Raw genomic sequence first — 57,671 nt, 5'->3', positions numbered from 1 at the left:
TGCCCGGCCATCTGCACGCTGGCCTGCTGAACCTCCATCATGCGGCCCTGCACCGAATTCCGGGAGAGTTCGGCCGACCCGAGTGCGTTGGCGTAACGACGCTCGATCTTGTCGCGCACCTGCTCGAGGTTGGGGGTGTTGCCGGGCGCGGCCAGTTCACTCATCTGGTTCAGAGACGCCGAGACCTGCTCCTGCATCTTGGCCTGCTCCAACTGACTCAGCAATTTGGTCCGCTCAGCAAGCTTCTGCTGCAACATCATCGAGTTCTGCTCAACTGCATGCTTGGCCTGTTCGGCGGCCTGCAGCGACTGATCGTGGAGCGCCTTGAGGTCTTCGACGCTCTGCTCCCCGGTCACCAACTGCGCGGCGAAAGCCTCGGCAGCATTGGTGTATTCGGTCGCCTTGGCGGTGTCACCTGCCGCCGTCGCCTTGTCTGCCAGAGTCAACGCCTGCCGGGTGTTGGCCTGCAGCCGTTCGATGTCCTCGAGCTGCCGATTGAGCTTCATCTCGAGCTGGCGCTGATTGCCGATGACGGCAGCGGCCTGCTGCGAAAGAGCCTGATGCTGACGCTGTGCATCTTCGATAGCCTGCTGGATCTGAATCTTCGGGTCGGCATTCTCATCGATCTTGGCGTTTCCGAACGCCATCAAGTAACGCCATGCCTTCACAAACGGGTTAGCCATTGCCCCTGCCTTGTCTTCAGTACGATTCCGAGCAGTCCTCGATCCAATCTATCGTCTGAGCCCGCGCAGTGACACCAGCGAGTGTCAGGCGGCAGCCAGCGCCGACGCCGGCTGCGGTATGACAACCTTCGTGTCGGTCGCGATCGATGCGCGCCCGGAAGGCTGCGAAACGTGGTCCAGATCGGTGCGAAGTGTGTCGCGGACATCCAGCAGGACGTCGGCGATCTCCACCTCGAGTGCATCGCAGATCGCAGCGAGCAGTTCGCTCGACGCCTCTTTTTGGCCGCGTTCGACCTCAGACAGGTAGCCCAGGCTGACCCGGGCGCTCGTCGATACCTCACGCAAAGTGCGGCCTTGATCCATCCGAACCCGCCGCAGGCTGCCACCGAGTGCTTCCCGCAGGAGCAATGCCATATGAGTCCTCCTCAACACGTCAGTCTGTCCAACGCAGGACGGTCCGATTCCGTTCCCGGTCCGCAAACCCACGTTCATTCCTCTGCCCACAGGTCTGCACTTTTTCGTCACTGCCGCGGATGCAGCACTCACACGAACTCAGTCGAGCCAATCGAGCAATTCACCGATTGACCGTGTGCACGACATTAGACGAATATCCCAGCGGTCGCCCTGCAGCGACATGCCAACGACCTTGGTGTCGAATCCGATGGTCCCGGCCGCCTGATCGGAGCGCGCCCGAGCCAAGCCGCAGAACACCGTGCCCGGAGCCTTTCCGTCCTGTGGATCGGGACCCGCCACTCCGGTCAGGGATATCCCGTACGTCGCACCACACCGGGTGGCCGCACCGATCGCCAACTCCTCGGCAGTTCGCGCCGCCACCGGTCCGAACTCCTCGAGCGTATCGGCGCGGACCCCCGCAAGGGCCGCCTTGAGGTCGGTTGCATAGACGATCAGACCGCCCCGCAACACCTCGCTGGCACCGGGGACTCCCGCGATCATCGCGGACAGCAGGCCGGCCGTGAGCGACTCGCTGGTGGCCACGGTTTCTTCGCGGCGGCGCAACTCGGCCACCAACCGCCGCGCCGGCTCCCCGGCCAGCGGATCGACGCTCACCGTGCGGAGCTGTCGCCGGGGTGCCCGGACCGTTCGTCCCGACGTATCGTCGCCGCGTCCCGGCGTCGCTGGGCCCGTTTGGCGAAGGCCTGCCATACATAGTCGATGCCGGTGACCACGGTCGCCACCAGCGCCGCACCCATCAGCACGATCGCGATCCAGTGCAACAGTCCGGACAGCGGCAATATGTAGAGGCCGATCGCAAAGACCTGCAAGAGCGTCTTGATCTTGCCGCCGCGACTGGCCGGGATCACTCCGTGCCGCAGCACCCAGAACCGCAGGACCGTGATCCCGAGTTCCCGGGCCAGGATCACGCCGGTCACCCACCAGGGCAGCTCACCGAGGATCGACAGACCGATCAATGCAGAGCCGATCAACGCCTTGTCGGCGATGGGGTCGGCGAGCTTTCCGAAATCGGTGATCAAGCCGCGTTCGCGCGCGATCCGGCCGTCGTAGTGGTCGGTGATCGCGGCCAGCGCGAAAACGCCCCACGCCAGTGTTCGCCACCACGGGTTGTCACCACCGTCGATGAACAGGATCGCAACAAACACCGGCACCAGCGCGATCCGAAAGATCGTCAAGATATTGGCCAGATTGAGGATCGGTACTTCTTCGCTGACCAGATCCACAATCGGGTCCGGCTCGGCGCCGCTCATCTCGCGACGCAAACGATCAGCCACGCGATGCACCCTGCAGCGCCGAATCAAGATGCCCAATACCCACGTGCACAAGGATAGGTTGCCCCGACTGCGGCGAAGGGCCGGGGTACACAGGTATTAATGTTTCACGCATGGCATCTGACAACAGCTCGGCGAACGAGCCTGCTGCTGCAACCGATTCGAAGGCTGACGCGATTGTGCGCCGGGCACGAACCTCGGATGTGCCGCGCATCAAAGAGCTGATCGACCAGTACGCGGGCAAGATCCTCCTCGAGAAGAATTTGGTGACGCTCTACGAGGCCGTCCAGGAGTTCTGGGTCGCCGAGGACGACGGCCGCGTGGTCGGTTGCGGCGCGCTCCACGTCCTCTGGGCCGACCTCGGTGAGATCCGTACCGTCGCCGTCGACCAGTCGATGGCCGGGCACGGCATCGGCCACCGATTGGTGAGCCGACTGCTCGACATGGCGCGGCAACTCCAACTGAGCCGAGTGTTCGTGCTCACCTTCGAAACCCGCTTCTTCGGCAAACACGGCTTCGTCGAAATCGCCGGTACCCCGGTGACCGCCGAGGTCTATGAGGAGATGTGCCGGTCGTACGACGCCGGTGTCGCCGAGTTCCTCGACCTGAGTTTCGTCAAACCCAACACCCTTGGCAATACCCGGATGTTGGCCACCCTCTAGGACCCGACCGCTCTTCCAACTGAAAGAAGCACCGTGGCAACGTTTCTCGTCGAGTACACCTTCTCCCCCAGCACCGCGGCCATCCGCGACGAGACCCGGCAGGCGCATCGCGCCTGGTTGTCGGGTCTGTGCGACGACGGCATCTTGAAGGCATCCGGACCGTTCCCGGACGGCCTCGGCGCTCTGCTGATATTCCGGGCAGAGGACGAGGCCGCCGTGAAGGCCCTGATCCAGGATGATCCGTACGTTCCGGTCTCGGCCATCGACGCCACGTCGATTCGCGGGTGGAACCCGGTGATCGGACCGATCACCGACTGATCCAGGTCACCGCCCGTTCAGATCCCGACCGTGGGGTGTCTCGTCTGACTTGGCGGCGGCCTTCTTATCGTCCGACTTCGTCTTCAGCAGGCTCGCCACCGTGGTGATCACCAGGGTTCCGACGATCACGGACAGCGACACCGGTGTCGAGATCACCGGCACCGAGATGGGGTCACCACCGTTGAGGAATCCCAGGGTGTTCTCGTGCAGTGCGTGCAGCACGAGCTTCACACCGATGAAGCCGAGGATGAACGAGAGTCCGAACGACAGGTAGACCAACTTGTCGAGGAGCCCGCCGAGCAGGAAGTACAGCTGGCGCAGACCCATCAGGGCGAAAGCGTTCGCGGTGAACACGATGTAGGGCTCTTCGGTGAGTCCGTAGATCGCCGGGATCGAGTCGAGCGCGAACAGCACATCGGTGAATCCGATGACGATCAGCACCATCAGCATCGGCGTGGCCAGCCGCTTGCCGTTTTCCCTGGTGAACAGCTTGTCGCCGTCGTAGTTGTCCGACGTGCGCAGCACCTTCTTCACGAAGCGCTGAATGGCACTCTCGCGCTCTTCCTCGGCTTCGACCACGTGGTCGGATTCGCGCAGAAGTTTGATGGCGGTGAAGATCAGGAAGGCGCCGAACAGGTAGAACACCCACGAGTAGGCATCGATGGCGGCGGCACCGACTGCGATGAACGCACCGCGCATCACCAGAGCCATCACGATTCCGAGGAGCAGCACCTTTTGCTGATACTCACGCGGTACCGCGAACTTCGCCATGATGATGACAAAGACGAACAGGTTATCTACCGAGAGTGCTTTCTCGGTGACGAAGCCGGCGTAGTACTCGGTACCCGACGTCGAGCCCCACTTCCACCACACGAACCCGCCAAAGATCAGGGCGAGGGTGATGTAGAAAGCGGACCAGAATCCGGATTCTTTGATCGACGGGGCGTGTGGGACCCGTACGTGAGCAAAGAAGTCGAAGACGAACAACCCCAAGATCACCAGACAGGTGATGATCCACACAATGGGTGACACATGCACAGTTGAAGCCTCCAAGCGGCAGTCGAACGAATAGTAAAGACTACTTTACGCATCGATTCACGTAGACCCGCGCACACTGTGCGACCGGCCACCTGCTACCACGATAAAACCTTCAGATCAATCTGACGGTCGCGGAAGGTTGCTCGCCGCCAGAAGTCCCTGGTCTGCCCCTAGAAGTCCGGGTCGTCGTCCGTGTCGTCGGCACCGCCACCACCGGTGATCGAGGCGATGACACCGGCGAGATCCTCGGGTTTTACGAGCACCTCACGCGCCTTCGAACCCTCCGACGGTCCGACAACCCCGCGGGTCTCCATCAGATCGATCAGGCGTCCGGCCTTGGCGAAACCGACGCGGAGCTTGCGCTGCAGCATCGATGTCGATCCGAACTGACTCGACACCACAAGCTCGATCGCCTGCAGCAGGTCGTCGAGATCGCCACCGATGTCGTCGTCGATGTCTTTCTTGTCCGCGACCTTCTTTATGGTGACACCCTCGGTGTAGTCGGGCTCGCTCTGCTCCTTCGCGAAATCCACCACCGCCTGGATCTCTTCGTCGGTGATGAACGCACCCTGCATCCGGATGGGCTTGCTGGCTCCCATCGGCAGGAACAACCCGTCACCCATACCGATCAGCTTCTCGGCACCGGGCTGGTCGAGGATGACCCGGGAGTCGGTGAGCGACGACGTCGCGAACGCCAGCCGGGAGGGCACGTTGGTCTTGATCAGACCGGTGACCACATCGACCGAGGGTCGCTGCGTGGCCAGGACCAGATGGATACCCGCGGCGCGCGCCTTCTGGGTGATCCGGACAATCGATTCCTCGACTTCGCGCGGGGCCGTCATCATCAGGTCGGCGAGCTCGTCGACAATCGCCAGGATGTACGGATACGGCTTGTAGATGCGCTCCGAGCCGAGCGGTGTGGTGATCTCCCCGGACTTCACCTTCGCGTTGAAGTCATCGATGTGACGCACCCGCGACGACTTCATGTCCTGATAGCGCTGCTCCATCTCCTCCACGAGCCAGGCCAGTGCGGAGGCGGCCTTCTTCGGCTGGGTGATGATCGGCGTGATGAGGTGCGGAATGCCTTCATATGGTGTGAGTTCCACCATCTTCGGGTCGATCAGGATCATCCTGACCTCTTCCGGTGTCGCACGGGTCAGCAGCGAGACCAGCATCGAGTTCACGAAGCTCGACTTACCTGAACCGGTGGAGCCGGCGACCAGAAGGTGGGGCATCTTCGCCAGGTTCGCGGCAACGAAATTGCCTTCGATGTCCTTGCCAAGGCCGACAACCAGTGGGTGCTTGTCTTTGCGGGTCGACGCTGCGGTGAGCACGTCGGCCAGTCGGACCATCTCACGGTCGGTGTTGGGGACCTCGATACCCACGGCCGACTTGCCGGGAATCGGGGCAAGCAGCCGGACATTGTCGGTGGCCGCGGCGTAGGAGATGTTGCGCTGCAGTGCGGTGATCTTCTCGACCTTCACACCCGGTCCGAGTTCGACCTCATACCGGGTGACCGTGGGCCCCCGGGTGAAGCCGGTGACGGCGGCGTCGATCTTGAACTGCTCGAGAACCGCGGAGATCCGGTCGATCATCTCGTCGTTGGCGGCGCTGCCCAGCTTGGGCGGATCGCCTTCGATCAGCAGGCTGGCCGGCGGCAACTTGTAGTCGCCCTCCACGGCACGATCGACCAACATCCCGTTCTGCGGCATGTCGTCGTCTTCGTCGTCGTCGGCCGGGACCGGCGGCGGGGTCGGCTTGGCGACGGGTCGTTTGCGGACCGGCTTGGCTCCGGCAGGAGGCGTCTGCAGGGCTTCGGTGACCGCTGTCGGTGCACCGTTGTCGTCGATGATCTCTTCGGTCAATGCCTCCGCGGCGGTCACCGGCGGCGGGGTCCGCCGACGGGGCCTGCTCAGCGACTCGGTGCGGGCAGGCAGCGGCGGAAGATCCGGTGGGTAGTTGTTGTACGGGTCACCGTAGGCCGCCTCGCCAAACGAGTTGTCCGCGCCGAAGTCGTCGTCTTCGTAGTCGCCCTCTTCATCCCATTCCTGGGCGACGCCAAGACCGAGGTACGACCCGACCACGACGAACAATTCGCGCACCGTCAGCCCGGACAGCAAGAGCAGACCAAATGCCATGCACAGCAACAGAATCGGCACGGAGATCCACGCGGTCAACCCGTCGGTGAGAGGTCCGCCGACGGCGAACCCGAAGAATCCACCAGCGTCCTGACGCTCCGACAATTCAGCCGGGCGGCCGGCGAAGATGTGCCACAGCCCGGGCAGTGGAAGCCCGATCAACAATGCAGCGCCGATATACCGACCACGACTGCGCGGATTCGGGGCATGCCGCATGAGCACAAATGCGGCAACGATGAAGATCAGCGGCAGCAGTATGGCCACGGTGCCGATGACAGCCCTGGCTGCGGAATCGACAAACGCGCCGACCGGCCCTCCGGCGTCGAACCAGATTGCAGCGACGACCACGATCGACAATGCGATCAATACGAGCGCGAGTCCGTCGCGGCCCTGCGTATGGACGTTCTGGTCCGCTCCCCCGCCGGACGAATCGTCGAAAGCATCGTTCGGTTGGTCGTCCCAGCCGTCGTCGCCGCTGTACTGGCGCTCGTCGTAGTGGGGGTCACCGCCACGCGAACCGGACCGGGCGACCGCACCGACACCCTTGGCCAGCAGTCCCCATCCCGCACCGACACCACCGCCCACAGCCTTGAGGGCCGAGCGCCGCGGTGGCGCCGATGCCTTGGTCCGGGCCGAGGTCGCTGCCGACCTGCTCGATGCCCGGGCGCCTGCGGTTGATTTCTTGGCTGTTGGCGCCTTCTTCGCAGCGGGCCTCTTGGCCGACGCCGCGGCCTTCTTCGCCGGAGCCTTACGCGGGGCAGCCTTCTTGGCGGCAGGTTTCTTCCCGGCCGCAGAACTGCGAGCGGGCGCGCCAGAACGAGCGGTGGACTTGGTTGCCATGGGTGCCACCTTAGTCGGCAACAGTCACACAAACCTCATCTACAACACGTGTATCGGGCTTGCGTGTCGAATTCGTGATTGTTGCTAGAAACCGCGCTTGGCTGCCTTCACCGCCGCGACCGCCTCGGCGTCACCCTCGAAAACCAAACGCGTCTGGGCTCGTCCGAACGTGAACAACAACAGTTCCAGCGGTTCACCGGTGATCCGAACCGCAGGCCCGCTGCCTCCGGTTGCGATCTGTTCACCATCAGGGGTGACCAATTCAACAGTCGCGGGTGACTTTGCGATCGCCCTTTTCGCCATCGCCTTCAGCGGCGTGAGAATCGCCTTGGTCTCATCGGCCCCAAGGGTCCGAGGCTCCCATCCCGGCGCCCCACGGCGGACATCCTCGTGGTGCACAAACATCTCGGTGACGTTCGCGAAGCGATCGAGCGGTTTCATCGGCGAATACAGCGGGGGCCCGGCAGCGAATTTTGCCACCATCGAATCCCAGTCGGCCTTCGCAGCCTTGTCCTGGACCGACTTCGTATGCCCGGCAAAGGCCGGGATGAGGATCCCCGGCGCCGCGTCGAGGCGATACTCACGAACGATCATGTGAGCGGTCAGATCCCGGGCCGTCCATCCCTCACAGAGGGTTGGCGCGTCGGGTCCGACCGCACGAAGAGTGGTCACAAGCGCTGAACGTTCATCTCGGGCAATCGTCATGGCACCACCCTATGTGGCGCCGACCACCCTTGCGGCGCATAACAACTAGCTGTTGCCGGAGTCGCTCACTGTCAGAACCGTTGGCACGATCATCGGCCGGCGGCGGTACTTGTCGGCAACCCAACGGCCGACCACCCGACGGATGGTCTGCGCGATCCGATGCGCGTCGGTGATACCTTCGTTGGCCAGCTGCTCCAGAGAGTGGTCGACCAGGTTTGCCGCTTCTTTGAGCGCTGCCGGATCATCGGAGAATCCACGACCGGAGACCTCGGGTGGGCTGACCGCTCGACCGGTGTCGGCGTCGATCACCACCGCGATCGCGATGAAGCCGCCTTCACCGAGGACAAGTCGTTCGGACAACGTCGACTCGCCGACATCTCCGACAGACAGTCCATCGACGTACACGAAGCCCACCGGAACCCGGCCGGTGATCGATGCGCGACCGTCGACGAGATCGACGATCACGCCGTCCTCGGCCAGGACCACGGCATCGGACGGGACACCGGTGGCCTCGGCCAGCTTGGCGTTGGCACGCAGGTGACGCCATTCACCGTGGACCGGCATCACGTTCGACGGCCGGACGGCGTTGTACAGGTACAGCAGCTCTCCTGCCGATGCGTGTCCGGAGACGTGCACCTTGGCGCTCTGCTGCGTGACCACGGTGGCACCGCGTCGCGCGAGGCCGTTGACCACGGCAAACACCGAGTTCTCGTTGCCAGGGATGAGCGATGACGCCAAGACCACTAGATCGTCGGCGTGAATGTTGATCTGCCGGTGTTCGCCCTTGGCCATCCGCGAGAGCGCGGAGAGCGGCTCGCCTTGCGATCCGGTCGAGACGAGCACGAGCTTGTTGTCGGGCAGTGCGGCGGCGGTGTCCATGTCGACCACCACGCCGTCGGGCACCCGCAGGTAGCCGAGTTCCTGGGCGATCTGCATGTTGCGCACCATCGAGCGTCCGACAAACGTCACCCGGCGCCCGTGGGCGTGGGCCACGTCGACAACCTGCTGGATCCGGTGGACATGGCTGGCAAAGGACGCCACGATCACACGGTGTTTGGCCTTGCCGATCACCTGGTCGAGAACGCCACCGATCTCACGTTCGGGGGTGACGAATCCGGGAACCTCGGCGTTGGTCGAGTCGACAAGGAAGAGGTCGACGCCTTCATCGCCGAGCCGGCTGAAACCGGCCAGGTCGGTGAGACGGCCGTCGAGTGGCAACTGGTCGAGCTTGATGTCGCCGGTGTGCAAGACCACGCCGGCACCCGTGCGGATGGCCACTGCCAGCGCGTCCGGGATCGAATGGTTGACCGCGAAGTACTCGACCTCGAACGGACCGTGTTTGGTGAACTCGCCTTCGAACACCTCGATCAGCTTGGGCCGCAGGCGATGCTCTTTGCACTTGGCCGCCAGCAGGGCAAGCGTGAACTTCGCGCCGATCACCGGGATGTCCGACCGCAACCGGAGCAGGAACGGCACGGCGCCGATGTGATCTTCGTGTCCGTGCGTCAGGATGATCGCCTCGACGTCATCCATCCGGTCTTCGATGTACCGGAAGTCCGGCAGGATCAGGTCGACACCGGGCTGGGCATCCTCGGGGAACAACACACCACAGTCGACGATCAGCAACTTGCCGTCGTATTCGAAAACGGTCATGTTGCGGCCGATCTCACCGATTCCGCCGAGCGCAACGATGCGCATGCCGTTGGCCGGGAGTTTCGGCGGGGTGCCGAGCCTGTTGCTGTTCTCGACAACCCGGGCATCGGTCCGTTTCGCTGCCGACTGTCCCTGACCGCCACGACGATTCCGCGGAGACCGCTTCTGTGCGACCGACTTTGATGACTTGGGTGCGTTCGATTCGGGGATGTTGTCCGCCTTCGGTTCCGCCGCAGCGGGGATCGTCTGTGGTTTCGGCTCTGCCGGTGGTCCGGCCTTGCGGCGGATCACTCTGCCGCGCTTACGGCCGGACGAATCTGGAGATGTCATGAAAGCACCTTCGCTGCACGCAGATCCGCGATCAGCGCTTCGATTTGTGGACCGTTCGCCGGCACCTGCGGTAACCGGGGGTCGCCGACATCCATACCCAGGATGCGCAACGCTGCCTTGACCATCGTGACGCCTCCAAGACGGCCCATCGCGTTGACGAGCGGGATCATCGACAAATTGAGTTCACGGGCCCGGACGAGATCGCCCTTGTTGACCGCGTCGAGCATGTCACGCAAGCGGTCGGGAACCAGGTGGCCGATAACGCTGACAAAACCCGCTGCTCCGATCGACAGCCACGGCAGGTTCAATGCGTCTTCGCCGGAAAGATACTGAAGGCCGGTGTCGGCCATCAGCGATGCCGCCGAGTTCAGATCACCCTTGGCGTCTTTGACGCCGCGGATGTTCGGGTGGCGCGAGAGCTCCAACAGGGTTCGGTGCTCGATCGGGATGACCGACCGGGGAGGAATGTCGTATAGCAACACCGGCACGTCGGTGGCGTCGGCGATGGCGGTGAAGTGCGCCAGCAGACCTGCCTGCGGCGGACGCGAGTAGTACGGGGTCACCACCAACAGGCCGTGCGCACCGATCGCTGCCGACTCCTTCGCGAACCAGACACTCTCGCGAGTGTCATAGCTGCCCGCGCCCTGCACGATCCGGGCGCGGTCGCCGACCGCGTCCAGGACCACCCGAAGCAGGTCGAGCTTCTCGGCCGGAGACGTGGTGGGCGATTCGCCTGTGGTGCCGGAGACAACCAGTCCGTCGCAGCCACCGGAAACGAGCCGGTCGGCAAGTTCAGCAGCTCGTTCGAGGTCCAGCGATCCGTCAGCGGTGAACGGGGTAACCATCGCAACACTGACAGTCCCGAAGGGGAAGCTCTGTGGTTGCGTCGCACCGGTGATCATGGTCGTTAAGGTTACCGGAGCACAGGCCAGTCGCTTAATCCGTGGCACCTGTGGGGCGCCGCGGCGTTTCAGCCTTCGAGAACAAACGGCGACGTGGCCACTTCGGTGCCGTCCGAGAGTGTCCCGATCTCGAAGTCTCCGAAAACAGTTGGCGCGACATCGATGAGCTGACGCAGGCATTCGATCGCCAGTTGCCTGATCTCGACATCGGCATGTTCGGTGGCCCGCATGCCGATGAAATGACGCCACGCGCGGTAGTTACCGGTCACGACGATCTTGGTTTCGGTGGCGTTGGGAAGGACCGCTCGGGCTGCCTGCCGGGCCTGCTTACGCCGCAGGATGTTGTTGGGTACGTCCGAGAACTTCTCTTCCAACGCGGTCAATAGTTCCGAGTACGCCTTACGGCTGGCGTCGGTGGCCTCGATGAACAGTGCCTCGAGTTCCGCGTCGCCGCGGATGGCCGGTGGCGGTACGACGTTCGAATCGTGCTCCGGCACAAAGCGTTGCGAGAGCTGCGAATACGAGAAATGACGATGCCGGATCAATTCGTGGGTGCACGAACGCGAGATCCCGGCGATGTAGAACGTCACGGTCGCGTGTTCGAGCAGCGACAGATGTCCGACTTCCAGGATGTGACGCAGGTATCCGGCGTTGGTTGCTGTCCGGGGATTCGGTTTGTCCCAGCTCTGATAGCAGGCCCGGCCCGCGAACTCGACCAACGCTTCCCCGCCGTCGACGTCAGTGCTCCACGGCACATCGGCGGGAGCGTCGAACGACGTTTTCGCCACCAGTTGCACCTTCAACGGCACCAATTCCGACACTGCACTTCCTCTTTCCTGTGGGTTCGAACCCCATCGATTGTCCACCACCGTGGAGACGCACATGTTATCGACCTCACCTGCCGGGTCAGGGCCCGCCGGCGCGGATGAACGCTGCCGTTCCCGACGATGAACATCGACGGATCGGCGAGCCGAAACCGGGTCCGGGCCGCCACAGAACCCTCTACTGTGACAACGCGCCACACATCCGGCGTTGATTCTTCGCCCGAAAGTGAGCGCAATGCGTACCCGTCGCGGATTGACCGCCGTCCTCCTGACCACCGGATTCCTGCTCGGTCCGACTGCGCTACCGGTGATGACCGGCGTCGCGCTCGGTGGTGGAATACCGACTGTCTCCGATTCCGGGACCGCAGCGTCCTCACTGGCCGGACGACTCATCGACCTCGAGGGTACCGAGAACACCCGGACACTGGCCGGCTTCCGTACCGCGGACGGTTCCGTGGTCAGGGAGAACCGCGTCCTGCGCTCGGACAATCTCTCGAAGCTGGCAGCTTCCGATGTCAGCATTCTGCAGGCTCAGCAGGTTGTCGCGGTCGTCGATCTGCGGACCGTCTTCGAACGGGCATTGCAACCGAACAAGCCGATTGCCGGCACGACGTCCGAGTCCAACGACGTGCTCGGCGCCCTCCCGCCGACCAGCCTCATCGATCTGGCGGCGGCGTACCGCGCATTTGTCACCGACAGCGGCGCCCGCGCAGCGTTCGCGGCGACGCTGCTTGAGATCAAGACCGCGGCCGCCGACGGCAAGGCCGTGCTCTATCACTGCTCGGCGGGCAAAGACCGGACCGGCTGGACGACCGCAGTTCTGCTGACCCTGCTCGGCGTGGATCGCGCGACCGTCGAAGCCGACTTCCTGGCCAGCAACACGTACCGCCACACCAGTGCCGACGATCCACTCAACGGGGTGAACATCGATTGGCTGCGTGCCTCGTTCGACACCGCCGATGACGTCTACGGCAGCTTCGACAACTACGTGCGCGCCGGGCTCGGCCTCGGCGACGACGACGTCAGCGCGTTGAAGTCCACGTTGCTCGTCTGAGGCGGCTCGTCCGACAGCGGTTTATCTGACAGCAGGTCATCTGAAAGCTGCTGACCCGATGGCCCTTGCCAGCACCGGAGCAAGATCGCCCCGATCGCCGACCTCCACGCGGCCGACACCGAGCCAGAGCGCCATCGCGTGGAGGTCTGCGGCCAGGGACTGCGCCACCACCGTGGGGTTGGGCCCGGATTCGCAGAAGGCTCCGAGAACCAGCAGCCGATCCCCGACCCTGTCTGTCTTGAGGTCGACGCGGGCGACGATCTGGTCGCCCATCAGGTACGGGAGCACGTAGTAGCCGTGGACCCGCTTGGGCTCGGGCACGTAGATCTCGATGCGGTAGTGGAAGTCGAAAACCCGCTCGGTACGGGGCCGGAAGAAGATCAGCGGGTCGAAAGGGCTGAGTAACGAGCTTCGGGTCACCGTGCGTGGGATCCGCGCGGCCGGGTCGAGGTAACCCGGTTTGGACCAACCCTCCACCGTCACCTGCTGAATCGTCCCTGCCGACAGCAGGTCGGCGATCGCGTCCCGCGCGGGTTGGGGTTTGAGCCGGTAGTAGTCGCGGATGTCGGCTTCGGTGCCGACTCCGAGCGCGGTCACCGAACCCCGCACCAGCTCACGGATCGCGTCGTCGCGTGCGATCTCGACGTGCAAGTGCTCCCCCACCACGTTCTCGGCGAGGTCGTAGTAGCGCGTGAATCCGTTGCGCCGCATCGCCGAGAGTTCTCCGGCGGCGAACATCACCTCACACAGGTGTTTGACCTGGCTGCGGTCCCACCAGGTGCCCTTCTTCGGACGCTTCTCGTGGCCGAGGTGGTCTTCGATCAACCCACTGGTACTGGGCCCGATCTCTGCGATGGTGTCGCGGATGACCGCGCGCATCGCCAATGAGTTCCGGTCTCCAACCGCTTGGCGATAGCGGCCGTGCCGGAAGTCTTCCATCCGCCACCGGAACAGCGGCCAGTGCTCGAGCGGGACCAGCGCCGCCTCGTGCGCCCAGTATTCGACGAGCAGAGTTGGCCGGCGCGGACCCGGTTCCCAGGCAGCTTGTTCGAGTACCGCGCGGTCGTAGTTTCCGAGACGACTGAAGACCGGCATGTAGTGGGCACGGACCGCAATGCTCACCGAGTCCATCTGCAACAGTCGTGTTCGTTCGAGTACCCGCTGCAGGTGTTTACGGGTCACCGGCCCGGCTGGAAGTCGATCGGTGAAACCTTGTGCCGCCAAGGCAATTCGACGCGCCTGCGCACCTGACAGCTGATCGCGGCCGGCCACTGTTACGCCCTGGCCGTGTATTTCAGGAAACGGTAGCGAAGACCGTTCCCGGATTCCTGCCACGGCTCATCGGCCGAGAGTTCCCAGCGCTGCGGCTCCAGATCTGGTGCCCGGGTATCACCATCGGGCACCTCGATATCGATTTCGGTGACGTAGACGATGTCAGCCAGATCCAGAGTGGCCCGGTAGATTTCACCGCCACCCATCACAAAGACCGTGGTGTCGAGTTCGCGCCCGGCGGCGATCGCCGATTCGACATCCGGAAAGCTGCGAGCGCCTTCGCCGAGCCAGTCCCGCTTCCGGGTGACGACCAGGTTTTCGCGCCCCGGCAGCGGACGAAACCTCGGCGGCAACGAATCCCACGTGCGACGGCCCATCACCACCGGATGTTTGCCGGTCACCTGCCGGAAGTACTTTTGATCTTCGGACAGCTTCCACGGCATGTCTCCGCCGCGGCCGATCACACCGTCGACAGTCTGGGCCCAGATGAGTGCGATGGTCACAGGTTCTAGACCGCCACCGGCGCTTTGATCCCCGGGTGGTACTTGTAGTCGAGCACCTCGATGTCCTCGTAGCGGTAGTCGAAGATCGAATCACGTTGCGCCAGAGCCAATGTCGGGTACGGGTACGGGTCACGGGAGAGCTGCTTGGTGACCTGTTCGACATGGTTGTCGTAGATGTGACAATCGCCGCCGGTCCAGACGAACTCCCCGACCTCGAGGCCGGCCTGCGCCGCCATCATGTGGGTGAGCAGTGCGTAGGACGCGATGTTGAACGGCACTCCGAGGAACAGGTCGGCGCTGCGCTGGTAGAGCTGGCAGGACAGTTTTCCGTCGGCGACATAGAACTGGAAGAACGCATGACACGGCGGAAGTGCCATCTGCGGGATCTCTCCGACGTTCCATGCCGAGACGATGTTGCGTCGCGAGTCCGGATTGGTGCGCAACATCTCGAGCGCAGCACTGATCTGGTCGATGTGCTCGCCCGAGGGTGTCGGCCAACTGCGCCACTGCACGCCGTAGACGGGTCCGAGTTCGCCGTTGGCGTCGGCCCACTCGTCCCAGATGGTGACGCCGTGTTCCTGCAGCCACCGCACGTTCGAATCGCCGCGCAAGAACCACAGCAGCTCGTAGACGATGGATTTCAGGTGCACCCGCTTGGTCGTGATCAGCGGAAACCCTTCAGATAGGTCGTAACGCAACTGGTGACCGAACAGGCTCCGGGTGCCGGTGCCCGTGCGGTCGGCCTTGGGAGTCCCCGTTTCCAGGACCAGCCGCAGCAGATCTTCATAAGGGGTCGGAATGTTCACCGCGTCGCTCACGGGCCCAAGTCTAAAGGGCGACGCCGACATCTCTGCACATCGCGGCCCCAGCCGCGCCTAGACAGCGACACTGGATCCGAGACAAATGCACCTGTTCCAGTCATTTGCACATGTTGCAACGTGTGTAAATGACTGGAACAGGTGCATTTGTCTACCCCATCAACTGCGCAGCAACCGTCGCCCCGAGTTCCCAGCAGGCTTCGAGATCGTCTTTGCTGGGTTTGCCCGACACCACAACGTATTCGGCGGCTTTGGACCAGCCCAGGCCCGTGGTGATGGAATCGACAGCCCGTTCGGCCCCTTCGGAGCCCTCGTTGCCGTGAAGGTAGAGCCCGAACGGTCGTCCGCGGGTCGAGTCGAGAATCTGGTAGTACGCACCGTCGAACGCATGCTTGAGCGCGCCGCTGATGTAGCCCAGGTTGGCGGGCGTTCCGAGTACGTAACCGTCGGCCTCGAGCATCTCGGCAGGTGACACCGTGAGCGCAGCCCGGCGCACCACGTCAACGCCGTCGATCTCGGGATCGCTCGCGCCGGACACCACGGCCTCGAACATCGCCTGACAATGCGGCGACGGTGTGTGGTGAATGATCAACAAACGCGACATCAACGCTCCCCTGTACTACGACTCGGATTCTTTCTCCTGCGCCACAGCACGTTTCATCATCTCGCGAGCACGGCTGCGGTCGCCGGCGTAGTCGTAGGCGCGTGCGATGCGGTACGTCGACCGCCAGTTACTCGGGTCGGCTTCCCACTCCGCCTTGACCTGAGCGAACAGCTCATCGGCGGCCTCACGTTCGATGCGACCCGAAGGACGCTTGGGCAGGGCCGAGACGTCGAGTTCATGACCCTCCTCGCGCATCCGGCGGGCCAGTCGCTGATGGGCGATACCGGACCGCAGCGCACCGACCACCATCCAGACACCGAGCAACGGCAGGATGATCACCCCGATACCCAGACCGATTCCGACCACTTCGCCAGTGGCCATCAGATCGACGGCACGAGTCCCCAGCAAGAAGAAGTAGAAGAAGAGCACCAGGACGAGTACAACGATCCCGATGACGATCGGCCGTGCGTCTTTCTGCTTCTCGCTCACCACCTCAGGCCCGCTCACAGGTCCATCAAGTCGTCGAGACCCACGGTCAGGCCCGGACGGTCACCGATCTCACGGACACCGAGCAGCACCCCCGGGACAAACGAGGTGCGGTCGATCGAGTCGTGCCGGATCGTCAGGGTCTCACCCTGTGTCCCGAAGAGGACCTCTTGATGGGCGACCAATCCGGCGAGCCGGACCGAATGCACGCGGACGCCGTCGACATCGGCACCGCGGGCGCCCTCGAGTTCGGCTGTGGTCGCATCCGGGCTGATCGGCACGCCGGCTTCGGCCCGAGCTTGCGCGATCAAGGCCGCAGTCCGGTATGCAGTACCCGACGGCGCATCGGCCTTGTGCGGGTGGTGGAGTTCGATCACCTCGACCGAATCGAAGAAGCGTGCCGCCTGCTTGGCGAATCGCATGCTCAGCACCGCGCCGATGGCAAAGTTCGGTGCAATCAGGACCCCGACTCCGGGCTTGGCTGCAAGCCAACCGCGAACAGTGTCCAGTCGCGCGTCGTCAAAGCCCGTCGTGCCGACAACCGCGTGGATCCCGTTCTCTATCAAGAACTTCAGGTTGTCCATCACCACGTCCGGGTGGGTGAAGTCCACCACGACAGAGGTCGAGGTCTCGACGAACCGCGACAACGGGTCGCCCTTGTCGACACCTGCGCTGAAGTCGAGGTCTGCTGCGGCCTCGACACCCGCCACGATTGCCTGGCCCACTTTGCCGCCGGAACCGAGGACACCTACTTTGATCTGGTCAGTCACCCCGCCGAGTCTAGTCAGCTCGACGCGGCCACTCCGACCAGGGAGACCTGACATCCGATCAGAAGATCGGCGCCGAACCGCGAAGATGCTCGAACACCAGCGACGTGGTCGTTCCGGCCACCTCGGGCCGTGCATTGAGCGTCTCGATGAACTTTCGTAGCGCCTCGGTGTCCGCGGTGGCCACATGCAGAAGATAGTCGTCTGCCCCGGCCAGGAAAAAGACGTCGATGACCTCATCTTTCCGGCCGAGTTCAGCCACAAGTCGCCGGATCTGGCCACGCGCATCCGACTGCAGACTCACCGCGACCATGGCACGCAACGGCCGACCGACAGCAGCCGGATCGATGTCGGCGAAGAAGCCGCGCACCACCCCGATGTCGATCAGACGCCGGATCCGCCCATGGCATGTCGATGCCGCGATGCCCACCTCCGCTGCCAACGCACTGTTCGGCATGCGCGCGTCGACCTGCAGCAGGGCAAGCAGTCGCCGATCGATGTCGTCGAGCCCGGCCGCGCGGGCCCGAATATTGTTCGACTCAAGAGCCATCACGACCTCCATTCCCGCAACATCTTCACCAGAGACTACCTATTTGAGAATCTTTGTCACTGATCTTGCAGGCTTTCCGCTGTTTCTTCACCCTTGAAGTCAGGGCCGAGCCCCACCACTACCGAGGAGTCATTCATGCGCGTCGGCATCCCCCGCGAGATCAAGAACAACGAGTTCCGAGTTGCCATCACGCCTGCGGGTGTAGCCGAACTCACCCGCCGCGGCCACGAAGTGATCGTCGAACACGAAGCCGGCACCGGGTCCGCGATTGCCGACACAGATTTCAAGGAGGCCGGAGCGCAGATCCTCGGCACCGCCCGGGAAGTGTGGGAGCAGGCCGAACTGCTGCTGAAGGTCAAAGAGCCGATCGCCTCGGAGTACGAACTCATGCGCGAAGGCCAGACGCTCTTCACCTACCTGCATCTCGCTGCCGGCCGGGCCTGCACCGACGCCCTGCTGCAGTCCGGCACCACCTCGATCGCCTACGAAACCGTGCAGGAAGCCGACGGATCGCTGCCGTTGCTCGCCCCGATGAGCGAGGTCGCCGGACGACTCGCCCCGCAGGTCGGCGCCTACCATCTGATGCGCTCAGCCGGTGGCCGCGGCGTACTGATGGGCGGCGTCCCCGGAACCGTGCCGGCGGACGTTGTTGTCATCGGCGGCGGCGTCAGCGGAGTCAACGCAGCCACGATCGCGGTCGGGATGGGCGCAGAAGTGACGGTCTTCGACCTCGACATCAACAAGCTGCGGGCCATCGACGCGCGTTTCAACGGTCGGGTCCACACCCGCTACAGCACCAAGTTCGACCTCGACGAGGCAATCAAACAGGCCGATCTCGTCATCGGAGCCGTGTTGGTCCCCGGCGCGAAGGCACCGGTCCTGGTCTCCAATTCCCTGGTCGCACAGATGAAGCCCGGTTCCGTACTGGTCGACATCGCCATCGACCAGGGCGGCTGCTTCGAGGACTCCCGGCCGACCACTCACGACGACCCGACGTTCATGGTTCACGATTCGGTCTTCTATTGCGTGGCCAACATGCCCGGGTCAGTGGCCCGCACCTCGACGATGGCGCTGACCGGAGCGACCCTCCCCTACGTCCTGCGCCTCGCCGATCTCGGCTGGACCGAAGCCCTGCGGCGAGATCCGGCATTGGCCAAGGGTCTTTCCACCCATCAGGGTGAATTGCTCTGCGCGCACGTCTCCGAAGCTCTGGACATCCCGCTCGGCGTCTCACCCCTGCGGATCTGACCCGTCCGGCTCGGCCCATTGCCGGACCGACATGTAGTGGGACATATTGTCCATTCGCCGCTGGACTGCCGACACCTCACGGACCGCTTGTCCGACGAGGCTGCGGTCCAGCGGCGAAAGGCGTTGCATGGTCAGCACATCCGATGCTGCCTCGCCATGATCGAGTTGCGCGACCTGGTAGGTCAGACGAATCTTCTGCAGCACCTCGAACACCTCGATGAGCGTGTTCGCGTTGTCTTCGCTGAGCATTGCGCTCCCGGCGGCCGCCGACAGCCGTCCGCGGGTTCCGAGTTCGGGACTCTGAACGCTCAGCGCTGCCCACCGGGCGATATTGATCACCGGAACCAGCGCATGACTTTTGATGTCGAACGTTCCACCCCGCCGCGCCAGCACGTCGCGCATCGACCGCAATTTCGCCTTGTACGACAATGATTCGGCAAGCAGCAGCCGCATCGTCCCAGGGTGTCGGCGCAGATCACGGAACACCTCGGAGACCGCGGTCGCTCCCGGGTCACCCCAGATCGGACGGCCGTCGAGTAGCAACGAAGCCAGGATCATCCCCTTGTTGTCGAGCGGGGACTCGAGCCACTGTTCGGCAACCTCGCGCCATTGGCTGTGGGTCCTGGAGAACAGAGGCATGTCCGCAGTGGCACCGTTGGTGTCTACGCCGAGTCCACTGCGGCGCAGCACTTCGCCGACGTCGGCGAACGCGGCACGGTAGGCGGCGATCCGTTCGGGATCGGACACCGACTCGTCGAATGAGACCGCCGAATCGACGTCGGAACTGAGCACCGACTCCCGACGTGCGTTGCTACCCAACGACAGCCAGGTCAGCGCGGCCGGGTCGAGGTCGGGGCGCGAGGTCAGCTCGATCTCCAGAGCCCGCCGGACCACCGCGTCCGTCAGCACGGACAGGACCGCGGTCACCTCATAGGACGGCCGTCCCCGACGCAGGAGATCGGCTGCCACGTAGCGCATCCGCCGACCTCGCTCGGCCAACGTATCGAAAGAGTCGGCGCGCGCGATCTGTTCGCGAAGGGAGACACCGGCGCCGGCCGGTGCGTTGACGAAGTCCTCCGGAACCACCACACCGCGCAGCGTCCCGTGCGGGTCTGTCACCGGTACGCAGGTGACCCCACGGTCCAGGATGTCCACCAGGACATCGGATGCCGGGGTCGTCGTCAGTGCCGTGACCGCCGGATAGGACATCACCTGATGGACCGGTTGATTCAGGTCCGACCCGGTCGCCACCACGCGGGCGCGGATGTCACGGTCGGTCAGTACCCCGAACCGGCCGTCCGGACACGGGATCACGATATAGCCGCTGTGGTGTTCGGTGATCTTCTGCGCGGCCTGCTGGACGGTCATGTCGGCGGTCCCCACCACCGGCGGCGTCCGGATCAGTTCGTCGACTGTCCCGAAGTTGCTCACCAACGGTGAGTCGGCACGTTGCGCGACCGTGAGTTTGCGCGCCAGGAACTCCGCACCGGCCAGTGACGAGAAGACCGGGCGCACGGTGTGGCCCGGAATCCGGCAGACCCGCACCGGACCGGCCGCAAGTGCCAGCGGGCCGATGGACGATCCGGTGAGCATTCCCGAGTAGCCGAAAACACCGCCCGGGCCCAAGATCTCGTCGGGTCCGTCCGGTTTGTGATCGGGAGAGTTCCACAATTCGACCTGCCCGGAAACCACCACCGCAAGCTCTTCGATCGGCTCGGTGAAGCCATTCATGATCGTGCTGCCGGATCCGTGGTCTTCCATCCGCGACACGGCAGCGACCGTCGCCAACTCGTCGCCGGAGAGCGCATCAAAGGGCGGGTGCCCGGAGAGAAACTCGGCGATCGACGTCATGGCGCAATCGTGCCAGGTCGCCGGCCGCAGCGCGCCGCGCCCGTCAATTCACCAGCGAGGTCAATGACTTGGGTAGCTGGCGGTGGCTGCGGTATGGACCGATCACGGCCGCACCGAACGGTTGTCCGAGCAGTTCCCGAGCGACCCTGGTGGTGTCGGCAGCGTTCACACGATCGATCTTGCGCAACGCCTCGTCGACCGTCATCCGCTTGCCGTAGTTGATCTCACCGCGACCATTGCGGTGCATCCGGGACTGCGAGTCCTCCAGGCCCAGGACCATTGCCCCACGGAGCGACCCCTTGGCACGGTCGAGCTCTTCTGCGGTGATCCCGTGTTCTGCCACCTCGGTCAGGATTGTGGTCATGACCGACGTGACCTCGGCGAGATGGTCGGGCGAGCAGCCCGCGTACACCGAGAACGCACCCACGTCGGCGAACGAGTCAACCGACGAATACACCGAATAGGCCAGTCCCCGCGATTCGCGAATCTCTTGGAACAGCCGGGAACTCAGTCCCCCACCCACTGCGGTGTTGAGGACCGACAGTGCCCAGCGGTCGCCGCTGCCACGACCCGGCGCCCGCACGCCCAGCAACAGGTGCGCCTGCTCGGTGTCGCGATAGGACACCTCCAGCGTGGGTCGGCCGCCGATCGCTTTGGCACCCAATCGAATCGGTGCCGGTTTCGCTTCCTTGTCCAGATGTCCGGCGAACGTCGCTCGGGCCGCGGCAAGAACCTCGGCATGGTCGACGTTGCCCGCGACCGACAAAACCATCTTGTCGGGCGTGTAGCGGCGCTGGTGGAAGGAACGCACCTGCGTGCGCGTCATCGACGTGATCGACTCGGCCGAACCGATGACCGGCCGTCCGAGCGGATGATTGCCGTACATCGACGTCATGAACAGGTCGGCGAGCAGATCTTCGGGATCGTCGTCGCGCATGGCGATCTCTTCGAGGACCACCGCGCGCTCGATCCCGACGTCTTCGGTTCGGCATTCGCCCCGCAGGACGACGTCGGCGACGATGTCGATGGCTGTTGCCATGTGCTCGTCGAGGACGTGGGCGTAGTAGCAGGTCTGCTCTTTACCTGTGAAGGCGTTGAGCTCTCCGCCGATTGCATCGATCTGCTGCGCAGTGCTCGCCGCAGATCGGGTCGGCGTCGACTTGAACAACAGGTGTTCAAGGAAGTGTGCCGCCCCGGCAACCGAGGGCTTCTCGTCTCTTGATCCAACCGCGACCCAGAGTCCCACCGACGCCGAACGCACGCCAGGAAGATACTCGGTGACCACCCGGAGCCCACCGGGCAGTACGGATCTCCGTACTGCCCGGTGGGTAACTGAGGACACAGACTTATGCGTCCCGGTTAAATCTGCTGTGCGGCTCAGGCTTTCGCCTCTGTAGCAGCGTCGGTGGTAGCAGCGGGCTCGTCTTCGACGGGGACCAGGCTGATCTTGCCGCGATCGTCGATGTCGGCGATCTCGACGCGGATCTTCTCGCCGACGTTGACAACGTCTTCGACCTTGCTGATCCGCTTGCCCTTGCCCAGCTTCGAGATGTGGACGAGGCCGTCGCGGCCCGGGAGCAGCGAGACGAACGCACCGAAGGTGGTCGTCTTGACGACGGTTCCGAGGAACCGCTCGCCCACCTTGGGCAGCTGCGGGTTGGCGATGGCGTTGATCATGTCGATCGCGGCCTGGGCAGACGGTCCATCGGTGGCGCCGACGAACACGGTGCCGTCGTCTTCGATGGAGATGTTCGCACCGGTCTGCTCGGTGATCGAGTTGATCATCTTGCCCTTGGGCCCGATGACCTCGCCGATCTTGTCGATCGGAACCTTGACCGTGGTCACGCGCGGCGCGTACTTGCTCATCTCGTCCGGCTCGTCGATGGCTTCTGCCATGACCTCCAGGATGGTGTTCCGCGCGTCCTTTGCCTGGGCCAGAGCCGAGGCCAACACGCTCGAGGGGATGCCGTCGAGCTTGGTGTCGAGCTGCAGGGCCGTCACGAAGTCCTTGGTGCCTGCGACCTTGAAGTCCATGTCACCGAAGGCATCTTCGGCGCCGAGGATGTCGGTCAGTGCCACGTAACGGGTCTGGCCGTCGACCTCGTCGGTGACCAGGCCCATGGCGATACCGGCAACCGGCGCGCGCAGCGGCACACCGGCGTTCAGCAGCGACATCGTCGATGCACAGACCGAGCCCATCGAGGTCGATCCGTTGGAGCTGAGCGCCTCGGATACCTGACGGATGGCGTACGGGAACTCCGCGACGGTCGGCAGCACCGGCATCAGAGCGCGCTCGGCGAGTGCGCCGTGCCCGATCTCGCGACGCTTCGGCGAACCGACGCGACCGGTTTCACCGGTCGAGTACGGCGGGAAGTTGTAGTGGTGCATGTAGCGCTTGCTGGTCTCGGGTCCGAGCGAATCGACCTGCTGGGCCATCTTGACCATGTCGAGGGTGGTGACGCCCAGGATCTGGGTCTCGCCGCGCTCGAACAGGGCGCTGCCGTGTGCACGCGGGATGATCGCGACCTCAGCGGACAGCGAACGGATGTCGGTGACACCGCGTCCGTCGATCCGGAAGTGGTCGGTCAGGATGCGCTTGCGCACGAGCTTCTTGGTCAGCGAGCGGAATGCAGCGCCGATTTCCTTCTCGCGGCCTTCGAACTTGCCTGCGAGGTCGCTCACGATGTCCGACTTCAGCTGATCGGTCTTGTCGTCGCGCTCCTGCTTGCCTGCGATGCTCAGGATCTCTCCGAGACGCGCAGCGCCGGCAGCTTCGACTGCGGCGAAGACGTCATCGCCGTACGGCGGGAACAGCGGGAAGTCGCCGGTCGGCTTGGAAGCCTCGGCGGCGAGCTTCTGCTGTGCTTCACAGAGACGGGCGATGAACGGCTTGGCCGCCTCGAGGCCCTCGGCGACAATCGCCTCGGTCGGCGCCTGGGCGCCACCCTCGATGAGCTCGATCACGTTGTCGGTGGCCTCGGCCTCGACCATCATGATCGCGACGTCTGCGCTGTCTCCTTCACCGGAGACGATGCGGCCGGCGACAACCATGTCGAAGACTGCGCCTTCGAGCTGCTGGACGGTGGGGAATGCAACCCACTGGCCGGCCTTGTTCTCGTCGGTCGGGATCAGGGCGACGCGGACGCCACCGACCGGTCCGGAGAACGGCAGTCCGGCGATCTGGGTGGACGCAGAAGCCGCGTTGATCGCGACGACGTCGTACAGGTCCTTGGGATCGAGGCTCAGGATGGTGACGACAACCTGGATCTCGTTACGCAGGCCGTCGACGAACGACGGGCGCAGCGGCCGGTCGATCAGGCGGCAGGTCAGGATCGCGTCGGTGGACGGACGGCCTTCGCGGCGGAAGAACGATCCGGGGATGCGGCCTGCGGCGTACATCCGCTCTTCGACATCCACGGTCAGCGGGAAGAAGTCGAACTGTTCTTTGGGGTGCTTGCCGGCGCTGGTGGCCGAGAGCAGCATGGTCTCTTCGTCGAGGTAGGCGACAACTGCGCCGGCTGCCTGCTGTGCGAGACGTCCGGTCTCGAAACGGATGGTGCGGGTGCCGAAGGTGCCATTGTCGATGATGGCGGTCGCTTCGGTGATCTCGTCGTCGTACTCCACAGCGTCTGTGCTGGTGACGTCGGTCATGTGTGGGAATCTCCTACTGTTGGCTTTCAGGTTCGCGACCGACCTGCAAACAGTCGGCCGGCTCGCGGGCAAACACACGCGAGTAGGCCCTGCGCCAGGAGAATGTGCGGCTGTCGCCGTGTGACGGCCGTCGATCGAAGCCGCCGGACGAAAATACCTACGTTCCGGGAGCCACTACCGAAGACCGCTCACCAGTGCGGACGCACAGACGAACATTTTCCTGACACAAAAGCCAAGCCGAGGATATCACTTGACATCCTCGGCTTTGACGATCTTGGGGTTTACATCTGTCCGGGCTGGCCGGTCAGACACGCTTTACCTGGCGAATCGCCGGGGCGAGTCGCCGACGGCAACTAGCGGCGCAGACCCAGGCGCTCGATCAGCGTGCGGTAGCGCTGCACATCGACCTTGGCGACGTACTTGAGCAACCGGCGGCGCTTACCGACGAGCAGCAGCAGACCACGACGACTGTGGTGGTCGTGCTTGTGCTCTTTGAGGTGCTCGGTGAGATCGACGATCCGCTTGGTCAGCATTGCGACCTGGGCCTCGGGAGACCCGGTGTCGGTCTCATGCAAGCCGTACTCGGCGAGAATGGTCTTCTTTTCTTCAACGGTCAGTGCCACAAAAACTCCTGGTTATGACGATCGCGCGTGAGTGTGAGAACACCCGGCGGTCTTTCGAACGCCGCGTGCACCGGTGCGGCCACCGCGAACCGCAGCGCACACCAACGAATGACTCTACCGGCGGCGTGACCGCCCGTCCAAATCGTCCGGAATCTGCGGTCAGCAGGGCTATGGGAGCAGCAGTCGGGTCTGGTCCACATCTGCGGAGATCTGGTCGGTCAGGTTCGAGACCTCGTCGTACTTCACCTGACCGCGGATCCGGGCGACGAAGTCGACCGCCACGTGCTGGCCGTACAGATCGGCCGAGGTGTCGAGGACATACGCCTCGATGGTTCGGGTGCGGCCGGAGAACGTCGGGTTGGTACCCACCGAAACCGCTGCGCGGTAACTCTCCCCCGGTTCGACCTGTCCCACCACCGGACCGGCGCCGAGGACCGTGAACCAAGCGGCGTACACACCGTCGGCCGGGATCGCCGAATACATCGGCGGGGCGATATTGGCTGTCGGGAATCCGAGGTCGCGGCCACGGCCGTCGCCGCGCACGACAACACCTTCGACGCGGTGCGGTCGTCCGAGCGCTTCGGTGGCGGTCGCGACGTCACCGGCGTCGACACACGATCGGATGTACGTCGACGACAACGTGACCGCATGTTCTCCGAGGAGTGAGACGGCCTCGACCTCGAAGCCGAACCGTTCACCGAACTTGCGCAGTGTGTCGACGTTGCCTGCGGCCTTCTTGCCGAACGTGAAGTTGTCGCCGACGACCACGACTTGGGCATGCAACCGCTCGACGAGCACCTCGTGCGCGAAATCCTTGGGTGACTGTGCGGCCAGGACGGGCGTGAACGGCATGACGCAAAAGACGTCGATGCCAAGTTCTTCGGCCAATTCGGCCCGACGCGTCAGGGTCGAGAGCTGCGGCGGATGGGTTCCCGGACGCACGACTTCGGCCGGATGGGGGTCAAACGTCATCAGGACCGCAGGCACGCCACGTTCTTTGGCCGCCCGGATAGCCCTGGTGATCAATTGCGCATGTCCTCGGTGGACGCCGTCGAAAACGCCGATCGTGACCACACATCTGCCCCAGTCCGCGGGGATATCGTCGAGCCCTCGCCAACGCAACACCGCACAAGCGTACGACCCCGCACCGCCGGGTGCGACAGCGCACACTCTGTCCACGCGTCCAGACCCGGAAACGGCGCACTGTTGGTGCGGCAATGACACAGATCCCAGTCGGTCGTCATAAACTCGATCGGTGCCCTCCTCAGAGACTCCCCCCGAATCCACGGTGGACGCCGCCACCCTGGCCGGGCTGAAGGCGGTTTCCGAGCTGTCGACGGTCACCCAGGACTATCTGAAGGTCATCTGGACCGGGCAAGAATGGAAGCCCGAGAAGATAACCACCAAGATGCTTGCCGAAAAGCTCGGTGTGTCCCCGTCCACGGCCTCTGAGGCGATCCGCAAACTCGCGGACCAGGGTCTGGTGGTGCACGAGCGCTACGGGTCGATCACCTTGACCGACACCGGCCGTACCGCCGCGATCCTGATGGTCCGCCGCCACCGTCTGCTCGAGACGTTCCTGGTCCGAGAACTCGGATACAGCTGGGACGAGGTCCACGACGAGGCCGAGGTTCTCGAACACGCGGTCTCCGACCGGTTCATGGCACGGCTGGACATCAAACTCGATCATCCGACCCGCGACCCGCACGGCGATCCGATCCCGTCCATAGACGGTTCGGTCCCCACCCCGGATGCCTCGCTGTTGGCAGATCTGGAAGTCGGCGCCGGAGGACGCATCGCACGGATCGCCGACACCGATCCGGAGATGCTGCGCTACTTCGATTCCGTCGGTATCGCTCTCGACCGCAAGGTCACCATCCGCGAACTGCGGCCGTTCGCCGGAACCATCGAGATCAGCATCGACGAAGGCACACCCATAGACCTGGGAGACATTGCCGCCCGGGCGATCTGGCTCGTCACCGCCTAGCGGAGCTCAATGCCCGCGCAGGGTCGCCGGCCGCACAACCATGACCGAACTGGCGCGACGGCCCTTCTCTTGCAGCAACGCGATCGTGTGACCGTCCGGGTCGATGGCTGCGTAGGTGCCCTCCAAACCGATGGGCTCCAACCAGCGACCCTGGCTGATCGATTCGGCTTCTTCGGTTGTGATGTTCCGGTGCGGGAAGGCGAACTGTGCGGCCGCGTCGATGTCGAGGGAGACACCCGGGTCATCGGCGACTTCTTCGAGGGTACGGGCGACATCCAGTCCGAACGGCCCAACCCTGGTGCGGCGCAATGCCGTCAGGTGTCCCCCGACGTCCAGTGCGCTCCCGAGATCGCGGGCCAGCGACCGGATGTACGTGCCTGCCGAGCATTCGACCTCGACATCGACATCGGTGTAGGTGACGCCATCGGGATTGTTCTCGCCGGGCGGCACCAGACGGACCTGCCCGACCTCGAAACGCGACACGGTGACCGGCCTGGCCTTCAATTCGAACTCGGCACCGTCGCGGGCCAGTGCATGCGCCCGACGGCCGTCGACCTTGATGGCGCTGACACGCGCCGGGATCTGGCTGATGTCGCCGGTCAGGGCCGCGACCTGTTCGGTGATCTGGCCGACGTCGATGTGCCCGGCGTCGGTCGACGAGATGATCTGCCCCTCGGCATCATCGGTGTCCGTTGCCGCCCCGAGACGGATGGTGGCCGTGTACGCCTTGGTGGTCAGGGACAGCAGGCCCAGCATCTTGGTGGCCCGCTCGACGCCGATCACCAGCACGCCGGTGGCCATGGGATCCAGAGTGCCTGCGTGCCCGACCTTCCTGGTCTTGAGTAGCTTTCGGCACGCGGCCACCACATCGTGACTGGTCAGCCCCTGGGCTTTGTCGACGATCAGCAGGCCGGCGCCGTCGAGGCCCGAACTCAATGTGCTCATAGCGAGATCACCGCGATGATCAGTCCGCGCTCGACAAGCCACCGGCCGTCGAACCCGAGAAGCGGTTCGCCGCCGTCGATCGTGGCACCGTCGACGAGCAACTCGCTGCGAAACGTGCCCATGGTCCCCGTCTCTGCCTGTTGGAAAGTGATGTGTGCGTCCTCGAAACCGAGCCATCGTTTGGTCAGCGGAAACCAGGCCTTGTACGTTGCCTCCTTGGCGCAGAACAGGAGTCGATCCCAGTGCATGGAATCATCCCGTGCTGCCAAGACCTCCCGCTCCGGTTCCAAACTCACCGCGTCGAGCACCCCTTCGGGCAGCGGTGCGTGCGGTTCGGCATCCACACCCAGCGACCGCACCTGCATCGAATATCCCGCGATGGCAGCACGATAGCCGTCGCAGTGGGTCAGGCTGCCGACGACCTGGCGCGGCCACAACGGCTCACCCTTGTCGCCACGCATGATCGGCACCGGCTCGATCCCCAACTGGCCCAGAGCTTCTCGTGCACAATTTCTCGTGGTGACGAATTCTTTGCGACGCTTCTCGACAGCCCGCGCGACCAACCCGGCCTCGGCGGCCAAGGGTGCAAGATCGGGCATCTCACCAAACGATTCGGCCACCGCAACCCCGGAGGGCAACAGCTTTTCGATCATGGTGTCCCGCCTCGATTCTCTTCACGCTGCGCTCTGCGCGCCTTGATGTCTTCACGCTTGCGCGTCAATTGTTCGGTGAACTCCGCCGCCCGCTCCCGATAATCGGGCGGTAATTCGAACCGGGCGCCGTGTTCGGGTAGGTGCTCGGGCCGCAGACCCTCGTCGGGCGCGATCTTGCGGAGCAAGGGTTCGGGCAGACCACGCCGGTTCCATTCGCGGGGATAGCCGACCGATACCTCTTCGAAGCGGATGTCGTCGTACCAGGTGGTCCGTGGGATGTGCAGGTGTCCGTACACGCAGCACGACGCGTTGTATCGCGTGTGCCAGTCGGCGGTCAGCTCACTGCCACACCACAACGCGAACTCGGGATACATGAGTGCGTCGGTCGGTTCACGACGCAAAGGCCAGTGGTTGATGAGCACCTTGGGCTCGGTCCGATCGAGTTGATCCAACCGCTTTCGGGTCTGCTCGATCCGGGCGCGTCCCCATGCGTCACGGGTCGGGTAGGGCTCTGGCGAGAGCAGGAACTCGTCGGTGGCCACCACGTTGTTCTCACGGGCCACAGCCAGCGCCTGCAGCTTGTTCGTGGTTCCTGCCGGGCGAAAGGTGTAGTCGTACAACAAGAACATCGGGACCACGCGGACCGGGGTCGACCCGTCACCGGCATCGAATAGCGGATAGATGTCTTCGGGCGTGACGACGCCGAGGTCGCGGCACATCTGGACGAGGTAGTCGTATCGCGCCACTCCGAAGATCTGCATCGGGTCTTTGGCTGTGGTGTACAGCTCGTGGTTGCCCGGGACCCAGATCACGGTCTCGAACCTTGTCTTCAGGCGGCGCAGCGTGTCAGAGAGGTCGTCGGTGCGCTCACTCACGTCACCGGCGACGATGAGCCAGTCACCTTCGCTCTGCGGCTGGATCCTGTCGATCACCGATTCGTTGCCGCGATGTGCGACATGTAGGTCGCTGATCGCCCACAATGTCGCCATGGATATCCCTTCGCGCGCGCCTGAAAGAGGCGGTTTGCCCCAACACGCGAGGGTAGTCGACTACCGGACGGTGCTGTGTCCGGGCTCTTCGGCGACCCGCGTCGTCAGCTGTGCTGCGACGGTTTGATATCGGTCGTCACCGACGCCATCGATCCACCACTTGACACCGGCAACCGGCAGCGAGCCACCGCGCTCGACAACCCACCGCCGATACACGTCGTCGGCCAGGTCCACGGCGACGTCGGCGTCCTGATACGTCCCGGCGCGGCGTTCGAGTACCCGCCATCCGCGCTGGAAACGTGAACCGAACCGTTTCGCAGGCGTCAACGAATCGACCATCGCACTCAGTGCGTTCAGTACCCGGTAGGGAAGTTTCAACGTCTTGTGCAGCATCACGTCCTGCGGCTCGGTGACGAGCCGACTGTCCGCGAACACCAGCCCTGCCGCACGCGCCTCGTCGACCATCCACTTGAGTGATCTGTTCGCGAGCTCGCACTCCTCGTAGCCCCCGCCGACATCGCTGTGCACACCGTCGAACCAGATCTGTCTGACGTCTGGGGTCGCCTTCTTTTTCTTGTTCTCCGTCCACAGAGCCGGCGCAAAAGCCCGCCGACGCTCGTGAATTGCCAAGGCGTGCCTGGCTGTCGCGACCTGGGGTGTCAGCGCCACGTTGTGGAAGCGGTAGTTCCGGCGTGTCACACCCGGAACACCCAGGGTCCCGACCGTGTCGAACACCCCGAGGAACCGGACGATGACGTCATTCTGGTCGTAACAGTCGGTCTGGAAATCGGCCACACTCCTGGACCATTCGGGGGTGGGCTTCTCACCGTCGGCCGGTCGTCCCCGATACAGCCCCATCACCTTCGACAGGTTGTTCTCCGCCAGCCCGTCGGGTGTGAGCAGACCGATCGCATCGATCATCCCCACCAGGCTCCGCGCCGTGTAGGCACCGCGACTGAATCCGAAAACGTAGATATGGTCTTCCTTTTCGTAATTCAATGACAGGAACCGGTAGGCCCCGACGATCGCCGCGTCGAGTCCCAGACCGAAGGCGCCGCCGACGAGCTTCTCGAATCGCGTGGCACCGGTACCGACCCCGGCGGCGTAGTAGACGATCTGGACCGGAAGATCTTTCGGTGTGGTCTCGATCGCCCGGGCGATCTTCTCGATGTTCGAGACGTCCTTGTCATCGGCGTTCTTCCACGTGCCGTCACAGCACACCACCAGGTTCTTCACGCCATGCCCTCCCCCGAAGCAGTTGTCAGTTCTCGTTTTTCAGCAACGTCGCCAAGTCCGCGCGGTCGGAGAGGTCGAGTTTGGTGCACGCCCGATAGATGTGTCCTTCGACGGTGCGCACGGATACCGTCAGCCGCTCGGCGATCGCCTTGTTCGACAAACCTGCCGCGACCAGCGTGGCGATCTCCCGTTCCCGGGCGGTCAGCGGCAACGGATGGGCGGCCGCGATCATGGCCGGGGTCCGCAACCCGCCACATTCCGCGGAGAGCCGGGCCGCAGTGGACGCCGACGCCGCCATCGCTGCCCGTTCGTCGGCGGCGTCGTGGACGGTGGCGGCCTGCGCGGCTGCGTCTGCGGCAGATACGAGCGCACCGATCTGCGCGAACTCGTCGGCACTGGCGTCCAGTGCGGCACCGTCGCCTGCGGTCACCGCATTGGCGTGACGTGCGTACGCACCGACCAGAACACCGTCGATCTGACCTGCCAGTACGGTCAGCCGCGGTGCTGCGGTCTCGTCACCGAACCGGGCCGCGGCATGCAGGGCTTCGGCCTCGATGCTGTACTGGCCCGCGTCGGCTGCCTGCTCGGCCGCCGCGCGGGCACCCGAGATCGCTTCGCCCGTGACCCCTTGTGCCGCGGCGAGCCACGCCGCGGTGAGCTGCACCTGCGGGCCGAACACACTCACGTAACGACCACTCCGCTGCTGGGCATCGGTCAGGACGCGAAGCGCATCGGCATCGCGACCCAGCGCCGAATAGCATTGGGACAACATTATTCTGGCCGGAAAGGTCCAGGCCGCAGCAGAGGTGGTCTCGAGGGCGGCCAGAGATTGTTCGAAGCGGCCGACGGCCGGCTCCAGGCGCCCTCGGGCCAGGTCGACCAAACCCATCACGACGTTGGCTATCGCCCAACCCAGGAACTGCCCCGCAGCCTTGAATTGCAGATTGCGGCCGGCCTCTTCCTCGGCCTCATCGAATCGCCCGGTGTAGACCAAGCCCAGAACGCCTCCGTATCCGGCCATGAACTTCAGCAGACCATCGATCTTCAGTTCCACCTCCCGGCCGCGTGCGGAGATCTCGGCAACTTCGGAGCCACGCCCGCTGAGAGCCCGCGCACAGCCACCACCAAAACAAGCCCATTCCAACGCCCAAGGAGACGTCTGCGGCGCCTCGAGTACCCGCTGCGACCGCTCCAGGGCCTCGTCCAGGCGCCCTTCGAACAGAGCGCAGGCCGACGCGATGCCGTCGACCGCCTGCTCCAGCGCGGGATGATCGACCCGCTCGGACACCAACGCGAGCACCTCATCGGCGCGACGGCTCTCGCCCATCGACCACAGCAGGTTGCTGATGCGGGTCAACCCCCACTGCACCAGCTGCACCGGATCCATCTCGTCCGGGTCGAAGGCGGTGAGAGTCTTCTCGGCGGCCTCGGCCCGTCCCTGCCAAAGCAGTGCCCGGGCAAGCAGATTCGCTGCAGCAAGACCTCCACCGCCATCAAGCGACGCCTGCGCGAAACGTTCACCGAGGGGCACATTCGCCAAGGAGATCGCATCATTGGCCGCCCGGCCGAGCAACTCGGCGTCCACCTTCTCGTCGCTGTCGAGGGAGAGCTCCGCCAACCGGATCCGCTCCGCCGGGCCGCCGACTTCCCGGCCGGCCAGCGCTTTCACCAATTGACCACGCAGCCGGCGTGACGACGCGATACCGAGCCGGCGTCGGATTACATCACCGAACAGCGGATGTGTGTAGTGGACGTTGAACCGCGAACCCTCACGCGCAACCCGAATCAGTCCTCGGGCCTCGGAATCGTCGACGGCCGCGTCACCGGCTAGTTCGCTCAACACGTCCATGTCCAACGGTTCGCAGAACGTCAGGAGCTTGAGCACCTGCAGCGACGAGTCCTCGAGTTGGTCGATCCGGCTCTCGAGCAACGATGCCAGCTCGGATGTGACCGCGGCCCGCCCCCGCAATTGCCACACGCCGCGGACCTGCCGCAACGCACCGGACTCCAGGGCGCCTTCGACGAGGTGGTGCAGAAAAAGGGCATTGCCGCCGGAGGCGTTCCAGATCACGTCGGCGCTCAGACCTTCGAGGTGGCCGCCGAGGACTGATTCGATCAGCTCGACACTCTGCTCCTTGGAGAACGGTGAGAGCACCAGACGCACCAGGTGCCGGTCTTTCCAGAGCGAGGTCACCGCGTCGGGAACCACTTCACCACTGCGCACGGTCGCGATGATCCGGACCGCCCGATCGATGGCGAGTTGATGCAGCAATGTCGCGGACAGTTCATCGAGGAGGTGCGCGTCGTCGACACCGATCACCGTGTCGCCACCGGCCAGCAGGGCCGCACGAGCAGCGGACATGAATGTGACCGGGTCGGTCGACGTCGACGGCCCGACCAGATGCGCAAACGCACCCAGCGGGATGCTCCGCGCCGATTCGGTTCCGGCCACCCAGCGCACCTGCCCGGACAACGTGCCGGTGGCATAGCGCGCCAGAGTGGTCTTGCCCACGCCGGGTTCACCCGTGAGGACAACACCGAGGTCTGGTGCCTCGGACGCGAGAGCCGACTGGATCGTCTTGAACTCCCGCTCGCGTTCTATCAACGGCCATGTGCGAGCCACGGATAAATACTAGGCCGCAAATGCCCAGGTTGGAGGTTAACGTTGCGGCGAATGCACGTTCGCCACCGCAGTCCACCGGCCACCACGGACCCGCCACACGCCCGTGATCAGTCGAAGTGCCATGAACACAACCAATCCCGACCAGATTCCGGCCAGACCCCAGTCGAAGATCAGCGACAACCAGATCAACGGAAAGAATCCGAACAGGGCACATGCCAATGTCGCATTTCGCAGGAATGCCGCGTCCGCGCTGCCAAGGAGAACACCGTCGAGGGCGAACACCACACCGGCGACCGGCAACATTGCGACGAAAAACCACCAGGGTGTGCTGACCGCATCGAGCACATCTGGATCAGAGGTGAAGATCTTCGGCACCAGCGAACTCCCCAGCGCAAACAGCACGGCCAGCACGATCGACACCCCGACCGACCACTGGGTCACGCGGCGGGTCACCCGCCAGGCGGCCGGAACCGCACCGGCACCGAGCGCCGCACCGACCAGCGCCTGGGCGGCGATCGCAAACGAGTCGAGCAACAGCGCGACAAAGTTCCACAGCTGCAACACCAACTGATGCGAGGCCACCGCCGCCACCCCGAAACGACTGGCCACCGCAGCGGCGGACAGAAAGCAGATCTGGAAAGACAGACTCCGCAGAATCAGGTCGCGTCCCAATGCCAATTGCGAAATGATGACCGACCACCGGGGCCGACGACTCGGCACTTGCTCTCGTGCACACTCCGCGACCACACGCACCGCGAACAAGACGCCGGCGACGCCCTGCCCGACCACGTTCGAAACCGCGCTGCCTTCCAGGCCCATCTCGGGTGCACCCAGCAGACCGTGTACAAGCAGCGGACACAACACAGCTGAGATACCCAGTCCAACAACCACATACACAATCGGTCGACGGGTGTCCTGCACACCTCGCATCCACCCGTCGCCTGCCATCGACAGCAAGATCAGGGGTACCCCGCACACCGCGATCCGTAGCCATGCGGTCGCCTCCTGCGCCACCGATCCCCCACCGGTCAACACGTCCAGAATCCACGGCGCACCGAGCTGGACCAGCGCGACGATGGCGGTGCCAACCCCGAGCGCGATCCAGGACGCCTGCATTCCCTCGGATACGGCGCCGGCGCGATCACCCGCACCGAACTTCTGTGCGGCGCGTGCAGTTGTCCCATACGACAAGAACGTCAGTTGGGTGCTGACCACCCCCAACACCAGGACGCCGACCCCCAGTGCGGCGAGATCGGTACCACCGAGCCGGCCGACCACCGCCAGGTCGAGCATCAGATACAGCGGTTCGGCGATCAAGACCACCAGGGCCGACATCGACAGTCGCAGGATCCGCCTATTGGTCGGCATTACTTCCGACGCTGATTCAGCGACTCCGGTTCCTCCGGATTCCGTACTCACACGGAGGAGAGGAACTGCTCGACCACCTCGGCGGCCGTCCCGGAGGCTCCGAAGCCGGCCGCGAGCTGATGACCACCGCCACCATGCATCAGTGCGATGGGCACCAGATCAACTTTCGACTTCGCCCGCATCGACACAGTCCACTGGCCGGGGGAAGACTCTTTGAACACCACGGCGACTTCTGCTTCAGCGGTGGTCCGAACGATGTCGACCACGCTTTCACTTTCTTCCCAGCCCAATTCGGCCGCGGAAGCATGGTCGACCACGGCGTACACCAGTCCGAGTCCGTCAAAGGCCGTCTTCACCAGTACCGCGGATTCGAGTGCGGCTGCGACCATGGCAAGCCAGCCAAATCTATGGGTGTCGAGCAGAGTCCTGGTCCATCGCCGACCGTCGACACCGACTTCGAGCATTCGCGCAGCGATCAGGTGCGACTTCGGCCTGCCCCACTTGAAGGATCCGGTGTCCGTCACAACGCCCGCGTAGATGCAGGTCGCCATGTCGAGCCCTATATCGACACCGAGCACGTCGATGATCGACAAGACGAGTTCTGCGGTGCAATCTGCCTGCGGATCAATATAATTGATCGTTCCGAAACCGGCATTGGACACGTGGTGATCGATGACGATCGAATGCGTCGCCGCCTCGACCACCGTCGAAAGTGCTTCGAGACGGTAAATGCTCGCGCAGTCGACTGCAACCACCACGGGATAGCCGACGATATCCGCGGGATCGATGATCAGATCTGCGCCGGGTAGTTGGGCCAGCGCTGTCGGCAGCTCCGTGGGTCCGGCAAAACTCACCTCGACGACAGCACCCAACCGCCGCAACGCATCCGCGATCGCCAGACCGCTGCCGATCGTATCGGCGTCGGGCCGGGTATGGCAGAGAACCGTGACCTCCGGAGCCGCCGACAACACCTCGGCGACAGAGCCCAGGACCGGGTCGGACGGAACCGGGGTGCTACTCACCGCTCGCCTGAGCCCGGGGCACCGTCCCCGGAATCCTCGTCGTCATCATCAGCACGTGGTTCACGGTATGGGTCGGCTTCTCCGGCCGGAGCGGCATCCCGCGCCAGGCGGGCCACCTCTTCGTCCTGAAGACGGGCACGTTCGAGCAGCTCTTCCATCTCCCGCGCAGTGTCGGGGATCCGGTCGAGCACAAAACTCAGCGTCGGGGTGAACCGGACACCGGTTCCCGCACCGACTTTGGACCGCAGAACTCCGGTGGCCTTGGCCAATCCGGCCGCTGCGGACGAATAGTCGGGCGGCGTATCAAGTGATGGACCCATCACCGTGTAAAAAATCGTCGCTTCATGGAGGTCGCCGGTGACCTTGGCGTCGGTCACCGTCACATAGGCGAGCCGGGGATCCTTGATCTCACCGGCGATCGCCGACGCGACGATCGTCGAGATCCGCTTGGCCAGCCGCTGTGCCCGTGCTGGGTCTGCCATGGCAGCTCACTCTCCTGGTTTCCGGTGCATCCGGCGCCAGCCGGATCACCCATTGTCTCTCATCCGCAATCGTCGTTGTCGCAAGCACTTCGCCGAGCGTCGCTGCCGCGCACGGTCTGAATCGTCGCTGCCGCGAACAGTCTCAATCGTCGCTGCCGCGAACTGTGCGTCGAACCGACAATACTTCGATCTCGGGGCGACCCGAGACCAAAGCCTCACAGGCGTCGAGAACCTCACCGACGTGCCGGGTGTCGCCGGCAACTGCGGCGACACCGATACGGGCACGACGGTGAAGGTCATGATCGTCGACCTCGGCGACCGACACCCGCAGACGCGCCAGTGATGCGACGATGGGTCGCACCACTGAGCGCTTCTGCTTGAGCGAGTGGATGTCGCCGAGCAGTAGGTCGATTTCCAGTGAACCGACGAACATCTCAGCCTGCCGGGACTATCAGTCCCGTGCCTTTTCCCGCAACTCGTAGGTCTCGATCACGTCATCGACCTTGATGTCGTTGTACGTGATCGTCAGACCACATTCGTAACCGTCGCGAACCTCGGTGACATCTTCCTTCTCACGCTTGAGCGAGGAGATGGTGAGGTTTTCGGCCACGACCTTGTTGTCACGCAGCAGACGAGCCTTGGCGTTACGCCGCATGATGCCCGAGGTGACCAGACAGCCGGCGATGTTGCCGACCTTGGACGACCGGAAGATCGCACGGATATCCGCCCGGCCCAGCTCGACCTCTTCGTAGACCGGCTTGAGCAGACCCTTGAGTGCGGCCTGGATCTCGTCGATGGCCTGGTAGATCACCGAGTAGTACCGGATGTCCACGCCTTCGCGGTTCGCCAGCTCCGTCGCCTTGCCCTCGGCCCGGACGTTGAACCCGATGATGATCGCGTTCGACGCCGACGCCAGGTTGACGTTGGTCTCGGTGACGCCACCGACACCGCGGTCGATGACGCGCAACTGCACCTCGTCGTCGATCTCGATACCCATGAGTGCCTCTTCGAGGGCTTCCACGGTTCCCGAGTTGTCGCCCTTGAGGATCAGGTTCAGCTGCGAGTGCTCCTTCAGTGCCGAATCCAGATCTTCCAGGCTGATCCGCTTGCGGCCGCGTGCGGCCAGCGCGTTGCGCTTACGCGCATTGCGACGGTCGGCGATCTGCCGGGCGATACGGTCCTCGTCGACCACGAGCAGGTTGTCGCCTGCACCGGGAACCGACGTGAAGCCGATGACCTGGACGGGGCGCGACGGCGTGGCCGCCGTGACATCCTCGCCGTGCTCGTCGACCATCCGACGGACACGTCCGTAGGCGTCGCCGGCCACGATCGAGTCGCCGACGTGGAGCGTTCCGCGCTGGATGAGCACGGTGGCCACCGGGCCACGACCGCGGTCGAGGTGCGCCTCGATGGCAACACCCTGCGCGTCCATGTCCGGGTTCGCCCGCAGGTCGAGCGAGGCATCCGCGGTCAGCAGCACTGCTTCGAGCAATGCGTCGATGTTGGTGCCCTGCTTGGCCGAGATGTCGACGAACATCGTATCTCCACCGAAGTCTTCGGCAACCAGCCCGTATTCGGTGAGCTGGGCACGAATCTTCTGCGGATCGGCGCCTTCCTTGTCGATCTTGTTGACCGCCACCACGATCGGCACGTCGGCCGCTTGTGCGTGGTTGATCGCCTCGACCGTCTGCGGCATGACGCCGTCATCCGCCGCGACCACGAGGATCGCGATGTCGGTGGCCTTCGCACCACGGGCACGCATGGCGGTGAACGCCTCGTGACCGGGGGTGTCGATGAAGGTGACCAGGCGCTCGTTGCCATCCAGTTCGGTGAGGACCTGGTAGGCACCGATGTGCTGTGTGATGCCGCCGGCTTCGCCCTCGCGGACGTTCGCCTTACGGATCGTATCGAGCAGTCGGGTCTTACCGTGGTCGACGTGACCCATGACGGTCACCACCGGCGGACGCTGTTCCAGATCTTCCTCGCCACCGGCATTCTCGCCGTAGGTGAGGTCGAAGGAGTCGAGCAGTTCGCGATCTTCGTCTTCCGGGCTGACGACCTGAACGGTGTAGTTCATCTCGCCGCCGAGCAGCTCCAGCGTCTCGTCGTTGACCGACTCGGTCGCCGTGACCATCTCGCCGAGGTTGAACAACGCCTGCACAAGTGCTGCCGGGTTCGCATTGATCTTGTCTGCGAAGTCGGACAGCGAAGCTCCACGAGCAAGGCGAATTGTCTCGCCGTTGCCACGTGGCAACCGGACGCCGCCGACTGCGGGAGCCTGCATGCTCTCGTACTCGGCGCGTTTTGCCCGCTTCGACTTGCGACCCCGACGAACGGCACCACCGGGACGACCGAAGGCACCTGCGGCACCGCCACGTCCACGGTTACCGCCGCCGGGACGACCCCGGAATCCACCGGGAGGGCCACCGGGTGCACCTGTGGGTGCACCGGCACCGGCACCGCCGCCACCTGGACCGCCACGGTAGCCACCGCCGCCGCCTGCGCCACCGGGACGACCGCCGCCGCCACCGGGTCCACCACGGCCTGCGCCGGGTCCACCACGAGCGCCGCCGGGTCCACCTGGACCGCTGGGACGTGCCGAACGTGCCGGCATCGCACCCGGGTTGGGGCGAGGAGGCATGCTGCCGGGGCTAGGACGAGGTCCGCCCTGTCCCGGTGCGGGACGAGGACCGCCCTGACCCGGGGCCGGACGGCCACCGGCGGCTGCGCCACCGGCGCCGGGACGCTGTCCCCCGCCTGGGCGGGGTCCACCGGCACCCGGTGCCGGACGCGCAGCGGGGCGCTCTACCGGTGCTGCACTCGAATAGGGGTTGTTGCCGACACGCGGTGCACGCGGGCCGGGCTTGGGGCCACCGGGACGCGGTGCCTGAGCCGGACGCGACGGAGCTGCGGCAGGCGGGGTTGCTGCTGCTGCTGCGGCGGCGGCCGGTGCTTCGGGCGCGGCCGGAGCGGGAGTGCTCTTGGCCGGTGCGGCCGGTGCGGGTGCACTCGGCGCCGGTGCGCTGGACACGGGCTTCGACGGGGCCGGAGCCTGCGCAGCGGGGCGCGGAGCTGCCTTTGGCGCAGGGGTCGGCCGCTGTGCACCGGGCTTGGCACCGGTGGACGGTGCTGCCGGAGCACCTGCATTGCTGGTGGATACCGGTCCCGGACGCGCTGCGCCCGGCTTTGCCGGTGATGGTTTTCCGGCCGGGGCATCGCCTCCGGCGGATCCTGCTTGTCCCCCGGCGTTACCGGCGGGGGTGTCCTGTCCTGGGAAGGACTGGCGAAGTCGCCGGGCCACGGGGGCCTCAACGGTCGACGACGCAGATTTTACGAACTCGCCCTGCTCGCTGAGACGTGCAAGCACTTCCTTGCTTGTCACTCCCAGTTCCTTGGCCAATTCATGCACGCGGGCCTTGCCTGCCACTGCTCTCCTCACTTGGAGGTCGAGCGGCATTGCCCGCTACGACCTCGGTTTACGTCCGAAACGTGCTCATCGCAAGAACTTCACGGTGTGCTCATGTCTTCTGCTACCTGTTCCTTAGTGGCCGACTGCTGCCGGCCTCTCTGTTTGGCTACCGTTTCGATTTCTCGGCTCAGTAGATCGGTATCGACGGTCAACCCGCCGACCCGAAATGCCCTGGCGAAAGCCTTCCGCTGAATCGCGGTTCCCAAACAATCGGGATCCGGATGCAGCCAGGCACCACGCCCTGGCATGGTCTTCCGATGGTCCATCACAACCACCTTTGCGCTGTCGTCGCGCCGCACGACCAGCCGAACGAGTTCGGCGGCCGGGTGACACTGTCGACATCCGACGCAGGTACGCATCGGCAGATTTTCGCGGTGGCGCGAAGGATCACTGTGGACCACCGGTGAGTCTACCGTCCACGGCGAGCTAGATGCTAATGACACCCGTCTCGGCGCGTTTCTGCTCAGCTCGCACCTGCCGCAGACGGCTCGGAATCCGAGTCGGTCTGGGCATCGCTACGGATGTCGATGCGCCATCCGGTGAGGCGGGCAGCCAGGCGGGCGTTCTGCCCTTCCTTGCCGATGGCCAGCGACAACTGGTAATCGGGCACCACGACCCTGGCGGCTTTTGCCACTGGATCGACGACTGTGACCGATACCACCTTCGACGGCGAGAGTGCGTTGCCGACAAACACGGCCGGGTCGGTGTCGTAGTCGATGATGTCGATCTTCTCGCCGGCGAGTTCGCTCATGACGTTGCGGACACGCTGCCCCATCGGTCCGATGCAGGCACCCTTGGCGTTGAGTCCGGCAACCCCGGTGTGGACGGCGATCTTCGACCGATGACCGGCCTCCCGGGCCACCGCGACGATCTCGACCGACCCGTCCTCGATCTCGGGGACCTCGAGTGCGAAGAGCTTGCGCACGAGATTGGGGTGGGTACGCGAGAGTGTGATCTGCAGGCCGCGGGATCCGCGTGCGACGCCGACGACGTAGCACTTGATCCGCTCGCCGTGCACATAGGTTTCACCGGGTACCTGCTCGGCAGGCGGCAGTACACCTTCTTGGCCGGTGGCTTCGCTACCGATGCGCACGACCACCATGCCGCGGGCGTTCGCGCGCGCGTCCTGCTGCACCACGCCGCCGACGATCTCACCCTCATGCGTGGAGAACTCGCCAAAGTTTTTGTCGTGCTCGGCATCTCGCAGGCGCTGCAGGATCACCTGGCGGGCCGTGGTGGCCGCGATGCGCCCGAAACCTTCAGGGGTGTCGTCCCATTCGGAGATGACGTTGCCATCGGCGTCACGCTCTTGCGCCATCACGCGGACCTTGCCGGACTTGCGATCGACATCGATGTACGCGTGTGGTGCAAACCCGTCGGTGTGCCGGTAGGCCGTCAGCAATGCCGACTGGATGGTCTCGATGACGGCATCGATCGTGATGCCCTTTTCGGCCTCGATCATACGAAGCGCTGCAATGTCGATATTCATTTGTTCCCTTTCCTTCTTGCCTCGATCTGCTCGGGATCAAGGCCGCACACCTCGAGTTCGGCAGCACTGGGCTCACCGAAGTCGACCTGTACAAACGCTTTGCGTACTGATGCCAATGCCACGGTCGTGGTGGCGAAACCCTTGCTTGTCTTCGTGACCAGTTGCACGCTCGACTGGTTGTCGTCGAGTGCCCCGATCCGGCCGGAGAGTCGCTCTGGCGGATCGGCGATGAGGTCGACCACCACTTTGCGTCCGGCTGCGCGGCGCCAGTGCCGCGGCTGTGTCAGCGGGCGGTCGACACCCGGCGAGGTGACCTCGAGGGTGTAGGTCGGTAATGCGGCCAACGCGTCGTCACCCTCGGCGCCGGTCTCGTCGTCCGTACCGTCGAGGATCGTCGAGACCGAGCGGCTCAGCTCGGCCAGCTCATCGAGCGACGCGCCGCCGTCGCGATCGACGACCAACTTCACCAGGTTCTCCGGGCCCGTCGCCACCACTGACAGTTCCTCGACGTCGTACCCCTTGTCGGTGACTGCCGGTTCGATCAGTCCACTGATCCGTTCGTGGTCGATTGCCCCGGGCATCGGTGTCTCCTCCATGTGCAGTTGTCAGGTCTTTACTCCGAACAGCTTAACGCCCCTGACCGCCTGTCCTTGACCATCGACTGCGCCATCCGGTGACGAATGGGCCACAGTCGGACGGCGAACCGCCGAGCGGTGCGCGGGATCTGCCCTCGCCGACGCGGGCTGGCACTATTGACCGTGTGACGGTCAGTGAAGTTTCACCATCAGATGGCATTCGGGGAATCACGTCCTCCCGCCGCACTTTCCTGCAATCGGCAGTGGCGCTCGCCGCGGGCGCGAGCGCGATCTCTGCGGTCGCGGCCTGCGGATCGGACGGCACGACAAGCGCGCAGCAACAACTGGCCGATCAGCTGCTACCCCAGGTCACCGCGGCCAATACCGACGCCGCCGCCGCGACGGCGGCGATTGCGGGCAACCCGGACCGGGCGGCGGCACTCACCGTCATCGCCGAACAGCGAACAGCCCATTCGGTCGCACTGACCGACGAGATCACCCGGCTCGACTCCGGCCGGGCGCGGATCGCGTCGAGTTCAGCGACACCGAGCCCCGCGGTGACCGCACCACCGACAATCGATGAACTCCGAACGCAGCTCACGGCGTCTGCGAACTCCGCCGGAAACCTGGCCATCGAACTCTACGGTTACGTCGCCGGCCTTCTCGGGTCGATCAGCGCCGGGACCACAACTCTTGCGGCGGTGCAGCTCTCATGACCCCAACGACCGATGCACTCGCCGTTGCCGTGACCGCGGAGAACGCCGCAATTTTCACGTACGGCGTAGTTGCGGCACACGCGGCGCCCTCGCGCGAGCAGGCGATCAGCGAATACACCGCCGAACACCGCGCACTGCGAACCGAATTGGAAACGGCTCTGACCGCGGTCGGCGCCCCGGTACCACCGGCGGCGGCCGGCTACAACCTGCCGATCGCCGTCACCGATCCCGCGTCGGCGCTGAAAGTCGCGCTGGCCGCCGAAGAGGACTGTGCAGTGGCCTATCGCAGCCTGCTCGAGCGGGCGTCCGATGTAGGCAGTCGCCGGCTCGGCCTTCAAGGACTGACCGGCAGTGCCCTCCGGGCAGCGAATTGGCGGGTGGTCCTGAGGATCTCACCGGCAACCGTCGGCCTGCCAGGCGGAGACGCAGCGTAGCGGAGCTCGACCAGGTGGGGCGGCGACCCAACGTAGGCCGAACCGCGGATCGGCCCGATCAATGATCGGGCCGATCGCGCGAACCGACTAGCGATTGGCGAGCAGTGCCTCGACCGCGGAGTCGGAGGCGACCTCGGTCGCCTCTCCGGTGAACCGGTCGCGGATCTCGACGGTGCCGTTGGCCCAGCCGCGTCCGACGACCACGACCACCGGCATGCCCAGCAGCTCGGCGTCCTTGAACTTCACGCCCGGGCTGGCCTTGCGGTCGTCGAGGAGCACGGACATACCCGCGGCATCGAGATCGGCGGCAAGACTCTGCGCACCGGCCCAGGCCTGCTCGTCCTTGTTCGCGATGACCAGGTGGATGTCGTACGGCGCCACAGACTTCGGCCAGCGCAGGCCTTTGTCGTCGTGTTGCTGCTCGGCGATGACGGCAACCATCCGCGAGACGCCCACACCGTACGAGCCCTGGATCAACCGGACCGGCTTGCCGTTCTCGCCGAGGACGTCGACTTCGAAGGCATCGGTGTATTTGGTGCCGAGCTGGAAGATGTGACCGATCTCGATACCGCGGGCTGCGACAAGGGTGCCCAGGCCGTCCGGCGACGGGTCACCGTCGCGAACCTCGGCGGCCTCGATGGTGCCGTCCGGTACGAAGTCCCGGCCGACCACCAGGTCGACAACATGCTTGCCCAGTTCATTTGCACCGGTGATCCAGGACGTACCTTCGACGACCCTGGGGTCCACCAGGTAACGCACCCCGTTGTCCTGCAATGCTTTCGGGCCGATGTAGCCACGAACCAGGAATGCGTTGGCGGCAAAGTCGGCGTCGCCGATCATTTCGACGGTGGCCGGTTCGACGGCGGCTTCGAGCCGCTTCATGTCGACATCGCGGTCACCGGGGATACCGATCGCCAGCAGTTCGGTCTTGCCGTCGGGCCGACGCAACTTCACCACGACGTTCTTCAATGTGTCCGCGGCGGTGAAGCCGCGGTCGGGGAACGTCTCCTGCGCCCAGGCGACCAGCGTGTCGATGGTCGGGGTGTTGCCGGTGTCGTACACGGTGGCCGCGGGCAGACCCTCGATCGGCAGTGCCGGCGGCGCCGGGGTCACGACGGCCTCCACGTTGGCCGCATAACCCGACCCCGGGCTGCGCACGTAAGTGTCCTCGCCCACTTCACTTTCGGCCAGGAACTCCTCTGATGCCGAACCGCCCATGGCACCGGAGGTGGCGGCGACGATCACGTACTTGACCTGAAGACGGCGGAAGATTTCCTGGTAGGCCTCGCGGTGGGCGTCGTAGGACGCCTTGGCACCGTCGAGATTCAGATCGAACGAGTACGAGTCCTTCATGATGAACTCGCGCCCGCGCAGGATGCCGGCCCGGGGACGCTCTTCGTCGCGGTACTTGGTCTGGATCTGATAGATCGTCAGTGGCAGATCTTTGTAGGACGAGTACTCCCCCTTGACCAGCTGGGCGAACAACTCTTCGTGGGTGGGTCCGAGCAACATGTCGGCACCCTTGCGGTCCTTGAGCCGGAACAGCGCGTCGCCGTATTCGGTCCATCGTCCGGTGGTCTCGTAGGGCTCGCGCGGCAGCAGCGCAGGCAACGAGATCTCCTGGCCACCGATGTTGTCCATCTCCTCACGGACGACGGCCTCGACCCGCCGCAGCACCTTCAGTCCCAGTGGCAGCCAGCTGTAGACGCCGGGGGCGACGCGGCGGACATATCCGGCGCGGACCAGCAGCCGATGACTTGGCACCTCGGCGTCGGAAGGATCGTCGCGCAGAGTGCGCAGGAAAAGGGTCGACATGCGTGTGATCACGTCAGACACCATATCTCTGCGACCACACCGGCCCTGCATCCCTGTGACCAGAGGCGGCTGCATCTCTCGAACCGGACCAAGCGCAGGCCCTCCGAGCAGACCGGGCCGGGGCGGTGGCCGGGGTGGACCGATACGGTCTATCACTGTGTTGATCGTGCTGCCCCCCTCAGAGACCAAGGCCACCGGTGGCCGTGGCGCTCCCCTCGACCTCGACCTGCTCTCGCTGTCCACCCTGACGCCGCTGCGCCGCAAGATCGCCGACGCGCTCGTCACAGTGGCCGGCGACGCGGCAGCCAGTCAGAAGGCGCTGGGGCTGGGCGTATCCCAGTTCGACGAGATCGAGCGCAACGCCCAGTTGTGGTCGAGTCCGACCTGCCCGGCGATCGAGCGGTACACGGGCGTGTTGTTCGACGCCCTCGACTACAAGTCACTGACGCGGTCCGCGAAAGCCAAGGCCGCAGATCGGTTGGCGATCGGTTCGGCGCTGTTCGGCGTGGTGCGCGCCACCGACCCGATTCCCGCATATCGGTTGTCGGCCGGGTCGAAACTGCCCGGATTCGGCACCCTCGCGGCCAACTGGAAGCCGGTGCTCACCGATGCGCTCGTCGGCCTGGACGAGGATCTGATCGTCGATCTGCGGTCAGGTGGCTACCAGCAACTGGGGCCGGTCCCCGATGCCATCACGGTCACCGTGCTGACCGAGGCAGCGAACGGCACCCGGACGGTGGTCAGCCACTTCAACAAGCATCACAAGGGGGTGCTGACGCGATCGCTGCTCGGCTCCCGCAAGCAGGTACGCGACGTCAACTCGTTGGCGGCGGTTGCCGTCGCGGGCGGTCAGCGTGCCGAGATCGGCTCGGACCGCGAGCTGATCATCCTCACGGACTGACCGGCTTCGACCTGCGCTCAGGCCGTCAACTCGTCGGGATCGACCGAGGTGTGGGCGACTTCTTGGGCCGCCTGCCCTTCGGCCACGTCCTCCGGTGTGAAGCGCATGAACAGGACGACGATTCCGGCCGCAACCGCGATCAACGCGCAGCAGACGAAAGCCAGTCCGTAGCCGCTTGCCAACGCATCGAGCTGGCTCGCATCCATCTCGTCGATCGGCCCGGTGGTCCCGCCTTCGGAGAGGGTGCGGCTGGTCACCATCGCACCGACCGCGACCAACGCGATCGCACCACCGAGGTTTTGGGCCACCTGGGCAAGAGCGGTCAGCGGGCCGATCTCGTTGGGGCCGACTCCGGCCACCACCGACAGGGTGAGCGGGATGACCGCCATGCCGACGCCTGCACCGATCACGACGACCGGCACAAAGATGTGAGGGAAGTACGCCGGGGCATCGCGCGCGATGCTCGCCGCGTACGCGCAGCCGGCAACCACCACCAGACCGCCGACGAGGACCAGCCAGCGTGGCTGGTATCGGAGCGCGAGTTTGGAGGCGATAGCCGCCGCGGTACCGAGCCCGAAGGCAAAGGGCACCACTGCCATACCGCTCTGGATCGGCGAATACTTCAGGATTCCCTGCAGGTACAGCGAGATGAACACCGCCATGCACATGATGATGGCACCTGCCAGCAGGATCGCCACCAGCGCCGCCACCCGGCTGCTGTTGGCGAACAGTGAAAACGGCAGGATCGGATTCGCGGCGCGGCGCTCGACGAATACGAACGCGATCAGCGAGACCAATCCGACGATCAGCGGGATCACCACCACCGGACGCAGCCAGCCGCCCGGTCCTTCGTTCACAGCGAGCACGACCAGGGTGCAGCCCAGCGTTGCCAGGACCGCGCCCTTCACATCGAGGGACATCCGCTCGCCCTGCGATTCGCGCAGACACATGACCGCCCCGAGCACGACCAGCAGGCCGATGGGCACATTGATCAGGAACACCAGGCGCCATGAGAGTTCGGTGAGCACTCCGCCTGCGATCAACCCGGCGACCGATCCGATGCCGGTCATCGCCGCATACACGGCAAACGCCTGGTTCCGTGGCTTGCCGGGCGCAAATGTGGTCGCGACCAGCGCCATCGCGGTCGGTGCGGCCACCGCCGCAGACGCACCTTGCAAGGCGCGTCCGATGATCAGGCTGATCGGATCCCAGGCCAGACCACACAGCAGTGAGGTGACCGTGAACGCGGCAACACCGGCGACGAACATACGTTTACGACCGAAGGTGTCACCCAACCGTCCGCCCAGCAGCATGAGGCCACCGAAGGCCAGCACGTAGGCGGTGATGATCCAGGCGCCGCCGCTGTCGGACAGGCCCAGCGCGTTCTGGATTCTGGGGAGCGCCAGCGCCGCGACCGTGCCATCGAGCACGACCAGCAGTTGCATTCCGCCCAGCACGGCGATCTGCGGGCCCCACACACGGGTCTGGCCGACGTCAGCGGCCACGGCTGGTGATGAGGTCATGGGGATCGAGGCTACCGGTGCCGGACTCCCGCTTCACAATCATGGTTGTAACGATCGTACGGTGGTCGACGTGTCACAGCGCCGCATCAAAACCGGCAACCGGTCCGATGACCACGATCGCGGGTGGCCGGACCTGCGCGTTCTTGGCGTCCACCGCAGCCTCGCCGAGCGTTGTCCGGACTACCCGCTGGCTGCTCAGTGTGGCGTTTTCGATGATGGCAACCGGGATCGTCGCGTCACGGCCGCCATCCATCAGTGCGTCGGCGAAGATGTCGAGACGTTCGACCGCCATCATCAGGACGATGGTCCCCCGCATCTGCGCCAGTGCCGGCCAGTTGACCAGGGAATCGGGATGATCAGGCGGGATGTGCCCGGAAACGATCACGACTTCGTGGGTCACGCCTCTGTGGGTCACCGGGATGCCGGCCGCCGATGGTCCGGCGATGGCACTGGTGATCCCGGGGACCACGGTGACCGGGACGCCTGCGGCAACGCACGCCTCGAGTTCTTCGAAGCCGCGCCCATAGACGTACGGATCGCCGCCCTTGAACCGGACCACGAACTTGCCTGCCTTGGCACGGTCGATGAGGACGTCGTTGATGGCCTCCTGCTTCATCGCACGGCCGTAGGGCACCTTCGCGGCATCGATGATCTCGACGTGGGGCCCCAGTTCGGCCAGCAATGCCGGTGGCGCGAGCCGGTCGGCAACAACAACATCGGCAGCGGCAAGTAGACGTCGTCCCCGCACGGTGATCAGATCCGGGTCGCCGGGTCCGCCACCGACCAGCGCCACACCGGCCGGCTGCCGTTCCTGAGCGGCGGCTTCGAGCCCGGCCGCGCCGAGCTCTCCGCCGCCGAGCGCCTGACCGATGGCCGTCCGCACGGCGGCCGAGCGACGGTGATCACCAGCTGCCAGGACGCCGACCGTCAGATTGTCGTGACGCAGCGAGGCGGGCGTGACGGCGGTGCCGTGGCGGGCGTCGTCGGCGCGGACACAGAAGATCCGGCGCTGCTCGGCCTCGGCAACCACGGCGGCATTGACGTCCGGGTCGTCGGTAGAGGCCAGGGCGTACCACGCGCCGTCGAGGTCACCGGGTTCATAAGGACGGGCGTGCAGGGTGATGCCGGGAAACGACTCCACCGTTGGCGTGGCCTCCGGTGTGATCACGTGGATGTCGGCGCCGCTGTCGGCGAGTGTGCCGAGCCTGCGCTGCACCACCGAGCCGCCGCCGATGATCACCACCCGCCTGCCAACAAGATTCAGCCCGACGAGGTAGTGGTCGTGGCCCATCTCGGGTGTCGATTCGGTCATGCGTAGACCGTACTGTGGGCCTTCGGCGGCAACTGAGTGGACACCGACCACGCAGTCTCAGAGAGGCAGTTCCCCGGTCTCCCGGATCCGGGCCCACACGTCGGCGGTGGGTATCCCCTGCCGATGTGCAGCCGATGCGATCATCCGGGCCAGCATGCGCGAGGCAAGGTATTCGGTTTCGGTACTGTCCGCGGAATCCGCACGGATCTGGTTCCACCAGCTGATGTTCCCGCAATGCGCAGCCTCTGCCATCGCGATCACCGCGTCGAACGGAACCTTCCGTTGCCCGACGTCCTCGATCGTCACGACGCTTCCCGTTCATCGCGTGCGAGCATGCGCGCACGCGACCGTTCGAATCGATCGACTTTGCCTTGCAGGTCTTCGAGGAATACGGCCAACTCGTCGCGGGTGCGTTCGCCTTCGGGACCGAAATCGGTGCGCTCGAATATGTTCCACTTGCGCAGGACCGGTTCGACAACCTCGTGCAGGTGCTGCGGGAGATCGTAGATCCCGGCCTTGGCGATCAGCACGGCGTTGCGACGGAACCCCGGCATCGAGGCACCCGGCATCTGGAACATGGACAGGACCAGGGCAATCGCCTTGATGGTCTGATCGGGAGTCAGGTCGAGCGCGCCTGCAAGGATGTTGCGATAGAACAGCATGTGCAGGTTCTCGTCCGCGGCAACCCGCGCGAGCATCCGGTCGGCGATCGGGTCGCCACACGCCTTGCCCGTGTTGCGGTGTGACACGCGCGTCGCGAGTTCCTGGAAGGTGACGTAGGCCACCGCAAACAGCATGTCCGAGGACCGATCTCGATTCCCGTCGTCGGCGGGCATCGGGTTGAAACCCTGGGTCATGTGGATCATCCGGGCTTCTTCCAACGCCACCGGATCGACACCACGGGTGACGACCAGGTAGTCACGCATGACCACGCTGTGCTTGTTCTCTTCCGCGGTCCACCGGCCCACCCAATAACCCCAGGCGTCGTCGAGGGTGAAGTTCTGCGCTATCACCCGGTGATAGGACGGCAGATTGTCCTCGGTCAGCAGGTTGGTGAACATCGCCGCCTTGGCCGTCTCGTCCAACTGGGACTGGCTCGGATCCCAGTCGATTCCACCGAGTGCGGCGAAGTTCCGTCCCTGATCCCACGGCACGAAGTCGTGCGGGTGCCAATCCTTCGACATCGCCAGATGCCGATTGACCTCTCCTTCGCAGACAGGCAACAACTCGCGCAGCAGATCCGACCCGGACATCGTTTTCATGCATCCGAGTCTGCCTCCGGACATCTTGTCCGCGCGTGGGTCAAAAGTCCCTGTTCACCGGGGCGATCGCCTCGTTTTGTGGTGCGGTACTTTGAAATCCATGACGGCGAAAATCAGGGCATTTCTGGTCGATGATCACGAACTGGTACGCCGCGGACTCCGCGATCTCCTCGGGACGGCAGACGACATCGAGGTGGTCGGTGAGGCCTCAAGTGTCAGTGAGGCATTGGTTGCGATCACCGCCGCGGTCCCCGACGTGGCCATCCTCGACGTCCGGCTGCCCGACGGCAACGGCGTCGAGTTGTGTCGCGAGATCCGCAGTGCCACACCGTCGGTGCAGTGTCTGATGCTCACCTCTTACGCCGACGACGAAGCGTTGCTGGCTGCTGTGATGGCCGGCGCCGCCGGGTTCGTCCTCAAGCAGATCCTGGGGCACAACCTGGTGGCCGCGGTGCGCACGGTCGGCACCGGTGGATCACTGCTCGACGCCGGGAGCACCGCCGCGTTGATGGCCAAACTGCGGGCCGACGGCAACGGCGTCGATCCACTCGCCGAGTTGACCGGTCAGGAACGTGAGGTCTTTGCACTCGTCGGCGAGGGGATGACCAACCGCCAGATCGCGGCGAAGATGTTCCTCGCCGAAAAGACCATCAAGAACTACGTGTCCCGGATCCTTGCCAAACTCGATCTGCAGCGGCGGACACAGGTTGCGGTGATGGCCACCAAACTGAAGGAAAAGAACGAGCGCGGCCGTCAGTCCTAGCGGAGTTACAGCGGCACGGTCCAGCTGATCGTGGTCCCGCCGCCGGCGGTGTCGGAGATGGCGAACGTGCCATCGTTCTGTTCGGCCCGGCGCGCGAGATTGTTCAATCCGCTGTGCGCCACGGTCGCACCGATCCCTGTTCCGTTGTCGGTGATCGAGATACTCAACACTTCGTCCGCAGAGACGAGGACGTCGATCCGTTCTGCCTTCGAATGCCGTAGCGCATTGGAAATACCTTCGCGCAGAACAGCTTCGATATGCCCATCCAGCCGCGACGGGACCAGGGTGTCGACGGGTCCGGCAAAGCGCACCGACGGTGAGATCGGTGCATGAGCCGACAACTCGGTGACGATGTCCAGTGCCCGACGCCGCAAGGTGGCCGAATCCTGGGCGCTCTCCCCCGAGGTGTTGAGATCGAAGATCGACGTGCGAATCTGCTCGACGGTCCGGTCCAGGTCGACGATCGCCTGGCTGAGCTGACCATCGTCACCGATCCGAGACGAGAACGACTGCAACGACATCCCGATCGCGAACAACCGCTGGATCACGTGATCATGGAGGTCCCTGGCGATCCGGTGGCGATCGGTGAGCATGTGCATCTCCCTGGTCACCGCCTGCTGCAGCTCGTATGCCAGTGCCATCGAGGCGATGTCGGCCGTGGCGATCAGACCCGACTCCTCCTCCTCGGCCCACACGGGACGCGCGGTGTGCGTCAGCATCATCACGCCGAAACGCCCACCGGCGCGCAGCAGCGGCACCATGCTCACCCACGCCGCCCCGCCGCGCACCAACGGTGCCGGGACATCAGTTGCCGGGGCGACCTCGATACCCGAGAACTGACCCAGCTCGAATGCGCCCAAACGCGGTAGTTCGCCGGTGTGCGCCAGCACGTTGGCCCGATTGTCATCGGTCCCGAGAATGAAAACGTCTGTGGCCCCGGCCAAGTCCGCAAGGTCGACGGCCAGCGCGGTGAGGGTGTCCTCGAGCGCGGCCCCCACCAGCGGTCCGGCTCCCCGGCGCGCGAGCATCCGCATCCAGCGTTCCCGCGTGCGTGCACTCTCGAACAGCCGGGCGTTGTCGATCGCGACACCGGCCGCCGCCGACAGCACCCGTACCGCCACCTCATCGGCTTCGTTGAAACCCCCGCCGGTGACCTTCTCGGTGAGATAGATGCTGCCGAACACCGCGCCGCGGACGATGATCGGCGCCCCGAGGAACGTCGCCATCGGCGGATGGTTGGCGGGGAATCCCACCGCGCTCGGGTGCGCACCCAACTCGTCGATACGCAGCACCTGCGGATGGTTGATCAGCAGCCCCAGCACACCACGGCCCACCGGCAGATGGCCCATCGTCGCCCGCACCTGAGGTTCGATGCCCGTGTGAACAAAAGCCGAGAGCTGCCCGTCATCACCGCGCACACCGAGCGCGCCGTACCGGGCATCGAGTGCATCCACGGCGACATTGATGATCCGCTGCAGGGTGGCGTCGAGATCCAGGCCGCTGCCGACCGCCAGCACCGCTTCGAGCAGCTCCCGCATGACCACCGGACTGTCGCTGAGCTCGGACATGTCGATCCCGGCCAACAGGCCCGCCGTCAGATCCAGCTCCGCTGATCCACCGCTCATCGCTGCTCCACAGGGGCTCGGCGCGCGGCAGCCACCAGACGCGACACCGCCTCCGGATTTCCCGCCGGATGCGTGTGCAGGTATGACGCGTGAACCTGGGCACCCGGCCGAGCCGAGGTCCAGCCTTCCCTCTCGGCCACCCCGTCCCGGCGCCAGCCCCAGGCCGAGGGAACCGAATCATCCACTGCCGTAACCGTGGTGCGATGGAACTCGTGTCCCCGAACCCTCGTGCCTGCGGGGAACAACACGGAATCGGTGATGGCCACCGCATCGCGATAGCCCAACGTCAGCCTCTTGCCGAACGTGCCCCGCAACGGCAGCACTCCGGCCATCGCGTGGTTGTCGAGACTCTGCGACAGATACAGCAGGCCTGCGCATTCGGCATGGATCGGGATCCCCGAACCGGCCGCCGCACGCAGCGCGGTGAGCAGCGGTCTGTTCGACGCCAACGCCGCGGCGTGTTCTTCGGGGAATCCGCCTCCGATCACCACTGCCGTGCAACCGTCCGGGAGGAGGTCGACCACCGGATCGAAGGTGACCACGTCGGCACCGGCCGCCCGGAGCAGTTCGCTGTGCTCGGCATAGCCGAATGTGAACGCCGCACCGGCGGCAACCGCGATCACCGGCCGCGGGCCCTGCTGTTCCGGTGTTCCGACCTCCTCATCAGCAGACCAGATCGGACCGGAACGGCCGGCAGGCCCGATGTCGGCCGCCGCCACCAGTGCCGGCACATCCACTGCGCCACCGACCAATTCGGTCATCGCGTCGATGGCGGCAATTGCTTCGGGGCCGCGTTCGGCGGCCGGGATGAGTCCGAGGTGACGCGAGGGCACCGCCATCTCCGGGTTACGCGGCACCGCACCGAAAACCTGAAGTCCGGCGCGGTCGCAAGCCTGTCGCAGTACGTATTCGTGTCGCGGTGATCCCACCCGGTTGAGGATCACGCCACGGATGTCGATGCCCGGGTCGAAGCTGACGAACCCGTGCAGGATCGCTGCCAGGGACTGGCTGTGCCCGGATGCGTCCACGACCAATACCACCGGCGCCCCGAGGAGGTTGGCCACCTGCGCTGTAGATCCGGGAGCGATCGCGGGCATGTGGTCTTCGGTGATCCGGCCATCGAACAGGCCCATCACGCCTTCGATCACCGCGATGTCGCATCCGGTCGAACCCGATCGGTACAGCGGACCGATCCGTTCCTCGCCGACCAGAACCGGATCGAGGTTGCGGCCCGGCCGACCGGCGGCGATGCCGTGGTAGCCGGGATCGATGTAGTCCGGCCCCACCTTGAACGGTGCGACCTGATGCCCCGCCCGCGCCAGCGCACCGATCAAACCCGTTGTGATCGTGGTCTTTCCACTCCCCGATGACGGGGCCGCGATCACTATCGCAGGGGGAGACGAGCTCACTATCGCAGGGGGAGACGAGCTCACCATTCGATGCCCTTTTGACCTTTGCGCCCGGCGTCCATGGGATGGCGCACCTTCACCATCTCCGTGACCAGGTCGGCGGCCTCGATCAGCGCGGCAGGCGCCCGCCGACCGGTGATCACCACATGTTGCTTACCCTCGCGGCTGCCCAGCACGTCGAGGACATCGTCGAGATCGATCCATCCCCAGTTGATGGGATACGTGAACTCGTCGAGGACATAGAACTGATGCTCCCCCGCGATGATGCGTCGGCGGATCTCGGCCCATCCCTGCGCAGCCTGCTCGGCATGGTCGGCATCGCCGCCTGCGTGGCGTATCCACGACCAGCCCTCGCCCATCTTGTGCCACTGCACCGGACCGCCCTGACCGGTGGTGCTGTGGAGCTCTCCGAGCGCGATGAGCGCGCTCTCCTCGCCGACCTTCCACTTCGCGCTCTTCACGAACTGGAAGACGCCGATGTCCAGACCGGCGTTCCAGGCGCGCATGGCCATTCCGAAGGCCGCGGTCGACTTACCCTTGCCGTCGCCGGTGTGCACAGCGAGCACCGGCTGATTGCGCCGCGCACGTGTGGTCAGTCCGTCGTTCGGAATAACAGATGGAACACCCTGGGGCACAACATTTCCCTTCTACACCACGACTCGCCGAGGACTCATCCGAGTCGCTCATGCCGCCGATCTGACAACTGCGGCGACGCCACCGGCGGTCAGATCGGCAAGCTGCACACAATCGCCACCCAACTGGCCGGCCAGCGACCGGGCCAGGCCGAGGCGGACCAAACCCTGTTCACAGTCCACCACGATCGCCGACGTGCCGTCACGACGCAGTCGGTCTGCGGCGGCACCGGCGCGAGCCAGGGCTCCGCTTCCCGAGGTGGCCCGGCCGTCGGTCAGCACAACCATCAGCGGTCGCCGGTTCGGTTCTTTGTAAGCATTGCGGCGCACCACGTCTCGAGCCGCGATCAGCCCTTCTGCCAGCGGCGTCCGGCCACCCGTCGACACACCGGTCAGCCTGCGCACAGCGGCGTCCACCGAACGGGTGGGTGGCACGGTGACCTCGGCGCCTGCGCCTCGGAGGGTGACCACCGCGACGCGGTCGCGGCGCTGATAGGAATCGGTGAGCATCGACACGACCGCGCCGGACACGGCATCGAGTCGCTTGCGCGCGGTCATCGAACCCGACAGGTCGAGCACGAACACCACGAGATTGCCCTCTTTGCCCCGCCGCTCGGCGTACCGGATGTCTTGCGGCAGCACGTGCAGTCGGGCCTGACCGCGTTCGATGTGCTCGTCGGCGGCCGCCAGGATCGTGCCCATCAGGTGCACCCCATGGCCGCCATCGCGCACCCCACGGAGAGCCTGTCCCCGACTGCTCAGCGACGGTGACCGTCGCCCCGGTTCGCCGTTGCCGACGCCGGTGGCGCGCAGTGCCTTTACCGCGCCACCACGGCGGTCCGGCGAGAAACCCGGACCCGGTGGTGGCACACCACCGCCTCCGGGGTTGTCCGGATCGGGATCAGGTTCACCGGATTCGGGCGCCCCGGCATCGGGTGGTGCCGAATCCTGTGGTGCCGATTCATTTGGGGCATCGTTGTTCTCGGTGCCGGGGTCCTGTGGCGCCTGCTGATCAGCCCTCTCGAGGGCATCGTCGATCTGCTGCTCGGTGAGGCCGGGTTCATCGAACGGATCTCGCCGACGTCGGTGCGGCAGTGCCAATTCGACGGCGCGGCGAACATCGATGTCCTCGACCTCCACAGCTCCGCGCCACGCAGCATGGGCCCGGGCAGTGCGGGTGACCACCAGGTCGCCCCGCAGACCGTCGACCTCGAGCTCAACGCAGATCGCCGCGATCCGGTGCAGCTGCGCAGTCGGAAGGACAACCGATACAAGTGCAGCCCTTGCCTTTTCGATCGCAGCGGCGATCTCGGCGTCGGCGTCGGCGTACTCCGCAGCGAATCCCGCGGGATCGGATTCGAACGCAATCCGGCGTTCGATCACCGCAACGCGCTGCGACACCTCGCGCGGTGCGGTCACATCGACGGCCAGCCCGAATCGGTCCAGCAGCTGCGGTCGCAGCTCACCCTCTTCGGGGTTCATCGTGCCGACCAGAACAAATCGCGCAGATTGGGTGTGCGACACACCATCTCGTTCAATGACCACCCGGCCGGTCGCAGCCGCGTCAAGCAGCACGTCGACAAGATGATCGGCGAGGAGATTGACCTCGTCGATGTAGAGGACTCCGCCATCTGCATGGGCCAGCAGCCCGGGGGTGAAAGCCTTTGCCCCTTCGGCGAGGATCTTCTGTAGATCCAGCGAACCGATCACACGGTCCTCGGTGGCACCGATCGGTAGTTCGACAACCGTCGCCGCGGAATCCCCGTGCCCGGGCAGCAATGGACCCAGTGCACGAACCACCGTCGTCTTGGCTGTCCCCTTCTCGCCGCGGATCAGCACCCCACCGATCGACGGTGCGATCGCGGACAGGATCAGAGCAAGCTTGAGCTGCTCCGATCCGACCACCGCGCTGAACGGGAACCGGATATCCGGTTCCGCCCGAGTTGTCACACCGTCAGCGATATCCGCCACGCTTCATCGGCGTATGCGGGACACCGTCGAGAAGGTATTCCTCACCATCGACGACAAACCCGTGCTTGGCGTACATATCGACCAGGTAGGTCTGTGCGTGAATATTGCACAGGTCTGATCCGACGTCGGCCAAAGCGGTCTGCAGCAGACGACTGGTGTGACCTTGGCCACGACGCGAACGCTCGGTGCAGAGTCGGCCGATCCGGAACGACTTGCCACCGTCGTGCTCTTCGATCAGACGCAGGGTGCTGATGATCTCGCCGTCTTCTTCCAGCCACAGGTGCCGGGTGTCGGGATCGAGGTCGCGACCGTCGAGTTCGGCGTACGGACAGGCTTGTTCGACGACAAACACCTCCAGCCGCAACTGGAAAATCTTGTACAGCGTCGGCATGTCGATGTCCTGGGCCCAGCTGCGGTGCAGGCTAGCGGTGGCTGTCATATGGGATACCTATCACACGCCGGCAGGTGCTGCCAGGTGAGCAGATGCCTCACCGGTGCCCTGACCGTTGTTGTCGACCAAGTTCAGTACTTTCGATGACCAATCCCACACCTGACCGAACAGATCGGGGTTGTCGTTCAGCTTGGTGCCGTACGACGGGATCATCTCGGTGAGCAGTGGCTCCCAGGACTGGAAATGCTTCGGGAAGCAGCGTTGCAGGACGTCAAGCATGGCCGGGACCGCCGTCGAAGCGCCCGGTGAGGCACCCAGCAGACCCGCGATGCTGCCGTCCTCGGCAGCGATCACCGCGGTGCCGAACTCGAGCGCACCGCCGTGACCCTTCTTCCGGATGACCTGCACCCGCTGACCGGCGACAATCATTTCCCAGTCCTCGGCAGCAGCGCGCGGCACGAACTCGGACAGTGTCTCCACGCGGTCCGCGGGACCGGCGGCGAGTTCACTGATCAGGTACTTCAGCAGACCGAATTCCTTGGGAGCGATCGACAGCATCGGGATCGCGTTGCCCGGCTTGATCGACGCGAGCAGGTCGGTGTTCTTGCCCTCTTTGAGGAACTTCGGCGACCAGCCGGCGTAGGGACCGAACAGCAGGCCCGCGGTGCCGTTGATCACGCGGGTGTCGAGGTGCGGGACCGACATCGGAGGTGCGCCCACCGCCGCCTTGCCGTACACCTTGGCGCTGTGCTCGGCGATCAACTCTTTGTTGGTGCAGCGGAAGAACGCGCCACTGACCGGGAAGCCACCAAAT

55 protein-coding genes (2 of these 55 running past the window's edge) are annotated in these 57,671 nt (G+C 64.8%); 9 read left to right on the top strand and 46 right to left on the bottom strand.

What is annotated here, in order from left to right; translation table 11 throughout:
- From pspA to pgsA, 4 genes are all read right to left on the bottom strand, one after another.
- Positions 1–683, bottom strand: partial view of a phage shock protein PspA gene (gene pspA, locus AC1TPF_RS17220; protein WP_482139192.1) — the 5' portion only. Its footprint begins 127 nt before the window's first position; only the first 683 of its 810 coding nucleotides appear in the window; its start codon is at positions 681–683; its stop codon lies off the left edge, out of view.
- Between the two features lie 84 nt (positions 684–767).
- Entirely contained in the window at positions 768–1,097 is a 330-nt protein-coding gene (locus AC1TPF_RS17215; protein ID WP_482139190.1) for a helix-turn-helix domain-containing protein, read from the bottom strand.
- A 138-nt stretch (positions 1,098–1,235) separates the two neighbouring features.
- Complete coding sequence (locus AC1TPF_RS17210; protein WP_482144828.1) at positions 1,236–1,751, bottom strand: CinA family protein; 516 nt, start codon at positions 1,749–1,751, stop codon at positions 1,236–1,238.
- Entirely contained in the window at positions 1,748–2,431 is a 684-nt protein-coding gene (pgsA, locus tag AC1TPF_RS17205) for a CDP-diacylglycerol--glycerol-3-phosphate 3-phosphatidyltransferase (RefSeq protein WP_482144827.1), read from the bottom strand. Before pgsA ends, AC1TPF_RS17210 begins: the two co-directional genes overlap by 4 nt.
- A 110-nt stretch (positions 2,432–2,541) precedes the next feature.
- Between pgsA and AC1TPF_RS17200 the strand changes: the two genes are divergently transcribed.
- Together AC1TPF_RS17200 and AC1TPF_RS17195 are read left to right on the top strand one after the other, a co-directional pair.
- Positions 2,542–3,090 (top strand): amino-acid N-acetyltransferase, encoded by a 549-nt coding sequence (locus AC1TPF_RS17200; RefSeq protein ID WP_482139184.1) that lies wholly within the window; start codon positions 2,542–2,544, stop codon positions 3,088–3,090.
- 33 nt (positions 3,091–3,123) lie between these two features.
- Entirely contained in the window at positions 3,124–3,408 is a 285-nt protein-coding gene (locus AC1TPF_RS17195) for a YciI family protein (protein WP_482139182.1), read from the top strand.
- Between the two features lie 6 nt (positions 3,409–3,414).
- On the opposite strand, the gene AC1TPF_RS17190 is transcribed toward AC1TPF_RS17195, so the two are convergent.
- The 6 genes from AC1TPF_RS17190 to thyX form a co-directional block, all read right to left on the bottom strand.
- Positions 3,415–4,446, bottom strand: a complete 1,032-nt coding sequence (locus AC1TPF_RS17190; protein WP_482139180.1) for a TerC family protein — start codon at positions 4,444–4,446, stop codon at positions 3,415–3,417.
- A 170-nt stretch (positions 4,447–4,616) separates the two neighbouring features.
- Positions 4,617–7,424 (bottom strand): DNA translocase FtsK, encoded by a 2,808-nt coding sequence (locus AC1TPF_RS17185; RefSeq protein WP_482144826.1) that lies wholly within the window; start codon positions 7,422–7,424, stop codon positions 4,617–4,619.
- An 84-nt stretch (positions 7,425–7,508) separates the two neighbouring features.
- Positions 7,509–8,129 carry a TIGR03085 family metal-binding protein gene (locus AC1TPF_RS17180; RefSeq protein WP_482139177.1) on the bottom strand — a complete coding sequence of 207 codons (621 nt, stop codon included), beginning with the start codon at positions 8,127–8,129 and terminating at the stop codon, positions 7,509–7,511.
- Positions 8,130–8,174: 45 nt separating this feature from the next.
- Positions 8,175–10,112 (bottom strand): ribonuclease J, encoded by a 1,938-nt coding sequence (locus AC1TPF_RS17175; protein WP_482139175.1) that lies wholly within the window; start codon positions 10,110–10,112, stop codon positions 8,175–8,177.
- Positions 10,109–11,014: a 4-hydroxy-tetrahydrodipicolinate synthase gene (gene dapA, locus AC1TPF_RS17170; protein WP_482139173.1), complete on the bottom strand. Its 906-nt coding sequence runs from the start codon at positions 11,012–11,014 to the stop codon at positions 10,109–10,111. Before dapA ends, AC1TPF_RS17175 begins: the two co-directional genes overlap by 4 nt.
- A gap of 68 nt (positions 11,015–11,082) precedes the next feature.
- Positions 11,083–11,835, bottom strand: coding sequence for an FAD-dependent thymidylate synthase (gene thyX / locus AC1TPF_RS17165; protein WP_482139171.1), 753 nt, complete (start codon positions 11,833–11,835; stop codon positions 11,083–11,085).
- Between the two features lie 238 nt (positions 11,836–12,073).
- Between thyX and AC1TPF_RS17160 the strand changes: the two genes are divergently transcribed.
- A complete protein-coding gene (locus tag AC1TPF_RS17160) occupies positions 12,074–12,892 on the top strand; it encodes a tyrosine-protein phosphatase (protein WP_482139169.1) in 819 nt (272 codons plus the stop codon).
- A 36-nt stretch (positions 12,893–12,928) separates the two neighbouring features.
- Here the strand turns inward: AC1TPF_RS17160 and AC1TPF_RS17155 are convergent, their stop codons facing one another.
- The 7 genes from AC1TPF_RS17155 to AC1TPF_RS17125 form a co-directional block, all read right to left on the bottom strand.
- Positions 12,929–14,164 (bottom strand): winged helix-turn-helix domain-containing protein, encoded by a 1,236-nt coding sequence (locus AC1TPF_RS17155; protein WP_482139167.1) that lies wholly within the window; start codon positions 14,162–14,164, stop codon positions 12,929–12,931.
- 2 nt (positions 14,165–14,166) lie between these two features.
- Positions 14,167–14,667 carry a dihydrofolate reductase gene (locus tag AC1TPF_RS17150; RefSeq protein WP_482139165.1) on the bottom strand — a complete coding sequence of 167 codons (501 nt, stop codon included), beginning with the start codon at positions 14,665–14,667 and terminating at the stop codon, positions 14,167–14,169.
- A 5-nt stretch (positions 14,668–14,672) separates the two neighbouring features.
- Positions 14,673–15,515: a thymidylate synthase gene (locus AC1TPF_RS17145; protein ID WP_482139163.1), complete on the bottom strand. Its 843-nt coding sequence runs from the start codon at positions 15,513–15,515 to the stop codon at positions 14,673–14,675.
- Positions 15,516–15,636: 121 nt separating this feature from the next.
- Positions 15,637–16,089, bottom strand: coding sequence for a flavodoxin family protein (locus tag AC1TPF_RS17140; protein WP_482144825.1), 453 nt, complete (start codon positions 16,087–16,089; stop codon positions 15,637–15,639).
- 15 nt (positions 16,090–16,104) lie between these two features.
- Positions 16,105–16,578, bottom strand: a complete 474-nt coding sequence (locus tag AC1TPF_RS17135; protein WP_482139159.1) for a hypothetical protein — start codon at positions 16,576–16,578, stop codon at positions 16,105–16,107.
- Between the two features lie 14 nt (positions 16,579–16,592).
- Positions 16,593–17,345, bottom strand: coding sequence for a 4-hydroxy-tetrahydrodipicolinate reductase (gene dapB, locus AC1TPF_RS17130; protein ID WP_482139157.1), 753 nt, complete (start codon positions 17,343–17,345; stop codon positions 16,593–16,595).
- Positions 17,346–17,403: 58 nt separating this feature from the next.
- Entirely contained in the window at positions 17,404–17,892 is a 489-nt protein-coding gene (locus AC1TPF_RS17125) for an Lrp/AsnC family transcriptional regulator (protein ID WP_482139155.1), read from the bottom strand.
- A gap of 135 nt (positions 17,893–18,027) precedes the next feature.
- Between AC1TPF_RS17125 and ald the strand changes: the two genes are divergently transcribed.
- The gene (gene ald, locus AC1TPF_RS17120; RefSeq protein WP_482144824.1) at positions 18,028–19,140 is read left to right on the top strand and encodes an alanine dehydrogenase; all 1,113 of its coding nucleotides are present in this window, start codon (positions 18,028–18,030) and stop codon (positions 19,138–19,140) included.
- Here the strand turns inward: ald and AC1TPF_RS17115 are convergent.
- The 5 genes from AC1TPF_RS17115 to AC1TPF_RS17095 all read right to left on the bottom strand — a co-directional run bounded on the left by AC1TPF_RS17115 (position 19,123) and on the right by AC1TPF_RS17095 (position 26,390).
- A complete protein-coding gene (locus AC1TPF_RS17115; protein WP_482144823.1) occupies positions 19,123–20,991 on the bottom strand; it encodes a putative nucleotidyltransferase substrate binding domain-containing protein in 1,869 nt (622 codons plus the stop codon). The genes ald and AC1TPF_RS17115 overlap by 18 nt on opposite strands.
- 43 nt (positions 20,992–21,034) lie before the next feature.
- On the bottom strand, positions 21,035–22,333 hold the full coding sequence (locus AC1TPF_RS17110) for a M16 family metallopeptidase (RefSeq protein WP_482139149.1): 1,299 nt from the start codon (positions 22,331–22,333) through the stop codon (positions 21,035–21,037).
- Between the two features lie 35 nt (positions 22,334–22,368).
- Positions 22,369–24,642, bottom strand: coding sequence for a polyribonucleotide nucleotidyltransferase (locus tag AC1TPF_RS17105; protein WP_482144822.1), 2,274 nt, complete (start codon positions 24,640–24,642; stop codon positions 22,369–22,371).
- Positions 24,643–24,995: 353 nt separating this feature from the next.
- Positions 24,996–25,265, bottom strand: coding sequence for a 30S ribosomal protein S15 (gene rpsO / locus AC1TPF_RS17100; protein ID WP_482139146.1), 270 nt, complete (start codon positions 25,263–25,265; stop codon positions 24,996–24,998).
- 168 nt (positions 25,266–25,433) lie between these two features.
- A complete protein-coding gene (locus AC1TPF_RS17095) occupies positions 25,434–26,390 on the bottom strand; it encodes a bifunctional riboflavin kinase/FAD synthetase (RefSeq protein ID WP_482139144.1) in 957 nt (318 codons plus the stop codon).
- A 163-nt stretch (positions 26,391–26,553) separates the two neighbouring features.
- Between AC1TPF_RS17095 and AC1TPF_RS17090 the strand changes: the two genes are divergently transcribed.
- Positions 26,554–27,252, top strand: a complete 699-nt coding sequence (locus AC1TPF_RS17090) for a metal-dependent transcriptional regulator (protein ID WP_482139884.1) — start codon at positions 26,554–26,556, stop codon at positions 27,250–27,252.
- A 6-nt stretch (positions 27,253–27,258) separates the two neighbouring features.
- Here AC1TPF_RS17090 and truB read toward each other — a convergent pair whose 3' ends face one another.
- The 13 genes from truB to rimP all read right to left on the bottom strand — a co-directional run bounded on the left by truB (position 27,259) and on the right by rimP (position 42,109).
- Positions 27,259–28,197 carry a tRNA pseudouridine(55) synthase TruB gene (gene truB / locus AC1TPF_RS17085; RefSeq protein ID WP_482144821.1) on the bottom strand — a complete coding sequence of 313 codons (939 nt, stop codon included), beginning with the start codon at positions 28,195–28,197 and terminating at the stop codon, positions 27,259–27,261.
- Positions 28,194–28,850 carry a 4'-phosphopantetheinyl transferase family protein gene (locus tag AC1TPF_RS17080; protein ID WP_482139141.1) on the bottom strand — a complete coding sequence of 219 codons (657 nt, stop codon included), beginning with the start codon at positions 28,848–28,850 and terminating at the stop codon, positions 28,194–28,196. Before AC1TPF_RS17080 ends, truB begins: the two co-directional genes overlap by 4 nt.
- A complete protein-coding gene (locus AC1TPF_RS17075; protein WP_482144820.1) occupies positions 28,847–29,839 on the bottom strand; it encodes a metallophosphoesterase family protein in 993 nt (330 codons plus the stop codon). Before AC1TPF_RS17075 ends, AC1TPF_RS17080 begins: the two co-directional genes overlap by 4 nt.
- 60 nt (positions 29,840–29,899) lie before the next feature.
- Positions 29,900–31,075 (bottom strand): DUF2235 domain-containing protein, encoded by a 1,176-nt coding sequence (locus AC1TPF_RS17070; protein ID WP_482144819.1) that lies wholly within the window; start codon positions 31,073–31,075, stop codon positions 29,900–29,902.
- Between the two features lie 25 nt (positions 31,076–31,100).
- Positions 31,101–33,698, bottom strand: a complete 2,598-nt coding sequence (locus AC1TPF_RS17065) for a LuxR C-terminal-related transcriptional regulator (protein ID WP_482144818.1) — start codon at positions 33,696–33,698, stop codon at positions 31,101–31,103.
- Between the two features lie 36 nt (positions 33,699–33,734).
- Entirely contained in the window at positions 33,735–35,066 is a 1,332-nt protein-coding gene (locus tag AC1TPF_RS17060) for an MATE family efflux transporter (RefSeq protein WP_482144817.1), read from the bottom strand.
- 47 nt (positions 35,067–35,113) lie between these two features.
- Complete coding sequence (locus AC1TPF_RS17055; protein WP_482139132.1) at positions 35,114–36,088, bottom strand: DHH family phosphoesterase; 975 nt, start codon at positions 36,086–36,088, stop codon at positions 35,114–35,116.
- On the bottom strand, positions 36,085–36,570 hold the full coding sequence (gene rbfA / locus AC1TPF_RS17050) for a 30S ribosome-binding factor RbfA (protein ID WP_482139130.1): 486 nt from the start codon (positions 36,568–36,570) through the stop codon (positions 36,085–36,087). Before rbfA ends, AC1TPF_RS17055 begins: the two co-directional genes overlap by 4 nt.
- A 142-nt stretch (positions 36,571–36,712) precedes the next feature.
- Positions 36,713–37,003 carry a DUF503 domain-containing protein gene (locus tag AC1TPF_RS17045; RefSeq protein ID WP_482139128.1) on the bottom strand — a complete coding sequence of 97 codons (291 nt, stop codon included), beginning with the start codon at positions 37,001–37,003 and terminating at the stop codon, positions 36,713–36,715.
- Between the two features lie 18 nt (positions 37,004–37,021).
- Positions 37,022–39,997 carry a translation initiation factor IF-2 gene (gene infB, locus AC1TPF_RS17040; RefSeq protein ID WP_482144816.1) on the bottom strand — a complete coding sequence of 992 codons (2,976 nt, stop codon included), beginning with the start codon at positions 39,995–39,997 and terminating at the stop codon, positions 37,022–37,024.
- An 80-nt stretch (positions 39,998–40,077) separates the two neighbouring features.
- Positions 40,078–40,398: a YlxR family protein gene (locus AC1TPF_RS17035; protein ID WP_482144815.1), complete on the bottom strand. Its 321-nt coding sequence runs from the start codon at positions 40,396–40,398 to the stop codon at positions 40,078–40,080.
- 104 nt (positions 40,399–40,502) lie between these two features.
- Entirely contained in the window at positions 40,503–41,528 is a 1,026-nt protein-coding gene (gene nusA, locus AC1TPF_RS17030; protein ID WP_482139122.1) for a transcription termination factor NusA, read from the bottom strand.
- A complete protein-coding gene (gene rimP / locus AC1TPF_RS17025; protein ID WP_482144814.1) occupies positions 41,525–42,109 on the bottom strand; it encodes a ribosome maturation factor RimP in 585 nt (194 codons plus the stop codon). The genes nusA and rimP overlap by 4 nt, the downstream gene beginning before the upstream one ends.
- Positions 42,110–42,288: 179 nt before the next feature.
- Between rimP and AC1TPF_RS17020 the strand changes: the two genes are divergently transcribed.
- Both AC1TPF_RS17020 and AC1TPF_RS17015 read left to right on the top strand, forming a co-directional pair.
- Positions 42,289–42,819 carry a hypothetical protein gene (locus tag AC1TPF_RS17020; RefSeq protein ID WP_482144813.1) on the top strand — a complete coding sequence of 177 codons (531 nt, stop codon included), beginning with the start codon at positions 42,289–42,291 and terminating at the stop codon, positions 42,817–42,819.
- Positions 42,816–43,253 carry a ferritin-like domain-containing protein gene (locus AC1TPF_RS17015; protein WP_482144812.1) on the top strand — a complete coding sequence of 146 codons (438 nt, stop codon included), beginning with the start codon at positions 42,816–42,818 and terminating at the stop codon, positions 43,251–43,253. The genes AC1TPF_RS17020 and AC1TPF_RS17015 overlap by 4 nt, the downstream gene beginning before the upstream one ends.
- An 87-nt stretch (positions 43,254–43,340) precedes the next feature.
- Here AC1TPF_RS17015 and AC1TPF_RS17010 read toward each other — a convergent pair whose 3' ends face one another.
- Entirely contained in the window at positions 43,341–45,080 is a 1,740-nt protein-coding gene (locus AC1TPF_RS17010) for a proline--tRNA ligase (RefSeq protein WP_482144811.1), read from the bottom strand.
- A 145-nt stretch (positions 45,081–45,225) separates the two neighbouring features.
- Here AC1TPF_RS17010 and yaaA point away from each other — a divergent pair, with 145 nt between their 5' ends.
- Positions 45,226–45,969: a peroxide stress protein YaaA gene (gene yaaA / locus AC1TPF_RS17005; protein ID WP_482144810.1), complete on the top strand. Its 744-nt coding sequence runs from the start codon at positions 45,226–45,228 to the stop codon at positions 45,967–45,969.
- A gap of 17 nt (positions 45,970–45,986) precedes the next feature.
- On the opposite strand, the gene AC1TPF_RS17000 is transcribed toward yaaA, so the two are convergent.
- The 4 genes from AC1TPF_RS17000 to AC1TPF_RS16985 all read right to left on the bottom strand — a co-directional run bounded on the left by AC1TPF_RS17000 (position 45,987) and on the right by AC1TPF_RS16985 (position 50,066).
- The gene (locus AC1TPF_RS17000) at positions 45,987–47,492 is read right to left on the bottom strand and encodes an MFS transporter (RefSeq protein ID WP_482139112.1); all 1,506 of its coding nucleotides are present in this window, start codon (positions 47,490–47,492) and stop codon (positions 45,987–45,989) included.
- A 73-nt stretch (positions 47,493–47,565) separates the two neighbouring features.
- A complete protein-coding gene (gene cobA, locus AC1TPF_RS16995) occupies positions 47,566–48,804 on the bottom strand; it encodes a uroporphyrinogen-III C-methyltransferase (RefSeq protein WP_482139110.1) in 1,239 nt (412 codons plus the stop codon).
- Between the two features lie 57 nt (positions 48,805–48,861).
- A complete protein-coding gene (locus AC1TPF_RS16990; protein WP_482139109.1) occupies positions 48,862–49,110 on the bottom strand; it encodes a hypothetical protein in 249 nt (82 codons plus the stop codon).
- Positions 49,107–50,066 (bottom strand): acyl-ACP desaturase, encoded by a 960-nt coding sequence (locus AC1TPF_RS16985; protein WP_482144809.1) that lies wholly within the window; start codon positions 50,064–50,066, stop codon positions 49,107–49,109. The genes AC1TPF_RS16990 and AC1TPF_RS16985 overlap by 4 nt, the downstream gene beginning before the upstream one ends.
- 100 nt (positions 50,067–50,166) lie before the next feature.
- Between AC1TPF_RS16985 and AC1TPF_RS16980 the strand changes: the two genes are divergently transcribed.
- Positions 50,167–50,829 carry a response regulator transcription factor gene (locus AC1TPF_RS16980; RefSeq protein WP_482139105.1) on the top strand — a complete coding sequence of 221 codons (663 nt, stop codon included), beginning with the start codon at positions 50,167–50,169 and terminating at the stop codon, positions 50,827–50,829.
- A gap of 5 nt (positions 50,830–50,834) precedes the next feature.
- Here the strand turns inward: AC1TPF_RS16980 and AC1TPF_RS16975 are convergent, their stop codons facing one another.
- The 6 genes in view from AC1TPF_RS16975 to mqo are tightly spaced (at most 48 nt apart) and all read right to left on the bottom strand, a layout consistent with a single transcriptional unit that may run on beyond the window.
- Positions 50,835–52,454, bottom strand: a complete 1,620-nt coding sequence (locus tag AC1TPF_RS16975; RefSeq protein WP_482139104.1) for a GAF domain-containing sensor histidine kinase — start codon at positions 52,452–52,454, stop codon at positions 50,835–50,837.
- Positions 52,451–53,890 (bottom strand): cobyrinic acid a,c-diamide synthase CobB, encoded by a 1,440-nt coding sequence (locus tag AC1TPF_RS16970; RefSeq protein WP_482139102.1) that lies wholly within the window; start codon positions 53,888–53,890, stop codon positions 52,451–52,453. Before AC1TPF_RS16970 ends, AC1TPF_RS16975 begins: the two co-directional genes overlap by 4 nt.
- Positions 53,884–54,498, bottom strand: a complete 615-nt coding sequence (cobO, locus tag AC1TPF_RS16965) for a cob(I)yrinic acid a,c-diamide adenosyltransferase (protein ID WP_482139100.1) — start codon at positions 54,496–54,498, stop codon at positions 53,884–53,886. Before cobO ends, AC1TPF_RS16970 begins: the two co-directional genes overlap by 7 nt.
- Before the next feature lie 48 nt (positions 54,499–54,546).
- Positions 54,547–56,445: a VWA domain-containing protein gene (locus AC1TPF_RS16960; protein WP_482144808.1), complete on the bottom strand. Its 1,899-nt coding sequence runs from the start codon at positions 56,443–56,445 to the stop codon at positions 54,547–54,549.
- 4 nt (positions 56,446–56,449) lie between these two features.
- Entirely contained in the window at positions 56,450–56,905 is a 456-nt protein-coding gene (locus tag AC1TPF_RS16955) for a GNAT family N-acetyltransferase (RefSeq protein ID WP_482139096.1), read from the bottom strand.
- 12 nt (positions 56,906–56,917) lie between these two features.
- A protein-coding gene (gene mqo / locus AC1TPF_RS16950; protein WP_482145136.1) for a malate dehydrogenase (quinone) crosses the window boundary here: on the bottom strand, positions 56,918–57,671 show its 3' portion. 731 nt of this gene lie beyond the right edge of the window; only the last 754 of its 1,485 coding nucleotides appear in the window; its start codon lies beyond the right edge, outside the window; the stop codon is at positions 56,918–56,920.

The organism is Williamsia sp. Y853, assembly GCF_056786495.1.
The sequence above is the reverse complement of the archived record's forward strand: the minus strand, read 5'-3'. Positions and strand labels throughout refer to the sequence as shown.

Excerpts from the sequence above, each read along its gene's own strand:
- AC1TPF_RS17215 (WP_482139190.1), bottom strand. The coding sequence starts at position 1,097 with ATGGCATTGCTCCTGCGGGAAGCACTCGGTGGCAGCCTGCGGCGGGTT.
- AC1TPF_RS17200 (WP_482139184.1), top strand. The coding sequence starts at position 2,542 with ATGGCATCTGACAACAGCTCGGCGAACGAGCCTGCTGCTGCAACCGAT.
- AC1TPF_RS17185 (WP_482144826.1), bottom strand. The coding sequence starts at position 7,424 with ATGGCAACCAAGTCCACCGCTCGTTCTGGCGCGCCCGCTCGCAGTTCT.
- AC1TPF_RS17180 (WP_482139177.1), bottom strand. The coding sequence starts at position 8,129 with ATGACGATTGCCCGAGATGAACGTTCAGCGCTTGTGACCACTCTTCGT.
- AC1TPF_RS17175 (WP_482139175.1), bottom strand. The coding sequence starts at position 10,112 with ATGACATCTCCAGATTCGTCCGGCCGTAAGCGCGGCAGAGTGATCCGC.
- dapA (WP_482139173.1), bottom strand. The coding sequence starts at position 11,014 with ATGATCACCGGTGCGACGCAACCACAGAGCTTCCCCTTCGGGACTGTC.
- AC1TPF_RS17160 (WP_482139169.1), top strand. The coding sequence starts at position 12,074 with ATGCGTACCCGTCGCGGATTGACCGCCGTCCTCCTGACCACCGGATTC.
- AC1TPF_RS17145 (WP_482139163.1), bottom strand. The coding sequence starts at position 15,515 with ATGTCGGCGTCGCCCTTTAGACTTGGGCCCGTGAGCGACGCGGTGAAC.
- AC1TPF_RS17140 (WP_482144825.1), bottom strand. The coding sequence starts at position 16,089 with ATGTCGCGTTTGTTGATCATTCACCACACACCGTCGCCGCATTGTCAG.
- AC1TPF_RS17125 (WP_482139155.1), bottom strand. The coding sequence starts at position 17,892 with ATGGCTCTTGAGTCGAACAATATTCGGGCCCGCGCGGCCGGGCTCGAC.
- ald (WP_482144824.1), top strand. The coding sequence starts at position 18,028 with ATGCGCGTCGGCATCCCCCGCGAGATCAAGAACAACGAGTTCCGAGTT.
- AC1TPF_RS17115 (WP_482144823.1), bottom strand. The coding sequence starts at position 20,991 with ATGACGTCGATCGCCGAGTTTCTCTCCGGGCACCCGCCCTTTGATGCG.
- AC1TPF_RS17105 (WP_482144822.1), bottom strand. The coding sequence starts at position 24,642 with ATGACCGACGTCACCAGCACAGACGCTGTGGAGTACGACGACGAGATC.
- truB (WP_482144821.1), bottom strand. The coding sequence starts at position 28,197 with ATGAGCACATTGAGTTCGGGCCTCGACGGCGCCGGCCTGCTGATCGTC.
- AC1TPF_RS17080 (WP_482139141.1), bottom strand. The coding sequence starts at position 28,850 with ATGATCGAAAAGCTGTTGCCCTCCGGGGTTGCGGTGGCCGAATCGTTT.
- AC1TPF_RS17075 (WP_482144820.1), bottom strand. The coding sequence starts at position 29,839 with ATGGCGACATTGTGGGCGATCAGCGACCTACATGTCGCACATCGCGGC.
- AC1TPF_RS17060 (WP_482144817.1), bottom strand. The coding sequence starts at position 35,066 with ATGCCGACCAATAGGCGGATCCTGCGACTGTCGATGTCGGCCCTGGTG.
- rbfA (WP_482139130.1), bottom strand. The coding sequence starts at position 36,570 with ATGGCAGACCCAGCACGGGCACAGCGGCTGGCCAAGCGGATCTCGACG.
- AC1TPF_RS17045 (WP_482139128.1), bottom strand. The coding sequence starts at position 37,003 with ATGTTCGTCGGTTCACTGGAAATCGACCTACTGCTCGGCGACATCCAC.
- AC1TPF_RS17035 (WP_482144815.1), bottom strand. The coding sequence starts at position 40,398 with ATGCGTACCTGCGTCGGATGTCGACAGTGTCACCCGGCCGCCGAACTC.
- nusA (WP_482139122.1), bottom strand. The coding sequence starts at position 41,528 with ATGAATATCGACATTGCAGCGCTTCGTATGATCGAGGCCGAAAAGGGC.
- rimP (WP_482144814.1), bottom strand. The coding sequence starts at position 42,109 with ATGCCCGGGGCAATCGACCACGAACGGATCAGTGGACTGATCGAACCG.
- AC1TPF_RS17015 (WP_482144812.1), top strand. The coding sequence starts at position 42,816 with ATGACCCCAACGACCGATGCACTCGCCGTTGCCGTGACCGCGGAGAAC.
- AC1TPF_RS17000 (WP_482139112.1), bottom strand. The coding sequence starts at position 47,492 with ATGACCTCATCACCAGCCGTGGCCGCTGACGTCGGCCAGACCCGTGTG.
- cobA (WP_482139110.1), bottom strand. The coding sequence starts at position 48,804 with ATGACCGAATCGACACCCGAGATGGGCCACGACCACTACCTCGTCGGG.
- AC1TPF_RS16985 (WP_482144809.1), bottom strand. The coding sequence starts at position 50,066 with ATGAAAACGATGTCCGGGTCGGATCTGCTGCGCGAGTTGTTGCCTGTC.
- AC1TPF_RS16980 (WP_482139105.1), top strand. The coding sequence starts at position 50,167 with ATGACGGCGAAAATCAGGGCATTTCTGGTCGATGATCACGAACTGGTA.
- AC1TPF_RS16975 (WP_482139104.1), bottom strand. The coding sequence starts at position 52,454 with ATGAGCGGTGGATCAGCGGAGCTGGATCTGACGGCGGGCCTGTTGGCC.
- AC1TPF_RS16970 (WP_482139102.1), bottom strand. The coding sequence starts at position 53,890 with ATGGTGAGCTCGTCTCCCCCTGCGATAGTGAGCTCGTCTCCCCCTGCG.
- AC1TPF_RS16955 (WP_482139096.1), bottom strand. The coding sequence starts at position 56,905 with ATGACAGCCACCGCTAGCCTGCACCGCAGCTGGGCCCAGGACATCGAC.